The sequence below is a fragment of the Hymenobacter tenuis genome (genome assembly GCF_054780495.1).
Genome location: NZ_BAAGWF010000007.1, coordinates 1 through 56,859, shown reverse-complemented (window position 1 = coordinate 56,859; position 56,859 = coordinate 1). Strand labels below are relative to the sequence as shown.

The 56,859-nt window shown below is 63.7% G+C and carries 47 protein-coding genes (1 of these 47 only partly in view); 12 read left to right on the top strand and 35 right to left on the bottom strand.

Annotated elements, in window-relative coordinates:
- Both ACYVGU_RS20005 and ACYVGU_RS20000 read left to right on the top strand, forming a co-directional pair.
- Window positions 1–132, top strand: partial view of an HTTM domain-containing protein gene (locus ACYVGU_RS20005; RefSeq protein ID WP_460623556.1) — the final stretch only. Its footprint begins 1,236 nt before the window's first position; 132 of the gene's 1,368 nt are visible here — the last part of the coding sequence; the start codon falls outside the window, past its left edge; it ends in the stop codon at window positions 130–132.
- Window positions 113–2,590: a TonB-dependent receptor domain-containing protein gene (locus ACYVGU_RS20000; protein ID WP_460623555.1), complete on the top strand. Its 2,478-nt coding sequence runs from the start codon at window positions 113–115 to the stop codon at window positions 2,588–2,590. The genes ACYVGU_RS20005 and ACYVGU_RS20000 overlap by 20 nt, the downstream gene beginning before the upstream one ends.
- A 61-nt stretch (window positions 2,591–2,651) precedes the next feature.
- Here the strand turns inward: ACYVGU_RS20000 and ACYVGU_RS19995 are convergent, their stop codons facing one another.
- Complete coding sequence (locus ACYVGU_RS19995; RefSeq protein ID WP_460623554.1) at window positions 2,652–2,942, bottom strand: hypothetical protein; 291 nt, start codon at window positions 2,940–2,942, stop codon at window positions 2,652–2,654.
- Between the two features lie 315 nt (window positions 2,943–3,257).
- Between ACYVGU_RS19995 and ACYVGU_RS19990 the strand changes: the two genes are divergently transcribed.
- The 3 genes from ACYVGU_RS19990 (at window position 3,258) to ACYVGU_RS19980 (ending at window position 7,608) form a co-directional block, all read left to right on the top strand.
- On the top strand, window positions 3,258–4,856 hold the full coding sequence (locus ACYVGU_RS19990; protein WP_460623553.1) for an amidase: 1,599 nt from the start codon (window positions 3,258–3,260) through the stop codon (window positions 4,854–4,856).
- A gap of 203 nt (window positions 4,857–5,059) precedes the next feature.
- Complete coding sequence (locus ACYVGU_RS19985; RefSeq protein ID WP_460623552.1) at window positions 5,060–6,265, top strand: metal-dependent hydrolase family protein; 1,206 nt, start codon at window positions 5,060–5,062, stop codon at window positions 6,263–6,265.
- Between the two features lie 11 nt (window positions 6,266–6,276).
- Entirely contained in the window at window positions 6,277–7,608 is a 1,332-nt protein-coding gene (locus ACYVGU_RS19980) for a Zn-dependent hydrolase (protein ID WP_460615285.1), read from the top strand.
- Between the two features lie 767 nt (window positions 7,609–8,375).
- Here ACYVGU_RS19980 and ACYVGU_RS19975 read toward each other — a convergent pair.
- The 9 genes from ACYVGU_RS19975 to ACYVGU_RS19935 all read right to left on the bottom strand — a co-directional run bounded on the left by ACYVGU_RS19975 (window position 8,376) and on the right by ACYVGU_RS19935 (window position 14,917).
- Window positions 8,376–8,786, bottom strand: a complete 411-nt coding sequence (locus ACYVGU_RS19975) for a DUF6691 family protein (RefSeq protein WP_460615286.1) — start codon at window positions 8,784–8,786, stop codon at window positions 8,376–8,378.
- 12 nt (window positions 8,787–8,798) lie between these two features.
- Window positions 8,799–9,359 (bottom strand): YeeE/YedE family protein, encoded by a 561-nt coding sequence (locus tag ACYVGU_RS19970; RefSeq protein ID WP_460623551.1) that lies wholly within the window; start codon window positions 9,357–9,359, stop codon window positions 8,799–8,801.
- 12 nt (window positions 9,360–9,371) lie between these two features.
- Window positions 9,372–10,013, bottom strand: coding sequence for a class I SAM-dependent methyltransferase (locus ACYVGU_RS19965; protein WP_460623550.1), 642 nt, complete (start codon window positions 10,011–10,013; stop codon window positions 9,372–9,374).
- Between the two features lie 27 nt (window positions 10,014–10,040).
- The gene (locus tag ACYVGU_RS19960) at window positions 10,041–10,379 is read right to left on the bottom strand and encodes a rhodanese-like domain-containing protein (protein ID WP_460615289.1); all 339 of its coding nucleotides are present in this window, start codon (window positions 10,377–10,379) and stop codon (window positions 10,041–10,043) included.
- 76 nt (window positions 10,380–10,455) lie between these two features.
- The gene (locus tag ACYVGU_RS19955; protein ID WP_460623549.1) at window positions 10,456–11,811 is read right to left on the bottom strand and encodes a rhodanese-like domain-containing protein; all 1,356 of its coding nucleotides are present in this window, start codon (window positions 11,809–11,811) and stop codon (window positions 10,456–10,458) included.
- A gap of 79 nt (window positions 11,812–11,890) precedes the next feature.
- Entirely contained in the window at window positions 11,891–12,703 is an 813-nt protein-coding gene (locus ACYVGU_RS19950; RefSeq protein ID WP_460623548.1) for a sulfite exporter TauE/SafE family protein, read from the bottom strand.
- Window positions 12,704–12,773: 70 nt separating this feature from the next.
- Entirely contained in the window at window positions 12,774–13,091 is a 318-nt protein-coding gene (locus ACYVGU_RS19945) for an ArsR/SmtB family transcription factor (protein ID WP_460623547.1), read from the bottom strand.
- Window positions 13,092–13,525: 434 nt separating this feature from the next.
- The gene (gene map / locus ACYVGU_RS19940; RefSeq protein WP_460623546.1) at window positions 13,526–14,290 is read right to left on the bottom strand and encodes a type I methionyl aminopeptidase; all 765 of its coding nucleotides are present in this window, start codon (window positions 14,288–14,290) and stop codon (window positions 13,526–13,528) included.
- Window positions 14,291–14,530: 240 nt separating this feature from the next.
- On the bottom strand, window positions 14,531–14,917 hold the full coding sequence (locus ACYVGU_RS19935; protein WP_460623545.1) for a VOC family protein: 387 nt from the start codon (window positions 14,915–14,917) through the stop codon (window positions 14,531–14,533).
- Window positions 14,918–15,291: 374 nt separating this feature from the next.
- Here ACYVGU_RS19935 and ACYVGU_RS19930 point away from each other — a divergent pair, with 374 nt between their 5' ends.
- Genes ACYVGU_RS19930 through ACYVGU_RS19920 form a run of 3 tightly spaced genes read left to right on the top strand, consistent with a single transcriptional unit; the run spans window position 15,292 to window position 17,270 of the window.
- Window positions 15,292–15,588, top strand: coding sequence for a hypothetical protein (locus tag ACYVGU_RS19930; RefSeq protein WP_460623544.1), 297 nt, complete (start codon window positions 15,292–15,294; stop codon window positions 15,586–15,588).
- Window positions 15,563–16,072: a histidine kinase gene (locus ACYVGU_RS19925; protein ID WP_460623570.1), complete on the top strand. Its 510-nt coding sequence runs from the start codon at window positions 15,563–15,565 to the stop codon at window positions 16,070–16,072. Before ACYVGU_RS19930 ends, ACYVGU_RS19925 begins: the two co-directional genes overlap by 26 nt.
- Window positions 16,050–17,270, top strand: a complete 1,221-nt coding sequence (locus ACYVGU_RS19920) for an alpha/beta hydrolase-fold protein (protein ID WP_460623543.1) — start codon at window positions 16,050–16,052, stop codon at window positions 17,268–17,270. Before ACYVGU_RS19925 ends, ACYVGU_RS19920 begins: the two co-directional genes overlap by 23 nt.
- Window positions 17,271–17,439: 169 nt before the next feature.
- Here the strand turns inward: ACYVGU_RS19920 and ACYVGU_RS19915 are convergent, their stop codons facing one another.
- The 11 genes from ACYVGU_RS19915 to ACYVGU_RS19865 form a co-directional block, all read right to left on the bottom strand.
- Window positions 17,440–18,486, bottom strand: a complete 1,047-nt coding sequence (locus ACYVGU_RS19915; RefSeq protein ID WP_460623542.1) for an LLM class flavin-dependent oxidoreductase — start codon at window positions 18,484–18,486, stop codon at window positions 17,440–17,442.
- A 74-nt stretch (window positions 18,487–18,560) separates the two neighbouring features.
- Window positions 18,561–19,685, bottom strand: coding sequence for an LLM class oxidoreductase (locus tag ACYVGU_RS19910; protein WP_460623541.1), 1,125 nt, complete (start codon window positions 19,683–19,685; stop codon window positions 18,561–18,563).
- A gap of 18 nt (window positions 19,686–19,703) precedes the next feature.
- Window positions 19,704–20,720, bottom strand: a complete 1,017-nt coding sequence (locus ACYVGU_RS19905) for an NADPH:quinone oxidoreductase family protein (RefSeq protein WP_460623540.1) — start codon at window positions 20,718–20,720, stop codon at window positions 19,704–19,706.
- 142 nt (window positions 20,721–20,862) lie between these two features.
- Entirely contained in the window at window positions 20,863–21,645 is a 783-nt protein-coding gene (locus ACYVGU_RS19900) for an NADPH-dependent F420 reductase (protein WP_460623539.1), read from the bottom strand.
- Between the two features lie 154 nt (window positions 21,646–21,799).
- A complete protein-coding gene (locus ACYVGU_RS19895; RefSeq protein WP_460623537.1) occupies window positions 21,800–22,075 on the bottom strand; it encodes an ArsR/SmtB family transcription factor in 276 nt (91 codons plus the stop codon).
- Window positions 22,076–22,169: 94 nt separating this feature from the next.
- Entirely contained in the window at window positions 22,170–23,597 is a 1,428-nt protein-coding gene (locus ACYVGU_RS19890) for a TolC family protein (RefSeq protein ID WP_460623536.1), read from the bottom strand.
- 4 nt (window positions 23,598–23,601) lie between these two features.
- Window positions 23,602–26,787 (bottom strand): efflux RND transporter permease subunit, encoded by a 3,186-nt coding sequence (locus ACYVGU_RS19885; RefSeq protein ID WP_460623535.1) that lies wholly within the window; start codon window positions 26,785–26,787, stop codon window positions 23,602–23,604.
- Between the two features lie 15 nt (window positions 26,788–26,802).
- The gene (locus tag ACYVGU_RS19880; RefSeq protein ID WP_460623534.1) at window positions 26,803–27,963 is read right to left on the bottom strand and encodes an efflux RND transporter periplasmic adaptor subunit; all 1,161 of its coding nucleotides are present in this window, start codon (window positions 27,961–27,963) and stop codon (window positions 26,803–26,805) included.
- 255 nt (window positions 27,964–28,218) lie between these two features.
- Window positions 28,219–28,506, bottom strand: coding sequence for an ArsR/SmtB family transcription factor (locus tag ACYVGU_RS19875; RefSeq protein ID WP_460623533.1), 288 nt, complete (start codon window positions 28,504–28,506; stop codon window positions 28,219–28,221).
- A 396-nt stretch (window positions 28,507–28,902) separates the two neighbouring features.
- Window positions 28,903–29,379 carry a GNAT family N-acetyltransferase gene (locus ACYVGU_RS19870; protein ID WP_460623532.1) on the bottom strand — a complete coding sequence of 159 codons (477 nt, stop codon included), beginning with the start codon at window positions 29,377–29,379 and terminating at the stop codon, window positions 28,903–28,905.
- 137 nt (window positions 29,380–29,516) lie between these two features.
- Window positions 29,517–30,287, bottom strand: coding sequence for an MBL fold metallo-hydrolase (locus tag ACYVGU_RS19865; RefSeq protein ID WP_460623530.1), 771 nt, complete (start codon window positions 30,285–30,287; stop codon window positions 29,517–29,519).
- Window positions 30,288–30,397: 110 nt separating this feature from the next.
- On the opposite strand from ACYVGU_RS19865, the gene pdxR reads away from it, so the two are divergent.
- Entirely contained in the window at window positions 30,398–31,879 is a 1,482-nt protein-coding gene (pdxR, locus tag ACYVGU_RS19860) for an aminotransferase-like domain-containing protein (protein ID WP_460623529.1), read from the top strand.
- Here the strand turns inward: pdxR and ACYVGU_RS19855 are convergent.
- Entirely contained in the window at window positions 31,826–32,182 is a 357-nt protein-coding gene (locus ACYVGU_RS19855; RefSeq protein ID WP_460623528.1) for a carboxymuconolactone decarboxylase family protein, read from the bottom strand. The genes pdxR and ACYVGU_RS19855 overlap by 54 nt on opposite strands.
- A 670-nt stretch (window positions 32,183–32,852) precedes the next feature.
- Here ACYVGU_RS19855 and ACYVGU_RS19850 point away from each other — a divergent pair.
- Complete coding sequence (locus tag ACYVGU_RS19850; protein ID WP_460623527.1) at window positions 32,853–33,320, top strand: LexA family protein; 468 nt, start codon at window positions 32,853–32,855, stop codon at window positions 33,318–33,320.
- Entirely contained in the window at window positions 33,304–34,602 is a 1,299-nt protein-coding gene (locus tag ACYVGU_RS19845; protein ID WP_460623526.1) for a Y-family DNA polymerase, read from the top strand. Before ACYVGU_RS19850 ends, ACYVGU_RS19845 begins: the two co-directional genes overlap by 17 nt.
- 35 nt (window positions 34,603–34,637) lie before the next feature.
- Here ACYVGU_RS19845 and ACYVGU_RS19840 read toward each other — a convergent pair whose 3' ends face one another.
- The 9 genes from ACYVGU_RS19840 to ACYVGU_RS19800 all read right to left on the bottom strand — a co-directional run bounded on the left by ACYVGU_RS19840 (window position 34,638) and on the right by ACYVGU_RS19800 (window position 46,298).
- Window positions 34,638–36,080, bottom strand: coding sequence for an outer membrane factor lipoprotein domain-containing protein (locus tag ACYVGU_RS19840; RefSeq protein ID WP_460623525.1), 1,443 nt, complete (start codon window positions 36,078–36,080; stop codon window positions 34,638–34,640).
- Window positions 36,081–36,135: 55 nt separating this feature from the next.
- A complete protein-coding gene (locus tag ACYVGU_RS19835) occupies window positions 36,136–39,309 on the bottom strand; it encodes an efflux RND transporter permease subunit (protein WP_460623524.1) in 3,174 nt (1,057 codons plus the stop codon).
- Between the two features lie 85 nt (window positions 39,310–39,394).
- Complete coding sequence (locus ACYVGU_RS19830) at window positions 39,395–40,564, bottom strand: efflux RND transporter periplasmic adaptor subunit (RefSeq protein WP_460623523.1); 1,170 nt, start codon at window positions 40,562–40,564, stop codon at window positions 39,395–39,397.
- Between the two features lie 23 nt (window positions 40,565–40,587).
- The gene (locus ACYVGU_RS19825) at window positions 40,588–40,869 is read right to left on the bottom strand and encodes a hypothetical protein (protein WP_460623521.1); all 282 of its coding nucleotides are present in this window, start codon (window positions 40,867–40,869) and stop codon (window positions 40,588–40,590) included.
- 169 nt (window positions 40,870–41,038) lie between these two features.
- A complete protein-coding gene (locus tag ACYVGU_RS19820) occupies window positions 41,039–42,421 on the bottom strand; it encodes a HAMP domain-containing sensor histidine kinase (protein ID WP_460623520.1) in 1,383 nt (460 codons plus the stop codon).
- Window positions 42,422–42,437: 16 nt separating this feature from the next.
- Window positions 42,438–43,112 carry a response regulator transcription factor gene (locus ACYVGU_RS19815; RefSeq protein ID WP_460623519.1) on the bottom strand — a complete coding sequence of 225 codons (675 nt, stop codon included), beginning with the start codon at window positions 43,110–43,112 and terminating at the stop codon, window positions 42,438–42,440.
- Window positions 43,113–43,243: 131 nt separating this feature from the next.
- Window positions 43,244–43,660 carry a hydroxyisourate hydrolase gene (gene uraH, locus ACYVGU_RS19810; RefSeq protein WP_460615344.1) on the bottom strand — a complete coding sequence of 139 codons (417 nt, stop codon included), beginning with the start codon at window positions 43,658–43,660 and terminating at the stop codon, window positions 43,244–43,246.
- Between the two features lie 64 nt (window positions 43,661–43,724).
- Entirely contained in the window at window positions 43,725–44,309 is a 585-nt protein-coding gene (locus ACYVGU_RS19805; protein ID WP_460623518.1) for a heme-binding protein, read from the bottom strand.
- Window positions 44,310–44,549: 240 nt separating this feature from the next.
- Window positions 44,550–46,298, bottom strand: a complete 1,749-nt coding sequence (locus ACYVGU_RS19800; protein WP_460623517.1) for a sensor histidine kinase — start codon at window positions 46,296–46,298, stop codon at window positions 44,550–44,552.
- Between the two features lie 425 nt (window positions 46,299–46,723).
- On the opposite strand from ACYVGU_RS19800, the gene ACYVGU_RS19795 reads away from it, so the two are divergent.
- The gene (locus tag ACYVGU_RS19795; protein ID WP_460623515.1) at window positions 46,724–47,083 is read left to right on the top strand and encodes a hypothetical protein; all 360 of its coding nucleotides are present in this window, start codon (window positions 46,724–46,726) and stop codon (window positions 47,081–47,083) included.
- A gap of 177 nt (window positions 47,084–47,260) precedes the next feature.
- Here the strand turns inward: ACYVGU_RS19795 and treF are convergent, their stop codons facing one another.
- From treF to ACYVGU_RS19775, 4 genes are all read right to left on the bottom strand, one after another.
- Entirely contained in the window at window positions 47,261–48,838 is a 1,578-nt protein-coding gene (gene treF / locus ACYVGU_RS19790; protein ID WP_460623514.1) for an alpha,alpha-trehalase TreF, read from the bottom strand.
- Between the two features lie 99 nt (window positions 48,839–48,937).
- Window positions 48,938–51,025 (bottom strand): glycoside hydrolase family 65 protein, encoded by a 2,088-nt coding sequence (locus tag ACYVGU_RS19785; protein WP_460623513.1) that lies wholly within the window; start codon window positions 51,023–51,025, stop codon window positions 48,938–48,940.
- Between the two features lie 155 nt (window positions 51,026–51,180).
- Entirely contained in the window at window positions 51,181–52,746 is a 1,566-nt protein-coding gene (locus tag ACYVGU_RS19780; protein ID WP_460623511.1) for a RagB/SusD family nutrient uptake outer membrane protein, read from the bottom strand.
- Window positions 52,747–52,765: 19 nt separating this feature from the next.
- Window positions 52,766–55,810, bottom strand: a complete 3,045-nt coding sequence (locus ACYVGU_RS19775; RefSeq protein ID WP_460623509.1) for a SusC/RagA family TonB-linked outer membrane protein — start codon at window positions 55,808–55,810, stop codon at window positions 52,766–52,768.
- Window positions 55,811–56,859 lie beyond the last annotated feature (1,049 nt).

Sequence of the window (56,859 nt, the reverse complement as noted above, 5' to 3'; positions counted from 1 at the left end):
GCCTACGTGAGTTTAAACGGGCGGCTGGGCAAAAGCTTTATTGACCCCACGGTGGATTTGGCCCGCGTCCGCGACGACTGGCGCCCCAAGTCCTGGATTTTACCTTTCGACGATGAGATTACCGGTTTATAGTGCCGTGCTGACGGCGAGTGTGCTCGCCGGCTTTTCCGCCGCGGCCCAGCAGGTACGCTGGCAGGGCCGGGTGCGCGAAGAAGCCACCGGCCGCCCCGTGGCCGGCTGCGAGGTGTACGTGCGCGGCTCCCGCCAGATTGCCCGCACCGACTCGGCCGGTTTGTTTACCCTGGCCCGGCTGGCGCCCGGCCGGCAGCTGCTGCAGTTTTCCTCCATCGGCCACGAGCCGCTGAAAGTGGAGGTACTGGTGTCCGCGGACGGGAGCATCCCGGAGTTTACCCTAACCCGCCGGGAGCGGCAGCTCCAGGAAGTCGTGGTGGCCGCGCCCCAGGCACGCTTCGGGCCCCAGCGCCTGCGGGAGGTGGAAGGCACCGCCATTTTTGCGGCCAAGAAAACCGAGGTGATCGTGCCCGACAGCCTGGTGGCCAACCTGGCCACCAACAACGCCCGGCAGGTGTACTCGCGGGTGGCGGGACTCAACATCTGGGAAAGCGACCAGGGTGGGCTGCAGCTCAGCATCGGCGGCCGCGGCCTCGACCCCAACCGCACCAGCAACTTCAACGTGCGCCAGAACGGCTACGATATCTCGGCCGATGCCCTGGGCTACCCCGAAAGCTACTACACCCCGCCCGTGGAAGCCGTCAAGCGCATCCAGCTGGTGCGCGGGGCCGCCTCCCTGCAGTACGGCACCCAGTTCGGGGGGCTGCTCAACTTTGAGCTGCGCGCCCCCGAGCCAACTAAAACCGTCGCGGTGGTGTCCCGGCAGACGATGGGCTCCTTTGGCTTTTTCAACTCCTTTAACAGCGTAAGCGGCACGGTTAAAAAGCTGAGCTACTACGCCTTCGCCCAGTACAAGCGCGGGGACGGGTGGCGCCCCAACAGCCGCTTCGACAGCAAAACGGCCTACGCCGATCTGCGCTACCAGTTCACGGAAAACCTCAAGTTAGGCGCCCAGGTGACCCACATGAACTACCTGGCCCAGCAGCCGGGGGGACTCAGCGACCGGCAGTTTGCCGACGACCCCCGGCAGAGCAACCGGGAGCGCAACTGGTTTGAAGTCAACTGGAACCTGTTCAATATCTCGGCCGACTGGAAGTTAAGCTCCCGCTCCCAGGTAAACCTGACCACGTTCGGGCTGCTGGCCTCGCGCCGGGCCCTGGGCTTCCGCACCAACTTCGTGGAGCGCCCCGACGCTGACACCCAGCAGCGCGAGCTGATCACCGGCGACTTCCGCAACGTGGGGGCCGAGGCGCGCTACCTGACGCGCTACGCGCTGGGGGCTACGAAAAGCGGGGTGCTGCTGGTGGGCACGCGCCTGTACCGCGGCTTTAACCACAGCCGGCAGGGCGCCGGGCCGGCCGGGCGCCGGGCGGAGTTTCGCTTTGAGGAGCCGGGGGCGGGCCTGAACGCGCCCTCGGCCTCCTCGGACTACCGCTTCCCGAATCACAACGCCGCCCTGTTCGCCGAAAACATCCTGTACTTCGGCGAGAAATTCTCGCTCACGCCCGGGGTGCGCCTGGAATACATCCGCACCCGCGCCCAGGGCACGTACCAGACGGTATCCCGGGACCTGGCCGGCAACATCACCGCCGTGCAAACCACGGCGGAGCAGCGCACCAGCCCCCGCACGTTTGTGATCGGCGGCCTGGGCGCCAGCTACAAGCCGGTGGAGGGGCGCGAGCTCTACGCCAACGTGTCCCAGAACTACCGCTCCATCACTTTCGGGGACATGCAGATTGTCAATAACTCGCTGGTGATTAACCCCAACCTGCAGGACGAGCGCGGCTACTCCGCCGACCTGGGCCTGCGCGGGGAGCAGGGCCAGTGGCTAACCTACGATTTGAGCGTGTTTGCCCTGGGCTACAACAACCGCATCGGTGAGATTGCCACCTACGACGCCTTCGACCGGCCCTACCGCTACCGCGACAACATTGGCCGGGCCCTGATTCTGGGCCTGGAAGCCTACGCCGAAGCGGATGTGCTCCAGGTGCTGCGGCCCGGGCGCGAGCCCGGCCCCTGGCGCTGGTCCACGTTCGGCAACGTGTCGTTGATCCGCAGCCGCTACACGCGCAGTGCCAACCCCGAGGTGGTGGGCCAGCAGGTGGAGTTTGTGCCGAACGTCAACCTGAAGGCCGGCCTGCAGGGCGGCTACGGGCCGGTGAAGGCGTCCGTTCAGTTTACCTCGCTTTCCGACCAGTTCTCGGAAGCCACTAATGCCGACAACAGCCCCCGGGATGCGCGTCCCGACCCCACGGCGGCCGTCGTCGGGCTGATTCCCGCCTACCGCCTGCTGGACGCTTCCGTGTCCTGGGAGCGGCGCTGGCTAAAGCTGGAAGGCAGCATCAATAACCTGACCAACGCCCGCTACTTTACGCGCCGCGCTACGGGCTACCCCGGCCCCGGCATCCTGCCCTCGGATGGGCGCAGCTACTTTCTGACCGTAGGCGTGAAGTGGTAACCCGCGGCTAGCCGCTCCGCCAGGAAGGTTGGCCCCGGCCGGTTTCAGGGGGGGGCGGGGGCTAGTGCGGCCGCTTTTGCCTCAACGCGCAGTAGGTCCAGGTGCCGGCCCAGGCGGCCAGGATAGGCAGCGCGGCCGAGGCCACCGTGTGCCCAGCTGGGCGAACACGGGCTCGGGGCAGGCGCCGGTCAGCGCCCAGCTTAAAGATGATGCAGCCAATCCAAGTGCCGTGGTTGTACTTTTTGTCGGAGATTATGATTTCCTGGCCGTGGATTGTTTTGAGAAGGTTGCGCTTGCTAAGGTGAATGAAAATTAGCCCTGCCTGAATAATCGGGCCGATAATGCTGTCCATGGGGTTCTCGTTACAACAGGGCGAAAAATGCGGACCGCCTAGGGCTGGTAGTCGGAGGTTTCGGGCCTGAGCTACCTGGTGTTGTGCTCGCAGACCAGGCGCTTGACCATGTACTCTCTCCGTCCCCGACGGCCACTACAAGGTGGTTGTGGACTGCCTCTAATTGCTAGACCTCGGCCAATAGCCTAATCTTCGCTTCGGAACCGTTACCATCCGCGTCGTCCGGGGGGAAGCAATGGGGCGCGGTCGCACAAAGAGAACCACGAGGACGCGGCGAAAAAATACTATTTTCGGACATCCTTCCCGCGCCCCGCCATGCTGCCAAAGATTGGTTTCCTGCTTTTTCGCTTGCTTAGTATTGCCTGGCTAGCCACCGGCTGCGGCCGTTCCGCCCCGCCGGAGCAGCCAGCGAACCGCCCGCCTTTCGACGTGACGGAGGCCTCGATTAGCGACGTGCAGCGGGCCCTGCAGCGCGGCGACTGCACTTGCGAGCAGCTGGTGCGGGCCTACCAGGCCCGCATTGCCGCCTTCGACCAGCCCACCCGCCTCAACGCCATCGTGGTCACGAACCCCTCCGCGCTGGAAACCGCTCGGCAGCTCGACGCCGAATACCGCCGCAGCGGCAAGCTGCGGCCGCTGCACTGCACGGCCCTGATTGTGAAGGACAACTACAACACGGCCGGCCTGCAAACCGCGGCCGGCTCGGTGGCCCTCCGGGGCTTTGCCCCCGACGCGGACGCCACGGTGGTAAAGGCCCTGAAAGCCGCGGGCGCCATCGTGCTGGCCAAGGCCAACATGGCCGAGTGGGCCTTCAGCCCCATGGTCAGCATCAGCTCGATTGCCGGCGAAACCCGCAACCCCTACAACCTGGCCCACGTGCCGGCGGGATCGAGCGGCGGCACGGCGGCGGCCGTGGCCGCCAGCTTCGGCACGGCGGGCCTGGGCACCGACACGGGCAACTCCATCCGCGGGCCCTCGTCGCACACCGCCCTCGTCGGGTTCCGGCCCACGCTGGGGCTGCTGAGCCGGGCCGGCATCGCGCCGCTCTACCTGCGCAACGACACCGGCGGCCCCATGGCCCGCTCCGTGGCCGACGCGGCCCGGCTGCTCGAGGCCATGGCCACCGGCCCCGACCCCGCCGACCCGCTCACCCGCTACGGCGCCGGCCAGCGGCCGGCCGCTGGCTACCCGTCGTTTCTGGACCCCAAGGGCCTGCAGGGGGCCCGCATCGGGGTGCTGCGCACGCTGAGCGAGCGCCACCCCGACCCGCAGATAAAAGCCCTTTTCGAGCGGGCCGTGGCGGATTTGCGCCGGGCCGGGGCGACGGTCGTGGACGTGGAAATACCGGATTTTGACCGGGTGAGCGCTAATCAGTGGAGTTCCGTTTTCAAGCACGACGTCAACCAGTACCTGGCCGCGCTGGGGCCGCGTTCGCCGGTGCACAACATCGATCAGGTACTGGCCGCGGGCCAGTATTCGGCTTACATCAAGGAAAACCTGCAGGACGAACTCGCCCACGGCGTGAGCCCCAGCGCCGCCGAAGCCGGCCGCGGCGAGGCCTACACCGACCCGCGCCGCATCGCCTTTCGAGCGGCGGTAACCGCCGCCATGGATGCCCATAACGTGGGCGCGCTGGTGTACCCCACTTGGAATAACCCCCCGGCCAGAATCGGCGATCTTAAGGGCTACCAGGGCGACAATAGCCAGCTGATTGCCCCGCATACCGGACAGCCGGCCTTCACGGTGCCCATGGGCTTTACCTACGACCAGCTGCCGGCCGGCCTGCAGTTCCTGGGCCGCTCATTTGCCGAGCCCACGCTCATCAAATACGCCTACGCCTACGAGCAGGCCACCCACCACCGCCGGGCGCCGGCCCGCTTTCCCGCGCTGCCCGGGAAAGGCCCGGCCCAGTAGGTTGTTTTCCCTCCAATCGCATGTCCCAAAGCCCCTTTGTGCTGCTTGCTTTCCTGCTGGTGCACTGTCCTTCCCAGTTGAGCGCCCAGGTGAAGGCCCTGCGCTTCGGCCAGGTGATTGACGGCCGGGGGCGGGTGCTGCCCAACGGCGTGATCCTGGTGCAGGCCGACCGCATCGTGGCGGTCGGCCCGGAAAAGGACGTGGTGATTCCCGCCCATGCCGAAGCCAGCGACCTGCGGGCCTACACCGCCATTCCCGGGCTCATCGGCGCGCACACCCACCTGACTTTTTACTGGGACCAAACGCCCGGCAGCACCCCGTGGCAGCAGCTGGGCACGCTAGGGCCGGCCGTGACGGTGTTTCTGGCCCAGGAAAACGCCCGCAAGGCGCTGGAAACGGGCGTCACCACCGTCCGCGACCTGGGTTCTTCCGACGGGATGGACCTGGCCATGCGCGCGCTTATCAACCGGGGCGCCATGCCCGGGCCGCGCATGTTCGTGGCCGGCAATGGCCTGCACATCAGCGGACCGCCGGACATGGCGGGGGCCGTGACCGACCCCGGGCAGTGCGACGGCGTGGCCGAGGTGCAGCGCGCGGCGCGGCAGCAGCTGGCCGCCGGGGCCGACTGGGTGAAGATGTACGGCTCGACCGGCAGCGACCAGGACGTGACGGGCTTCCAGACCTTTAGTTACGAGGAGATGAAGGTCGCCGCCGACGTGGCGCACCGCGCCGGCAAGCGCATCGCCATTCATTCCTACGGCCCCGACGGGGCCCGCGACGCGGTGCGGGCCGGCACCAACACCGTGGAGCACGCCATTGACCTGGACGACGCCACGCTGGCCGCCATGGCCCGGCAGGGCACGATTTACGGGCCCACCGTTGAGCACAACCGCTACTACATCGCCCACCGCGCCGAGTACGGGTACGACTCGGCCGTGGTGGCCGGGTTAAACCAGTACGGGGCCAAAAACTTTGCGACGGTGCAGCGGGCGGTGAAAGCGCACGTGAAAATGACCATGGGCTCGGACGCCGTCTTCACGGGCTTCGGCGAGAACACCCGCGAGCTGGCCTGGTTTGTCAAAGCCGGCCTGAGCCCGGCACAGGCCTTGCGCACCGCCACCACCACCGGGGCCGAGATGTTGGGCATGGAAAGCTCCCTGGGAGCCCTCGCCCCCGGCTACTACGCCGACATCGTGGCCTTCGAAGGCGACCCGCTCCAGGACATTCAGGTTGTCATCGAGTACGTGAAGTGGGTGATGAAGGGCGGGCAAGTAGAAGTCAACCGCACGGGCGCCAACCCCGCGGCGAGGGGCTGGGGCGGACGCCGGCCCCTGCACGCCCCGGTTTTAACCCAGGCCCGCTGGTTAACCCCTGCTGAGGGCTTGGCAGGGGGCGTTTCGCTTATCTAGAAAAAACCGTGATGAAAAGAAGAACCTTTATCAAGAATGCGTCGGTCATCGCCTTGGGTACCAGTGCCCTGGGCCTGCTGGGGGCCTACGGGCAAAGCGCGGCGGCGGGCACCCCCTTGCGGGTGAACGAAGCGCGCCTGGTGGCCCGCCTGGCCGACCTGGCCAAGTTTGGCCGGGACGACCGAGGCCACGGCTACCGGGTCGCGTTTACCAAAGGAGACATCGACGGAAGAGCCTGGCTTATCGCGCAAATGAAACAAGCGGGGCTAAACCCGGCCATCGATGCGGCCGGCAACATTGTGGGCAAGCGGCCCGGGAGCAATCCCAAGCTTGCCCCCATTGCCTTTGGCTCGCACATCGACATGGTGCCCGACGGGGGCAACTACGACGGCCCGCTGGGGGCGCTGGGCGCGCTGGAAGTCATTGACGTGCTGAACGAGCGCAAAATGCGCACCGAGCACCCGCTGGAAGTCATCATTTTTTCCAACGAGGAAGGCGGCACCGTGGGCAGCATGGCCATGGCCGGGGGCTTAACCCCCGCGGGGTTGCAGCAAAAAAGCCAAAGCGGGCTCACCATGGCCGAAGGCATCCGGGCGATTGGGGGCAACCCCGACAACATCCAGTCGGCGGTCCGCCAAAGGGGAGCCCTGCGGGCCTGGGTGGAGCTGCACATCGAACAAGGAGGAATTCTGGCGCGGGAAAACGTTCAGATTGGGGTGGTGGAAGGCATTGTGGGCATTGTGCATTGGGAAGTCACCGTGGAGGGGTTTGCCAACCACGCCGGCACCACCCCCATGAACGCGCGGCAAGACGCCTTGCTGGCGGCGTCCCGGCTGGTCATCGCCGTCAACGAAGTTGTCACCTCGGTGCCCGGAAACCAGGTGGGCACGATTGGTAAACTAGCCGTCACCCCCAGCGCCTACAACGTGATTCCCGGCAAAGTGGTCCTGGGCTTGGAAATCCGGGATTTGGACGCCGCTAAAATCGAAACGCTCTTTCAAGAAATCGAGCGCCGGGCGGCGGCCATCGCCACGGCCAGCCGCACCACCATCCGGTTCGAGAGGCAAGCCAACGCCTCCAAACCAGCGCTCACGGATAAGGCATTGCAGCAAGCTGTCCAGACCGCGGCCAAGGGCCTGGGGCTGAGCACCAAGCTGATGCAAAGCGGGGCCGGCCACGATTCCCAGGAAATGGCCGTGATTGCCCCCGTGGCCATGATTTTCGTGCCCAGCGTAGGGGGCATCAGCCATTCGCCCCAAGAATTGACCAAACCAGGGGATGTCGCCAACGGCGCCAATGTGCTGTTGCAGACCATCCTGTTGATTGATAAGGCCAAATATTAATAACCAGCCCCAAAAGGGTATTTCCCATGGGCAGCTCGTCCTGCCGGTGTACGGTACCCAACTTCTTCCCCAGCAGGTCGGCCCCGGTACCAGTTGACAAATCGTTCGCCATTTGCTTCATAATAGGCTACTTATGCTGCCTTTCCGCCAGCTGATTACCCGTCTCTGATACGAGTACGCTTAAGTTGGCAGTTTCGCAACGGCCACGTCCGTTTAGAGCCTGTTCTGAGCTAGTGTTCTCAATCGGATGCACCAGCACGTCGCCGGACCAGCCGTGGCTTCGCTATAGAACAGGCGAGTCGGTTCGTCTTTGCTTTCTTCAGCAGCGACAAGTGATGGTAGCAAGGTATTTGTGCAAGGGTAGCTTGCACAAATGCTTCGTGCGGGTAGGCTTGGGCAAGGCGGCGTATGTACTTGAGATTGTGCCTCGAGAGCCCTTGCAGGGCTCAGAATTCGCGCTGCAGTTCCGTTGCTGATTAATCGGTGACTTTCGCTTCTCATCCTTGCTGGGCCTGCTGCTCCAGAATGAGGCGGACGAAGCGGCAGTACCAGACGAGCAGTTCGCTGGTGGCGGCCCGGGCCGCCCGCCCCGCATCTGGGCTCGGCGAATCTCCTGTTTTACCTCATTTAATAGACCGGCAAAAGCCGGCAGATCATTAGAAAGCAACATCAATAGAAGCCAGGAGGAAAGCTGGAAAAGACGCTGCGCAAGGATAAGCGGGTTGCGAAGCTAGTCCGGTTTCGACCGGTTTCAGGGGGGGCGGGGGCTAGTGCGGGAGCTTTTCGCGCAGGGCGCTGTAGGTCCAGGTACCGGCCAGGGCGGCCAGGATAAGCACCGCGGCACCGGCCACCCCGCTGCCCAGCTGGGCAAACAGGGGCCCGGGGCAGGCGCCGGTCAGGGCCCAGCCCAGCCCGAAGATGACGCCCCCGATCCAAGTGCCGTGGCTGTACTTTTTGTCGGCAAGGATGATGGCATCCCCACTGATAGTTTTGAGGCGGTAGCGCTTGATGAGCTGGATGGACACGAGGCCTACCAGAATAGCCGAGCCGATGATGCCGTACATGTGGAAGGACTGGAAGCGGAACATCTCCTGGATGCGCCACCAGCTGATAACTTCGCTTTTGGTCAGGATAAGGCCGAACAAGACGCCCAGCACCAGGTATTTCAGGTTTTTCATGAAGCAGGCGGGTTAAAACAGGAGGGGATACACCACCCAGGTCATGAGCAGGCCGCCGACAAAGAAGCCGACCACGGCCACCAGCGACGCCCACTGCAGGTTGGCCAGGCCCGAGATGGCGTGGCCGGAGGTGCAGCCCCCGGCGTAGCGCGTGCCGAAGCCGACCAGAAAGCCCCCGAGCACCAAAAACACCCAGCCTTTCCAGTTCAACAAATTTTCCAGGGCGAAGAGCTCCTGGGGCAGCAGGCCCGTGAAGTCGGTCAACCCCATCTGTGCTTGCAGGTCGCGCACGGTTTCGGGGGAGATGGCAATGGTCTCGGGGTGGCCCAGGAGCTGGTAGCCAAGGAAGCCGCCGAGGGCGATGCCGAGCACAAAGAAGAGGTTCCAGATTTCCGCGCGCCAGTGGTAGGTCAGGAAGGGGATGCCGGCGGGCAGGCAGGCGGCGCAGACGTGGCGCAGCGAGGAGCTGATGCCCAGGGCTTTGTTGCCCAGGAGCAGCAAAGCCGGTACGGTCAGCCCGATCAGGGGGCCGGCCACGTACCAGGGCCAGGGCTGGCGAAGTAACTCAAGCATAAGGGTTGAAAGTCAGAGGGACAGGGCCTCCGCCGTCCGGCGAAAGGCACAGAATAAAAAAGGTTGAGTGGTCTGAAAAGGGGTCAGGTGGTCCTGCTGCCAGCAGCGTACTTTGGCAAACCCCTCGGGTACCCGCGCCGAAAGCGTGGCCTCACTGTATTGCTGCACGGGCAGCCCGCTGCACCGGTCCGGCCCGGTCAGGGAAAATGTGCCCAGCACCAGATAGCCCCCGGGGTGTAGGGCCTGCCGGGCAAGCGCCAGGTAGCGGGCAGCTTCCGGGGGCGCAGTCAGGAAGTGAAAGGCGGCCCGGTCGTGCCACAGGGCGTAGGAGCGGTCGGGCACAAACGTCCGGATATCCGCCTCGATCCAGCGGACTTGCTGGCTTTGCTGGCCCAGCCGCTGGCGGGCTTTGCTGAGGGCAGTGCCCGAGATGTCGAGCACTGTCAGGTCGTGGTAGCCCTCCGCCAGCAGGTGGTCCACCAGGCGGCTGTCGCCCCCGCCAATGTCGATGATGGGAGCATCCCGGGGCAGGGCACTAGAACGAATAAAGTCCAGGGACGCCGTGGGCACCGGTTGGGTCCAGCTGACCTCCTGGGGCTGCTTGGTTGCATACAGGGTATCCCAGTGCTGTTTGGAATTAGGTAGGGAGCTCATGGTCGGGGCAAAAAAGGGGGCAAAAGTTTAGCAAACCAGCTTTCCGGGCCAATCCAGTACGCCGGCGAGCAGGTTGGCCACGGTGGTAAAGCCCGCTTTGGTGAGCTGCGTTGCGGCCGTGGCCGAGCGCGCCCCACTGCGGCAGTACACGTAGGTGGGCTGGGCCTGGTCGAGGGCGGCTACGCGCCGGGCAAAATCCGGACTGGTCACGTCGATGTTTATGGCTCCGGGCAGGTGGCCTAGGGCAAACTCATCGGGGCGGCGCACGTCCAGCAGCACGGCGCCGGGCTGGCGCAGGCCGGCAGCAAACTCCGCCGGCTTCAGGTTTTGGTACGCTTTGGCAGCGGAATAAAAAAGTTTGAACATGGTGAGATAGGGTAGGGGAGGGCTGCGAAACCAGGCCGCCGCCCGCCAGGGCCGGGCGGCGGCATACTCCGCAGAGTTAATGGGTGGACGTAGCCGTCTGGAAGGACTTGACTGCTTCGCCTAGGTCATACACTATAGCCCGGGGCCGGGCGGCCGCTATGATGCTGGAGCCCGCGGCCGAACGGTAGCCGCCGGCGCAGTGCACGACCACGGGCTTGCCGGTGGGGATTTCGGGGGCCCGCTCGCGCAGCTCGGGCAGCGGGATGTGCAGCGCGCCGGCAAACAGCGGCTCGGCCTTGGTTTCCGGGGCGTTGCGAATATCCACGATGGTGTAGGCCTCCGGGTGCTGGCGGAACTGCTCCATGTTGAGCTGGGGCATAGAAGCCTCGGTGGAGGGCGAGCCAACCAATGCGCCTTTAATCAGGGCTTCGTAGCCGATTTTGGTTGTTTTCCGGATCAGGTCCTCAAGAATCGCCTCGTCGGCGGCGATCAGGTAAAAGGACTCCTCGGGGCCCACGATGGAGCCCAGCCAGGTTTCAAACTTGCCGCCCTGCTGGATGTTGAGGGCGCCGGCTACGTGGCCTTGTTTGAACTCGGCTTCGGGGCGGGTGTCCACTACTGGTACACCGGTTTCCAGGGTGGTGCCGGGCGCCAGGCGCGGCACCCGCTGCACGCTGGGCGCGTAGGCCGGAGCCCCGGCCTTGTTCAGGGCCACGTCGTAGCCAAAGTACTTGGGGATGAAGGGCTGGTCCTGGAGCAGCTCTTGTACAAACTCCTCTTCGCTCAGGTCCCGCAGCATGGGGTTACTGAACTTCTCGTTGGCCATGGTGCTGCTGCTAGCGCCGCTCAGGGCCTTGCCGCAGAGCGAGCCCGCGCCGTGGGCGGGGTAGACCAGCACGTCACCGGCGAGGGGCATCAGTTTCGCGCGCAGGGAGTGGTACAGCTGCCGGGCCAGCTCCTCGCGCTGGGCGGTTAGGTTGCCGGCCTTCTCGCGCAGGTCAGGGCGGCCTACATCCCCGATGAAGAGGGTGTCGCCGGTGAACACGGCCACGTCCTGGCCTTCGCGGCGGAGCACAATGCTGATGGAGTCCGGCGAGTGGCCGGGGGTGTTCAGGGCCCGGAAGGTGAGCTTGCCGATGGTAAACTCCTGGCCCTTGTCGAAGGCTTCGTGCGCATAATCGGCCCCCAGTAGCTTACTTACGCGGATGGTGGCGCCGGTCTGCCGGGCAATTTCCAGGTGGCTGCTCACAAAGTCGGCGTGGGGGTGGGTTTCGATGACGCTCACGATTTTGGCGTCGTGGGCCCTCGCGTAGTCATAGTAGGGCTGCGGGTCGCGGGCCGGGTCGATGAGCACGATTTGGCGGGCGCACTCGCTGAGGATGGCGTAGGAAAAGTGGGCCAGGCCCTTGTCGTCAAACTGTTCGATTTTCATGACCAAAAGCGGTTGGTAGGGTGAGGAGGAAAAGTCGTAGGAAACGGGAAAAGCTCCGGCTTAGGAAGGGGCAAGGGGCTTACTGAAACAGCAGCTCCCGGATCAGGATAAAAGTGCCCATGGCCAGGGTAAACCAGCCGAAAGCCGGTTTGAGCCGGGCCCCCGGGATAAAGCGGGCGAGGTAGGTGCCGAGCACGATGCCGGCCACGGCAAAGGCCAGAAAACCCAGCAGGAAGGGCCAGTCGACGGGGGTACCCGCGCTCAGGTCCCCAGCGAACCCCATCAAGGAATTCACCGCAATGATGACCAGGGAGGTGCCCACCGCCGTTTTCATGGGCAGGCGGGCCAACAGCACCAGGGCGGGAATAATCAGAAAGCCTCCGCCCGCGCCCACAAAGCCGGTTAGCACGCCTATCACGGCGCCCACCGTCAAAATAAGGAGGTAGCTACTACCATGGGTATGATGGAGATCATCTTCCAGAACTTCTTCGGCCTGGCTGGTGCGGATCATGGAAGCCGCGGCCGCCACCATCAGCCCGGCAAAGGCCACCAGCACCAGCAGATCCTTGGTGAAAGCCAGGTTGCCGATGGTGAACAGATCCTGCGGAATGGCGGGCATCACCACCTTGCGAGTGAGAAACACCGACACCAGCGACGTAGCCAGGAAAACCAGCGCCGTAGGAAAGGACACGAGGCCCTTGCGGAAGTAGCCCGAGGCGCCCACCACCGAAGTGGAGCCCACCACGAACAGGGAATACGCCGTGCTCAGCACCGGGCTTACCCCCATCAGGTATACCAGCACCGGCACGGTGAGAATAGAGCCGCCCCCGCCCATAATGCCGAGGGACAGACCGATGACGATGGCCGCGAAGTAGCCGAAGAGGTGGTACATGGATGAACGGGTGAACGTATGTATCTATGAACTAATGTTCATGTATTTAGTTAAAAAAAAGCCGGCTCCCTTACAGGAAGGTGCAGCCGGCCAAGCACTGAATCACGTCCACCACCTCGCGCATCTTCAAGGTGTAGAAAATGTTTTTGCCCTCGCGGTGGGAACTTAAAATGCCCTTGAGCTTCATACCGGTGAGGTGATGGGAAAGTAACGACTGCTCCACATTAAGCTTTTCACTGATATCCGTGACCGACAGGCTTTCCTGACTGGCCAGCAGCTGCACGATGGCAATGCGGGTGGGATGAGCCGTGGTCTTCAGGATAAAGGCCACCTTCTCCATCTTCTCGGTGGTCAGGTTCAGATCGGCGGCAGGGGCAGAGGTCGTCATAGGTTGCTGCAAATGTATGATCATTTGTTCATGTATACAAGTGTGGCATCTAGGTTAGTTCCATCACAGCTGCATTCCGTGTGCTTTATTTGGATGGTAGCTCATGCTGGCGCAGGTCGACTAAGTCAGTTTTGTACGGCTTGCTTGTTAGGGCGCGACTATTAAAAAAGCAAAAAGCACAAAGCACAAAACCCAGTGGCAGCTAACCAGCTGGAAGTCATCGAATTAAATAGCACAAATTAGTATAACGGGGTTTAAAAGTTTATAACGAATTTGTACTATTATTTACTGTCATTTTTGCTGGTATTACCATGCTGGCCGTCAAATTCATGCTCTATGTTTTGCCTCGCTTGCCGAGTACAAACGCGATAGCATCGAGCCGTTAGGCTCGTTGCAGTCAGGTCAACAGCGCGGACCGAGCCACTCTGAAACGGCTAGTCCCAGATACCGTTGGCTTCGGTGAGGATGATGGGCTGCCCGTCCGTCACGATGAGCGTGTGCTCGTGCTGGGCCACGTAGCTGCCGTCCTTGGTGGCCATCGTCCACCCGTCGCCGAGTTGGTGGGCGATGCTGGCGCGGGTTGAAATAAAGGTTTCTACGGCTACCACCGAGTGCTTTTTAAAGCGCTTGAGGTTGTACCGGTCAAAGTAGTTGGGAATCTCCTGGGGTTCCTCGTGCAGGCTGCGGCCAATGCCGTGGCCGACCAGGTTTTTGATAACGCGAAACCCGCACTTGCGCGCTTCGGCCTCGATCAACCCGCCGACTTCGGCGATGCGCACCCCCCCGCGGATGCGGCTGATGGCCGTACGCAAAATCTGCCGGGAGGCATCGACCAACGGGCGGTGCTGGTGCAGGTCGGCGCCGAGCACGAACGAGCCGCCATTGTCGCCCCAGAAACCATTCAGCTCCGCCGACACGTCAATGTTGATCAGGTCGCCCTCCTGCAACGTTTTGCGGGCCGCCGGGATGCCGTGGGCCACTTCCTGGTTGACGCTGATGCAGGTCCAGCCCGGGAAGCCGTAGGCCAGGCGGGGGGCCGAGCGGGCTCCCAGGGCAGCCAGCAGCCGGCCGCCATACTCGTCCAGTTCCAGCGTGCTCATGCCGGGCTGGGCGTAAGCGCGCATTTGCTTGAGGGTGGTAGCCACGGCGGCGCTGACTTGCTGCATGCCATGGAGTTCGGCGGTGGACGTGATGGACATGAGACGAAATTACTTGGATTGCGGAGTAGATCCAGCGCTAGAAACGCCAGGGGCGGCGTAAAGGTAGCACCCCAACGGCTTTCAACTCGAGCGGGCACTCCCCCTGCCCGCTGTCCACGGCGCGAGAACTAAGCCAGGACGGGAGCATGCCCGCGCACCGCAACACGAAGGCTGGCACGGTAGTCGAGCAAGGAGCGGACCCGATATCTCGGGCTGTTATTCGTGTCTTAAGGAAGCTCCTTACAAACAAAAATGCGGGTTCTCCAGCAAGCCTAACTGATTTCCCCAGGGATCCAGAACCGTCGCCGCTTTAATGCCGCCGCCCACGTCCGCAATGGCTGCCTCTGCCCGGGCACCGAGCACGAGCGCTCGAGTCCACGCCGCGTCGATGTCCGCCACTCCCCGGTAGGGTAACGTACTACCCGGTGTGGGCTGGGCATGCGGGTCGAGGCCCAGTTCGTAGCCGCCCACGTTAAAGCCCACATAAAAGGGCTCCTGAAAATAAGGGGGCAGGCCCAACCAGTCGGTGTACCAGGCAGTAGCCGCCGCCAGATCGGGGGCCGCGTAAATCACGGTCCGTAAGCCGAGCACTGGAGCACCCGTTGCAAGAGGAGTAGAATTCGTCATCCGGTGAGAAGATTTAAAAGTGAAGAGGTCCTACAAAACTAGCCGTTCGCCGGCGGGAGGCACTTGTATACACGCGACATTTCTCGATTTGCCTCCTACTGTACGGCGGGATTCCTCGTCGTAGTTGGCATCGGGCAACGACAACGGGCAACGGTCGAATTACAACTCACAGGTATCCAATACGCGACGCCGCGCCCTCCATCCCCCCAGCAAAGGCGGTATACTTACGCTTCGTTTGCCAGCTGTTCATGCGTGTGTTTCTTTATCGGCAACCGGGTGCTGTTGCTGCACCTCGCTTTTTGGGCATCTACTGCTCGTTCTATCTCTCCCAAACCCAGCAAGCCTACGGGTGACAGCAGGCTCTGCCCGGGGTATTGATACCACTGCTGTGTAATGTGCTACTGGCCTACCTGAATTATAGCTACCCGCTGCCCCGGTGGCTGGCCCACTACCGCACTGGGCGCTATCTGTTCGAGACTGCCGCGGCCTTTGCGCTGGTGGTGGCGCTGACAGTGAAAGCGCTACAACACTTCGCCCCGCCGGTTCTGCCTGTCGCGTACCTGCACTCGCCGGGCATTATCCTGGGAACGGCGAGCGGCACCTTGTTCGTGGTGGTGTTTATCGCCATGTTTGTTGCGCTTCTTAGTGGACTGGTTCGCGCTGGAAGCTAAAAACAGGGCCCTGGAAAATGCGCAGCTGCTCACCGAACTCCAGTTCCTCAAGGCACAGATTAACCCGCCTTTCCTCTTCAATACTCTCCACAATCTGTATTACCTGGCCTACACCCACTCGCCCATAACGCCGGAAGTCGTGGCCCAGCTCGCGCAGATAATAAGCTACCGGGGAGGACTCCAACCGGCCGCTCGTGCCGCTGAGACAGGAAATCGAGCTTATGGGCTGCGACCTCAGCCGGAAGCAGCTCCGCACAAACCCAGCCGGTTGCCATGGCCATGGGCTTTACGGCTGGCCGCTGGCTGCCCTCAGCGCCTCCTAGCGTTGGGCGTTCCGCGCCTGTGTCGACCGCTATCAGGGCCGGCCTTGATCGGATCCTGGCGCTTTGCCGGCCCACCCTTACGTGCCAGATTCCATTCGCTAAACGTTTTCCCTTGTCCTCTTTTACTTCCGCAGCCCTATGAAAATTCTTCTTTGTTTTAGTGCTTTCCTGTTACTTTCCTTCGGGGCTAGTGCGCAAGAAAACGGCCCCTTGACCTTAGGCTTTGAGGAAACCATTCCCTCCACCATCCTAGGACAAAAACGCACTATCTTGATTCATATACCTAAAAGCAACGGGGGCAATAAAATCAAAGACAAAGGACGGTATCCCGTGATTTATCTGCTGGATGGACCGGAGAATTTCACTTCGGTGGTTAGCATCGTGGAGCACATGGAGGAAACCAGCCTGTGCCCGCCCACGATTGTAGTGGGAATCGCCCAGGAAGATAGATTACGTGAACTCACCACCGGCACCGATAAGGAGTATCCCAAGGCTATTGGCCAGGGGGAGAAGTTCATGTCGTTTATCGAAAAAGAACTGATTCCCTACATCGACTCTAGGTATCCCACCACCCCGTACAAGACCCTGATTGGCCATTCGGTGGGAGGCTTAGCCGTAGTGAATACGCTGCTGCACCAGCCGAATTTATTTAACTCTTATGTGTCGCTTGATGGGGCGTTGTGGTGGAAAGACCAACAGGTGGTTAAGGAAGCCAAAACCCTTTTAGCAGCTCGTCAATACAGAGGAAAAAAATTGTATGTCGCGATGGCCAATCGCCTGGAAAGAGGAATGGACACGGTAAGCGTACGACAAGACACCAGTGCCTCGACGGCTCTTATTCGCAGCAACCTGAACTTACTTCACGAGCTTTCCCAAAACAAGGGCAATGGGTTACGCTTTGCCTCCAAGTTTTATGCAAACGACAACCATGCTTCTGTGCGGTTGATTGGCGCATACGATGCGCTGCGGTTCATTTACGATTTCTACAAGCTGAAAATCTACGACAGTGAATTGAAAAACCCCGAGGTTGATTTAGAGGCCTTGTTGGTAAGCCATTACCAGCAGGTGTCGAAAGAAATGGGGTACGTAGTCCAGCCCAGTGAAAGCGAGGTAAATAGTCTGGGGTATACCATGCTGCGAAGCAAGCAGTTTAAAAAGGCAGAACGTTTATTTAAACTCAACGTGGCCAACAATCCCGGTAGCGCCAATTGCTATGATTCTCTGGGTGATTTATACCTGGCCACCGGCAATAAAACCGAAGCCATCGAGAACTTTAAAAAAGCGTTGGCTTTGCAGCCAATGCCAGAAACCAAGGGCAAGTTGCAAGCCTTGGTAAATGGCAAAAAATCGGGCAAGTAACAGGTAGATAGTTAGTGCCTCACGCAAAGATTCAGCCCAGCAGGGACGCCTTATCAAAGCACCACCTAACAGGTTAGGGGCTTGGTAAGGCGTCCCGTACTGCCTCAAGTACTTGAGGAAATAACTCCCTGTGCTCAGGCAGAGGTCCCCGTGACGGAGCAGAGTTGCTTTACCTGTTCTCGTTCAGCTCCTGCATAATTTCTGCAAACAGCCGGGTGGATGTGAGCCGGTCTTCCAGGGCGTACATGGAGGATGCGGTAATGAGCTCGTCTGCCTGCGTTTCAAGCAAAAAGGCTTGGAGCTGCTGCTTGACGGTTTGCTTGCTGCCGACAAAGGAGTACTTCAGCATTTGCTGCACGGAAGGATGCTGCCACATGTCGTGCAGCTCTTCGGTCATGTCCGTCGGCGGCTGCAGGGGCTCTTTCGTTTGCCCCGTCAACATCCCCACAAACATCCGGATGACGCTCGTGAACTCTCGTTGGGCGGCTTCGTCGGTATCGGCCACGTAGGCGTTGAGGGCCACAATGGTATAAGGCCGGTGCAGTACGGCCGACGGCTGAAACTCCTGGCGATAAATCCGTAGCGCCTGGTGCAGGTGCGTGGAAGCAAAGTGGCTGGCAAACGCGTAGGGCAGGCCCATCTTCGCCGCCAGGTGGGCGCTGTCGGTGCTGGACCCTAAGATGTACAGGGGCACCTGGGTGCCCTCGGCCACGGGAGCCCGCACGGCCGCCGGCCGGTTAGCAGGCGAGAAATACGTCTGGATTTTGCCGACCTCTTGGGGAAACGCCTGGGCGGCCTCCCGAAAATCGGAGCGGATGGCCTGCGCGGTTTGCCCGTCGGTGCCGGCGGCCCGGCCCAGCCCCAGGTCGATGCGGCCGGGGTAGAGCTGGGCCAGGGTGCCGAACTGCTCGGCCACTACCAGGGGCGAGTGGTTGGGCAGCATGATGCCGCCCGAGCCTACCCGGATGGTCGAAGTGTTTTCGGCCACGTACCCGATGAGCAGCGGGGGCGCATTGCTGGCGATGTTATCGGAGTTATGATGTTCGGCCAGCCAGTAGCGGGTGTAGTGGGCGGCCTCGGCGGCCTGCGCCAGCGCCAGCGACTTGTGCAGGGTCTGCTTTAACGTCTCGCCTTGGGAGACGATGGCCAGGTCTAAGATGGAATAAGCGACCGGGGGCTTGGCCGGGCGGTTGAACTCGTTCACAGGAGTAGGCATAACTTCTTAAGGTAAGGGGCCGCTGGTAGCAGCCGGCCAGATGCTTTCGTCGCAGGAATAGCTGCAGACGCTGCTTATAGGGTGCGAAACGCTGGTTTCGGCAGGCCAAGATTTCCCCGCAGGGTGTGCGCCTCGTACTCCGTATGGAAGAGGCCCCGCTCCTGCAAAATGGGCACCACCAGCTCGATAAAGTCTTGTAGTCCATACGGATGGTCTTGCTGAACCATCAGCATATCGAGGGCCCCGGCCTCATACCACTTCTGGATCTCGTTGGCAATGCGTTCGGCCGAGCCCATGAACAAGGGAACGGGGCGGTGCGAATACGGACCGAGGGCGCGGATGGCCTGGTACTTGGCGTAGGCCTCGGCATCGGTGCGGCCCACGATGGGGTTTTGCGCCACTGACCGTACGAAGTCTGCCGGCGGCCGGCCTTTTTCAACCAGCTTCGCGGTCAGCGCATTGGCGAGCACTACCGTTTCCTCGAAGGAACTGCCCGCCATGAAGACGCCGTCGGTGTAGGAAGTGGCCAGGTCCACGAAGGTGGGGGAGCTGCCGGCCATGTACAGCACCGGCCGGCCCTGCACCGAGCGGCTGATGTTCAGTGGGCCATCCACCGAGAAGTACTTGCCCCGGTAATTAACGGGGTGCATCTTGCGCGGATTCAGAAACACGCCGCTCTCTTTATCGCGGGGGAAGGCATCGTCCTCGTACGTGTCCCAGAGGCCCAGCAGAATTTCTAGAAACTCCTGGTGCATGGGGTACTGGTCGGCTTTGCCCAGGTGACCCCGGCTGAAGTTCACCATCCCCCCGGGGTTGGAGGTGATGGCGTTCAGCGAGGCCCGGCCCTTGCTGAGTTTGTCCAGCGACAACACCTGCCGGGCCAGGTTGTAAGGGTCGGTGTAGGAGGTCGAAGCCGTCAGCGAGAGGCCGATGCGCTCGGTTTTCATGGCCAGGGCCGACATGAGCGTCCCGCCCTCGAACATGCTCAGGTAGTAGGGGATGTTGCCGGGGCCCACGTGGCTGACATCGTACAAAAACAGGGTTTCAAACTTGGCCTGCTCCGCCAGCTGCGCCTGTTGAATGAAGAAATCAATGTTTTCGCCGGCGTCGGCGGGCATGTCCGGGTGGCGCCAGGAGGAAAAATTCCACCCCGGCCCATCAATGACCGCGGCCAGCTTTAGTGTTTTTCGGTTGTTCATATCTTAGCCCGCTGGGCGTTACCCCTGTTCACCTTCTTCGCTTACCCGGACCGCTATGCCGCCCCGGGCGCTCTCGCTGCCTACTTCCGCTACCGCCTGCACCGTGTCTGCAAAGTCAAACAGCTTCGCCTGGGGCGGCGCCAGCTTACCCGCTCGAACGAGCTGACCAAGCGTAGCAATGGCTTCCTGCTTTTCCTCTTCCGTCCGGGCGGTGTGCAGGGCCCCCATCACTGCGTAGCCTTTGAACATAATATGCAGCGGATTGAGCGTCGGCCAATCGCCGCCTGCAAAGCCAACCAGTACCAAGCGGCCGCGATAGGCAATGGACTGAATAACTGCCTGATGGGCCTCGCCGCCTACCGTGTCGTAAATGACATCCACGCCTTTCTGCTGAGTCAGCTCCAGCAGTTTTTCTACGAGGTTCTCTTCAGCGCTGTTCACGACATAATCAGCCCCCTGGGCGAGGCAAAAGGCTCGTTGCTCGTCCTTTCTGATAACGGCGATAACCGTGGCTCCCAAAGCCTTGCCCAACTGCACCGCCGCCGTGCCGGTTCGGCCCGCGGCCCCGAGAACCAGTAAGGTTTCTTTCGGTTGGATGGTCGCCCGGTTGACCAGCCCTACGTAGGCCACGTGGTAGGTGCCGGGGAAGGCCACCGCCTGTTCATGGCTCAGCTCAGTGGGGAACGGAAAAACTGAGTTTGTGGCGCAGATGGTATAGGTTGCTACCGCGCCGTAGCCTTCACCGTATCGCTCACTCGACCCCAGGATTTTGGTGCCGACCGGGAACGGAAAGCCGGGGCCGGCTTTGTCCACCAAGCCCACAAACTCCTGCCCCGGTGTGACGGGCGGCTTAGTCACAAAAGGGTACATGCCTTCCAGGGCCAGCTTATCGGGCAGGCCAATACTGGCCAGGAATACTTTGACGCGCGCCTGCCCTTCCCCCGGCTCCGGTACGGCTACCTCATGCAGCTGCAACACGGCACGGGCGTCTCCGAACTGGCTGGCTTGCCAGCTCTGCATTGATTTAGCAGTCATTTCTTTTTATTCTATAAAGTGAAGTAGCCCAGCTATACCGGCCCTGCCACCGAGCCGGACGAGTAGTCCTTCAGCACGTGACATGTGCCCGCCAGGGGTTCACGCGTTTCAGTACAGGCGCTTTCGTATGTACAGCCAGTGCTTACTTCAATGGAAGGCCATTGATTGACCGGTAAATGTTGATAGCCGGGTCGTAGAAACCCGCCGGGTACTTAGCACTCACCACGATGTCCATGTATGCTTCGCCTAGCTCACCAATCTTTTGTATGGAGATGTCCCGGTTAACCAGAATCGTTTCCTTATCGGCGCGGGCCAGGGCCTGTTGTAATTCGTCCACGGTCAGGTCGGTGCAATACGCCGGGCTGCCGGGCTGTTGGCGCCACGAATCGGCGATCGGCCCCGCATTGTAGCTGTCAAAGCCGGTATCGTCGACGAGCTGCGCGGCTATCTGTTTCCAGTCTTCCCGGTCGGCCGATACCGTCAGGGCAATTCTCCCCGGAGTGCCAGTGGGCTGGCCATACTTTCGGAAACTATGCGTCACAATGTTGTTGAACGCCTTCACCACCCGGCGGCCAATCTGCTCCTGCACCCATACGCTATGGGGCTTGCCGTTTTCCAGCTCCTCAATTACCCCATCCCGCAGGGGGAAATAGTTCATGGTTTCGATCACGGGAACCGCCGGGTCCAGCTGGCTGAATAAGTCCTTTGGCAGGTCCGGCACCTTTCCAAACGGAATGGTTAGAATGACGGCGTCCACCCCGGTGGTCGTGTCCCGTAGTTCGACCGCCTGGATGCGCTCGTTATCGGCAAACGAGATGGTGTGCGGGCCGCGGGAGTTGGCAATGCGGATTTCATGCCCCTTGGCACTTAATTTTTGCGCTAACGTCTGGCCGATGGTGCCGGCCCCGATGATTCCGATTTTCATGGTTTTGCTGATTATGAGGTTAAAAAGGTGATGCCTGCTGGTGGTTGAATGGTAGGCGACATTGGGTGCCTGCGCGACCGAGCACCGACAGCATCAAATATGGCTGCGACGCTAAGTCAGCAAGCAGCGCACGCGGTGGCTTGCGCCAAAAGCGCTAGCTCATCTTCAGCAACTGCAGGAAGCTTTCCAGCTCCTGCAGCTTATCCGGGTTGATAGTCAGGTACATGTTGCGGCCTTCCTTACACGAATTGACCAGGCCCGCATCTACCAGGGCCTTCACGTGCTGCGACATGGAGGGCTGGCTGATGGGCACAAACTCATACAGATTGGCGCAGCCCAGCCGCTGCGCCCGCGCAATCTCCTGCAACATGCGCAGGCGGGTGGGGTCGCTCAGCGACTTGGCTAGCTTGACGAGGGACTTGGTATCCATAGCAGTAAGGTGGGGATAGGAGGATGTTGCCGGGCATTCGCTGCCGAAGTAGGAAGGGCGTGAATAGCGTGGTTCGCGGCTGGAAAGCAGGTTACTACTGCCAGCCGCCGCCCACGGCCCGGTACAGCTCCACGTTGGCTTCCAGCTGGCTGCGCTTGAGCGAGGCCAGCTCCAGCTCGCTTTGCAGGGCATTGCTTTGGGCGGTGATAACTTCCAGGTAGCTGGCCAGGCCGCTGCGGAAGAGCAGGCCCGCATTGGTCGTCGCCAGACGCAGGGTGCGCACGCGGCGCGTGGCCAAGTCTTGCTCGGTTTGGGTGCGCTGGACCTGCCCGAGGGCATTAGAAACCTCGCCCACGGCTACCATCACCTGTTGCCGGAACTGAAGGACGATGCGCTCGCGGTCCAGCTGGGCCAGCTCATACTGGGTGCGCAGGGCGCGGCGCTGCAACAGCGGCTGCGTGAGTCCCCCCGCGGCCAGGCCAAACAACGAGGCCGGCACGCTAAACCAGTTGCTGGCCTGGAAGGCGTTGAGGCCGCCCTGGGCCGTGATAGAGAGTGTGGGGTACAGGGCGGCTTTGGTGTAGCCCACCGCCGCATTGGCCCGGTCGAGGGCCAGCTCCGCCGTGCGCACGTCCGGCCGCCGGCTGAGTAAAGCCGCCGGTACGCCGGCTGCCGCCACCACGGGCACTTGCAGGGCCAGCAGGTTGCCGCTGCGGCGTATGTCGCCGGGCAGGTGCCCGGCCAGGATGCTCAGGGCATTTTCCTGCACCGTGATGCCTTGCTCAAACTGTGGGATGAGGCCGGCCGCCAGCAGGCGCTGGGCCTCGACCTGCTGCACGGCCAGCGCCGAGACCTGCCCGGCCGTGAACTGCAGCCGGGTAAAGCGCAGGGTGCTGTCGGTGAGCGCGACGTTGCGCCGGGCCACGGCCAGCTGGGTGTCCAGCAGCAAGAGGTTGTAGTAGCCCTGGGCCACCTGGGCCACTACCTGGGTTTGCACCGCTTTGCGGGCTTCCTGGCTTTGCAGGTAGGCCGCCCGGGCCTCGGCCGTGCGGTTGCGGATTTTACCCCAGATATCGGCTTCCCAGCTCACGGCCACCGCCAGGTTGTAATCCTCAATGTGCTTGGTGCCCAGAAACTGGCTGAGGGAAATGCCGTTCAGGCTGTTGCCCGAAGGCCGGTTGGTGGTCACGCCCCCCTGCAAGCTTACGGCGGGGATATTGCCCCACCGCGCTTGCCGTAGGGTCGCCTCGGCCGAGGCGATATTACGCAGGGCCAGCTGCAGGTCGGTGTTGCGCACGGTGGCGCTGTCGAGCAGCAGCTGCAGGGCCGGCTCGGTAAAGAAGCTGCGCCACGGCAGGCTGGCGATGGAAACTGTATCGGCGGTGGGGGCCGTGCGGTAGGTGGCGGGCAGCGGCAGCGTGGGCCGCGGAATGTTCTTGGCCACGTTGCAGGAAGCAACCACCAGCAGGGTAGCCAGCCCCAGCGCCAGGCGGCGCCAGGGGGTAGGAGGAAGAATACTCATGGATTTAGTTCGCCAGGGCGTGGGCCGGCACCCGGGCCGGCGTGGCCGGGGCGGGGTGGGGCGTGCCAGTGAGGCGCTCGTTCAAGCGTTGAAAAATCACGAATAGCAGCGGGATGAGGAAGAGGCCCAGCACCACGCCCGTGAGCATGCCACCCGCCGCCGCGATGCTGATGGAATGGTTGCCCAGCGCCGAAGGCCCCTGCGCCCGCATCATGGGCAGCAGGCCAGCCACGAAGGCCAGCGAGGTCATCAGGATGGGACGCAGGCGCGAGGCCGAGGCATTGAGCGCGGCCCGCACCAGCGGCTCGCCCGCGTGGCGGCGCTGCAGGGCAAACTCCACGATGAGGATGGCGTTCTTGGCCAGCAGGCCGATGAGCATAATCAGGGCCACCTGTACGTAGATGTTGTTGGTGATGCCGGCCAGGCCAATGGCGGCAAATACGCCGAAGATGCCCGCCGGCAGCGACAGCAGCACGGCAAAGGGCAGGATGTAGCTCTCGTACTGGGCCGCCAGCAGGAAGTACACGAACACGATGCACATCAGGAAGACGACGGTGGACTGGCTGCCCGACGAGATTTCCTCGCGCGTCAGACCCGAATACTCGTAGGTATAGCCCGAGGGCAGGTGCTTCTCGGCCACGGACTCCACAGCTTTGATGGCGTCGCCGGAACTGTAGCCCGGCTTGGGTGTGGCGTTGATGGTGAGCGAGTTAAAGAGGTTGAAGCGGGAGGCCGTTTCGGGGCCGTACACCCGCTTGAGGCGCACCAGCGTGCGCAGGGGCACCATCTCGCCCCGCTCGTTTTTCACAAACGCCCCGTTCAGGGCCGTGGGGTCGGCGCGGTCAGTCTGTTCAGCCTGCACGATGACGCGGTAGTACTTGCCGAAGCGGTTGAAGTCCGAGGCCTGGGCGCTGCCGAAGTAGGCCTGCATGGTTTGCAGTACGCCCTGCACGCTCACGCCCAGCTGGGCGGCTTTCACCTCATCGACCTCGACTTCCAGCTGCGGGTAGTCGGCCCGGAATGAGGTGAAGGCCACCCCGATAGCCGGCTGCTTCAGCAGTTCGCCGATAAACTCCTGGCCTACCTGCCCGAGCTTGGGCAGCGAACCACCGGTGCGGTCCTGGAGCACCACCTCCAGGCCCTCCACGTTGCCGAAGCCCGGCACGGTGGGCGTGGTGAACACGAAGGTATCGGCCCCCTTGATGGTCGCCGCCTTTTCGCGCATGGTCGCCATGATGGCGTTGATGTCCTGCACCGCCCCCCGCTCCTTGGTGGGCTTGAGGATAACGAACAGGGTCAGAGCCGAGGACGAGCTGGAGGAGGTTAGAATGTTGAAGCCGCTGAGCAGGTTGATTTTGTCGACGGCCGGCATGGCTTGCAGCTGCTGCTCAATCTGCAGGGCCACCTGGTTGGAGCGGTCCAGGGAGGAGCCCGCCGGCAGCGCCATCGAAATGGCGATAAAGCCCTGGTCTTCGGACGGGATAAAGCCCGTGGGCGTGCGCTTGGCCAGCCAGCCGGTGAGCACCACCACCAGCATCAAGCTGCTGAGGCCCAGCCACTTGTGGCGCACCAGGAATTTGATGCTGCCCACGTAGCGGTCAGTTAGCCGCTCGAAGCTGCGGTTGAAGCCCGCAAAAAAGCGCGTCTTAAACGTGCTGGGCTCGGGGTGCTCCCCGTCGGGGTCGTGCGGGGTATGCTGCAGGAACAGCGCCGCCAGGGCGGGGCTCAAGGTCAGCGCGTTCACGGCCGAAATGACGATGGCAATGGCCATGGTAAAAGCAAACTGCCGGTAGAAGACGCCCGTCGAGCCTTCCAGAAAACCTACTGGTAAGAACACGGCGGCCATGACCAGGGTAATGGAGATGATGGCCCCGGTGATCTCGCTCATGGCGCTGGTGGTGGCCTCCTTAACCGAGTGGGTGCCCGCTTGCAGCTTGCTGTGCACGGCCTCGACGACCACGATGGCGTCGTCGACCACAATGCCGATGGCCAGGACCAGGGCAAAGAGCGTGAGCAGGTTGATGGTAAAGCCCAGCAGCTGCATGAAGAAGAACGTGCCCACGATGGCCACCGGCACGGCAATGGCCGGAATCAGCGTCGAGCGGAAGTCCTGCAGGAAGAGGTAGACCACCAGAAACACGAGGATAAACGCCTCGATCAGCGTGTGCTCCACCTGCTCAATGGAGGCATCCAGCGCCACTTTGGTGCTGTACATCGTTTGCTGCTTTACGCCCTCGGGCAGGTCTTTCTCCAGCTTCTGCATAGCCTTGCCCACGGCAATCTGCAATTCGCTGGCGTTGGAGCCCGCCGCCTGGAACACGCCGATGTTGATACCCGGCTTGCCCGAGATGCGCACGTTGCTGTTATAGGTGGTCGAGCCGAGTTCCACCCGCGCCACGTCCTTGAGGCGCAGCATCGAGCCGTCGGCATTGGCCCGGAGTACCATGTTTTCGTAGTCCAGAGGCTGGCTGCGCTTGCCCTGGTACTTGAGCACGTACTCAAACGCTTCCTGGCTGCTTTCGCCCAGGCGGCCGGGGGCGGCCTCCAGGTTTTTATCCTGAATGGCGGCCATCACCTCGGCCGGGGTGAGCTGGTAGTTGGTCAGCTGGGCCGGATTCAGCCAGATGCGCATGGAATAGGCCCGGTTGCCGCCAAACAGGGCCGTCGACCCGACGCCCGGAATGCGCTTGAGCTCGGGCACCAGGTTGATTTGGGCGTAGTTGTCCAGAAACGTCTGGTCGTATTGCTGCGGGTCCTCGGAGTAGAGGTTGAGCAGCATCACAAAGCTGTTCTGCTGCTTGGCCACCGTCACGCCCTGCTGCACCACCTCGGCCGGCAGCTGGCTCGTGGCCTGGGCCACCCGGTTTTGCACGTTTACGGCCGCTTGGTCGGGGTCGGTGCCCAGCTGGAAGTTTACCGTGATCACCAGGGAGCCGTCGTTGCTGGCCGTCGAGTTCATGTACACCATGTGCTCCACGCCGTTGATGGCTTCTTCCAGCGAGGGCGCTACCGAGCGCAGCAGCGTTTCGGCGTTGGCGCCGGGGTAGAGGGCCGTGACCTGCACGGCCGGGGGGGCAATGTCGGGAAACTGCTGAATCGGCAGCTTCCACAACGCCAGGGCGCCGACGATCACCAGCAGAATGGAGATGACGGTCGAGAGGACGGGCCGCTCAATAAATACTTTAAACATGAGACGAGTAGCTTATTACAAAGGAGAGGGAGCCGCGGCTTTACCCGTGGTGAGACTAGCGCGGGCCGGGGCGGGGTCGGTGGGCTGAATGACTTGGCCTTCCTGCAGGTGGTCCACGCCCTGCAGCACGATGCGCTCGCCATCTTGCACGCCCGCGCTTACCAGGTAGTTGGCCCCGCTCTTGCCTTGAATGGTGATGGCCCGGCGGCGAACGCGGTTGCTGTCGCCCACGGCGTACACGAATACCTTGTCCTGCAGCTCTAGAGTCGCGGCCGCCGGTACCAGCAGCACGTTGGGGTGCGGCAGGGGCAGGCGGATGGTGCCAGTGTTGCCCGAGCGCAGCAGGCCGTCGGCGTTGGGGAAGGTGGCCCGCAAAGTCACGGCGCCCGTCGTGCGGTCGAACTGCCCGGCCACCACGTCTACCTTACCCCGGGTGGGGTAAGTGCTTTGGTCGGAGAGCACCAGGGCTACCGGCGGGAGGTGCCGGAGCTTTTCCTGCAGGGTACGACCCGCGTACTGCTGGCGGAAGGTGCTGAAGTCGTCCTCGCCTAGGGCGAAGTAGGTGTGCACCTCGTGCACGTCAGAGAGCTGGGTCAGGGCCTGGGCATCGGTGGGGCCGACCAGGCTGCCCGGCTTGGTTTGCAGGCGCCCGAGGTAGCCGCTCACCGGGGCCGTAATGGTGGTGTAGCCCAGGTTGATGCGGGCGCTGCTGACGGCGGCTTTGGCACGCTGCAGGTTGGCCTTCGCCACGGTCAGGGCTGCCTGCGCTGTTTGCAGCTGCACCTCGGAGACGACCTTGTTCTGCACCAGCGGGGCATACCGATTGACCTCGACCTGGGCACTGACCACGGCCCCGGCCGCTGCCTGCTGAGCCGCCCGCGCGTTGTTGAGCTGCTCGCGGAACGGCGCATCGTTGATTTTGAACAGGGGCTGGCCTTTGCGCACGGCCGCGCCCTCGTCCACCAGAATGCGCTCGAGCATCCCCGCCACCTGCGACCGGATCTCCACGTTGACCACGCCCTCAATGGAAGCCGGATACTCTTGATACGTAGTTTCGGTGCCGGCATGCAAGGCTTGGACCGGTAGGGCCGGCGGGGCCAGGGCCTGTTGCGGAGCCTGCTGCTCCGCGCAGCCCGCCAGCAGCACGGTGCCGGCTAAAAGAAAAGATAGTTTCATGGGTAAAAAGGGCCCAGACAAGGGAAGTAAGTGAAATGACAGGTGCGTTAGAAGGCTGCTGCGTAGCGCTAATACTTTATCTAATAAGCATGCAATGATGTATTAAGGCAAAAAAAAGCCCGGGCGAGGGTCTGACTGGGATACCCTTCTCGCAAAGTGTCGGCAAAGGTATCAACTATAAATGCATAAGCAATCAATAATGTTTTAAAAAAGTAAAAACCCGGTAGCGATATCGCTACCGGGCCTAGGGTGTCGTTAACCTTTGATCACCGCCGGTTTAAGCAAGTGCAGGAAGTCTTCCAACTCCTTCAGCTTTTCGGCATTGATGGCCATGTACATATTCCGGCCTTCCTTGTGGGACTCAATTAAGCCCGCCTCGGACAGGGCTTTCAGGTGCTGGGACATCGAGGGCTGGCTGATGGGCACGTATTGAAACAAGTCGGCACACACCGTGATCTCCCCTTTGGCAATCTCCTGCAACAGCCGCAGACGGGTGGGGTCGCTCAGCGACTTGGCTAATTTAACGAGGGACTTGGTATCCATGGAAAAGCAAAGTTAAGTGCTTTTTAACACTCATGCGCATGAGTTAATCCGTATAACCAAGCGACCAGTAAAAAAGTTGGGTGCCAGTAAATTGTAGCGCACCGGTGAATTATCAAGGCAATTTTCAAACCCTTGTGCCTAGCGCCGCCAAGCCAACCTGATACAACGCACGCAACGCCTCCTCTAACCAAGGCTACTCGGTATGGTTCTCACCTCATTTCCGCCGTGTCCAAGCACCGGGGTGCTTGGGGGTAGCAACTGCATCACCGTGGTTTTGTGAAACTCCTGGCCCCGACGGGTGCAATAGCGGGGGCATCACAGTAGCGCGAACCCCTCCCAGGGCAGGGGAATCGGTTTAGAAAACGGGTTCCGCAATCCAGGGGTAGTAGCCGGGCATCAGACGAGTGCTGCCGGCCAGATGGCGGGCAGGACTTTTTGCAGGCACACGCTGTTTTCAATCCCGACGTACGGGCCGTAGTTGGGAATAAAGTGGTAGCCGCTTTTTTGGTAGAGGCCGATGGCTTCCGGTTGCCGTTTACCCGTCTCCAGCACGCAGGCGGAGTAGTGCAGTTCGTGAGCCCAGCCCTCTAGTGCGTGGAGAATTTTAGCGGCAACTCCCCGCCCCCGGTTGCCAGGTCGAACAAACATGCGCTTGACTTCCACCTGCTCGGGGGTAAACTCTTTAAATGCCCCGCAGCCAATCGGCTGGTCCTGCTCATAGGCCACGACGACGTGTTGCAGCGCCGCGCTGCTATTAAAGGCCGCGTAAAACGTATGATCCTTCCCATCCCGGAAAGCCAGGTCCTGGTCCAGTAACGTCACCAGAGTTTGAAAATCAGCATGGGAGCCGGTTGTGCGGAGCAGGTGAAGCATAAGAACGTTGAAAGTTTAAACGGGAACTGACTGGGTAAGTACTTCGGGAGCGGTAGCAGGGCCTGCCAAAGCAAGCACCTACTGAAGAAAGAAAACAGGCCCGCCGCAAAAACAGGCTACGGCCCCTTTCCAGGGTTTTAGCGGATTGATTCCGGACGGGCCAGGGTGGTCGTGGTTAGGGTTTGACAATCAAGCACGTCGCCGGCCTGCAGCAGGTGGATCCGGGTAGTGGGGTAGGGCTGGGTGCGGGCAATAAACTCGTCCGGGGTTTGGGTGTGCTCCGGCGCCGTGCCGTAATGGAAGGGTATCACGTGGTCTACCTGAAGCAGCTTTACCGCGTGCGCCGCTTCCAGCGCGCCCATCATGGAGCGGCCGCCAATGGGCAGCACCGCAATCGTGGGCTGGTAGAGCTCACCAATTAGCTGCATGTCGCCGAACACGCAGGTGTCCCCCGCAAAATAAACGGTAGTGCCGTCCGAGAGGCTCACGACAAAGCCGTTGGCGGCGTGGGGGAAGCCGATGGTCTTGTCGGTCAGATAGACGTGGGCCTGATGAAAGGCGTTAACCATGGTCACGGTCACGCCGTGGACCAGCAGGCTGCCCCCCAGGTTCATGGGCTCAAACAAGCTTTCGTCCACCGCTTGCTCGATGAGAAAGCGCCGGCAGATGTTGTTGGCAATAATGGTCGGCGTGGTCTGCTGAATGAATTTCTTCAGGCAGATATCCAGGTGGTCTTCGTGGCCATGGGTAATCAGCAGCAGGTCCACCGCGGGCTGGTGTTCCAAGCCCGGGGGGATATAAGGATTGTCAAACAACCAGGGGTCCACGAGAATAATCTTGTTTTCGGGGGTGGTGATTTTAAAGGTCGCGTGACCTAGCAGTTGCAGGGTGGTGGGATGGGATCGCATAGTCGGAATGAAGGGGCGCGGGCCGGGCGGTGTTTTCAAAAGCCCCCCAAACCTCGTAGCTTGCCGGCCCAGTGGCCTGGTCCGGTTTTTAGATAGTTACTGGTCCGGTTATGCTTCCCTATGCCACGCTGATTCCTTTAAACCGCCACGCGGTAACTTCCCTGAGTCAGCAGCTAACCACGGGCCTGATTCAACTCATGCAGCAGGGCCTGCTGGCCGCCGGCACCCCCTTACCCGGTACGCGCACCCTGGCCCGCCTGCTGGCCGTGCACCGCCAAACCGTCGTGGTGGCCTTCGACGAGCTGGAGGCGCAGGGCTGGATTGCCCAGCGCGCGTCCAAGCCGGCCGTGGTCAGCCCTGGCTTGCCGATGGTGGCCCCCCGGCCGTTTCTGGCCGAAGCTGCCCGCCGGATGGCGCCCCGCGCCGCCTTCGCGTACCCAAAATCCCACCACCCGTCTTCTTTGCCTTCTACGGGGAAGGCCCTGCCCTTGTCTCTGAGCAGCTCCCCGGACAGCCGGCTGGCCCCACTGGCGGCGCTGGCCCGCACGTACCGCGCCCTCTGCCTGCAGCCGGGCCACCGCCACCTGCTGGGCTACGCCGACGAGGCCAACGGCAGCCTCTTGCTGCGCCAGCAGCTCGCCCAGCACCTGCACGCGACCCGGGGGCTGCCGGCCCGGGCAGAGAACGTGCTCATTACCCGCGGCGGCACCATGTCGCTGTATCTGCTGGCGCAGCTGCTGCTGGGCCCCGGCGACACCGTAGTGGTAGGGCAGCGCAGCTACCACGGCGCGGACCGAGCCTTTGCCGCGCAGGGCGCCGACCTGCACCGCGTAGCAGTGGACGGGCAGGGGCTATGCATCGCCGAACTAGCCGCCCTCTGCCAGCAACAACCCGTGCGCCTGGTCTACGTGACGCCCCATCATCATTATCCAACCACCGTGACCTTGTCGGCCGAACGCCGGGTACAACTGCTGCAGCTAGCTGCGCGTAATGATTTTATCATCCTGGAGGACGATTACGACTACGATTTCCATTATGACGGGGCGCCCATTCTGCCACTGGCCAGCACCGACCGCGCCGGCCGGGTGCTGTACATGGGCTCGCTAAGCAAAGTGCTGGCCCCGGCGTTTCGCGTGGGCTACGTGGTGGCCCCGGCCGACCTCATTGAGGAGTTGGGGCACCGCAGGCGGCGCCTCGACCGCCAGGGCGACACGGTGCTGGAGCGGAGCATCGCCGCGTTGTTCGCCGATGGAGACATGGGGGCGCACCTAAAGCGGGCGCGCCGGACCTACCACCAGCGCCGGGATCTATTCTGCGGGTTGCTGCGGGAACGGCTCTCCGCCTGGTTTTCGTTTGAACCGCCCACGGGCGGCCTGGCCGTCTGGGGCCGGTTTGCCGACCACGTGGACCTGCCCGAACTCTCCCGCCGGTGCCGGCACCAGGGGTTGGCGCTAAGCGACGGGCGGCGCTACCAGACCGCGACCGAACCCCAGCCTTCTCACCTGCGGCTGGGATTTGCGGCCCTCGACCGCGACGAGCTAACCCAGAGTGTTCATATTTTGGAGCACACCCTGCGGAACATGTACCCCTAGTGCCGCCAGCACCGATTCCAGAATCTGGCGTCTTGTCGTCGCGGCCTGAGCGCCGACGGTATCCTCGACGAGGACCAGCAGCTCGCGCAGCGGCGCCTCGGACACGCCCACATTAAGCGCGCCCTGGTAGTGGGGCAGCGCCAGGGGCTCCTGCATGCTGGTCAGGGCCGCCACCGTCACCAGCTCGCGCTCGGTAAAGCTGAGCACATCACTGCCGAAGATGTCGGCAAACAGGTGCTCCTTCAGGAATCCGTCCAGCACCGGGTTAAAGGAAAATGCGGCGGTGAGCTGCTGCGGATTCATGCCCGTCACAACCACCTGGTTTTGCTCGCCCCGTGCGTATTTGCTAGCGGTATCGGCTATCGGGGTAGCTTCCCGGCCCTGGGTAGGCCGCCCGAAAGCGGTGTCCCTACTGGCTGGTCAACCGCCTTCATGTGCTACCTTTTTCGTTTTCTGAGAAGGCCTTACCCGAACAGGCACCCACCTGATGCAATGAAGCGTTGCTTCGGTATAATATTGCTTCAATATATTATCGCTTCGGCGTTTTATCGAAGTATCGATACATTGCTTTTATGAAGCGTTGCTACGCACCTACCCCTCTGCGGTGGGGTAAGGCGACGGGAAAAGCGTTCCGTTAGCTTACTTGCTTTTCTCTGGGCTTGCGGTGCGTCGTTTTACAGCCCTCCCCCCGGATAGAGCTACCTCGCCTTCCCAGCGCATAGCTTCGGCTGCGCCCAAGCTCGTTTGGTTGGCACCAAGCCATGGTAGGGGCAGGGCGGGAAGCAGGCTACCCCACCCAGACGCGGCAAAGCCAACGCTTGGCTATGATCCCCAGTCGCTTAGCTGTGGCCCACCCCGGACTGTAACGGACCGCAGGGAACCGGTTCTGCCCAACAAAGCTAAATTCATTAGCTTATTTAACTAACTTAATTAGCAATATCCGTATACTTGTGGCACACCTATTCTTGTTGCCATGTGTGATGTTGTTTTTCTGCCCGTCGTCCGCAAGCCGGCCTGGGTCCGCTTATTTGACATTTCCGTGCCCGCGGGATTTCCCTCCCCGGCCGAAGATCACTGTTCCATCAAGCTCGATCTAAACCGGCTGCTGCTGCCCCACGCTGATTCCTGCTACCTGGTCCGGGTCATGGGCCACAGCATGACGGGCGGGGAGTCCGGCATCCGCGACGGGTGCCTGCTGGCTGTCGACAACCAACTCCAGGCCCAGCACAACGATGTGGTAATTGCCATGGTTGAGGGTGACTTTACCGTCAAGCGCCTTATCCAGCGCGGCCCCGAGGCCTGGTTTCTGGTGCCCGACAATCCTTCTTATCCGGAACTGCGCATTGGCGAGCCCGACCTGTTTACCATCTGGGGCGTGGTTACCCACGTCGTCACCGAAACCCGGCGCGGCCGGCTCTCCAGCCATGTTCGCGTTAGTTGATTGCAATAACTTCTACGTCAGCTGCGAGCGGGCCTTCCAGCCCCGCCTCGAAGGCCAGCCCGTGGTGGTGCTCAGCAACAACGACGGCTGCATTGTCTCGCGCTCGGCGGAAGCCAAGGCCCTGGGCATCCGCATGGGTGAGCCCTACTTTAAAGTCAAGCCCCTGCTGCTCGAGCACGAGGTGCGGGTGTTTTCCTCCAACTACGCTCTCTACGGGGACATGTCGGCCCGGGTCATGCACTTTCTGAGCACCCGGACCCCGGACCTGGAGATCTACTCCGTGGATGAGGCCTTTCTTAATCTGGCCGGCATGGAGCGCTACCAGGGCGATTTAACCCGGTACGCCGCCACCATCCGGCAGGAGGTGCGGCGGCGCACGCGCATTCCCGTCTGCATCGGCATTGCCCCCACCAAAACCCTGGCCAAGCTGGCCAACCGCGTCGCCAAGAAATCACCTTTACTTAACGGGGTCTTACACCTGGATACGGATGAGCGGCGGCAGTGGGCCCTGGCGCAGGTGCCCGTGGAAGACGTCTGGGGCATTGGCCGCCAGTACGCCCAAAAGCTCACGGATGCCGGAATCCGGACGGCGGCCGACCTGGCCCGGGTGTCCGAGGCCTGGGCCCGCAAGCACCTGGGGGGCGTCGTCGGCGCCCGCCTCGTGCGCGAGCTGCAGGGCACGCCCTGCTACGCCCTGGCCCCGAGTGAGGACGGCACCCTGGCGCGGCAGCGCCTGGCCTGCACCCGCACCTTCGGCACCCCGCTGTCAGCCTTCCCGGAGGTGCTCGGGGCCGTCGGCGCCTTTACCTCCCGCGCCGCGGAAAAGCTGCGCCGCCAGGGCTCGGCCGTAAGCCTGCTCACGGTCTTCATCAGCAAAAACCGCTTTGGCTCGGACCCGCCCCCGCATACGTTCTCCACGACCATCGCCCTGCCCATGGCGACAAGTGACACCAGTGAGCTGCTGCGCTACGCCCGGGCCGCGCTCAAACGCCTCTGGCGGCCGGGCACGGTGTACAAGAAAGCCGGGGTGCTGTTTGACGGTCTGGAAGCGGCCGGCCAGCAGCAATTGCTGCTGTTTTCCTCCAATGAGCAAGCCGAGCGCCGAACCAAGCTCATGGGTGAATTAGACAAGCTCAATGAGCGCTACGGCGCGGGCACGGTGCGTTTCGCCACCGTCCAGGTGGGGGTGGGCCGCCAGCCCGCCTCTTACACGGGCCAGCGCCAGTGGCAGAGCCCGGCCTATACCACCAGCTGGGACGACTTGCTGCAGATCCGCGCCTAAGGCCGCGCCCCGGAAGGCCGGGCCGGCCGCGCCCCTTACTGCCAGCCGCCGCCCAGGGCGCGGTACAGGTTCACACCCTGCAGCAGCTGGGCACGGCGCGCCTCGGCCAGGCTTAGCTCGGCTTCCAGCACGCTGCGCTGGGCCGTAATAACTTCCAGGTAGGTGGCGTAGCCGGCCACAAACAACTCGTTGGACGTGGCCACCGCCCCGGTGAGCAGGGTTACTTCCCGCTGGCGGGCAGCGGCGGCGGCGCGGTAGTTGTCCAGGCCCTGCAGCCCGTTTACCACCTCGCGAAAGCCGGTTTGCAGGGCCTGCTGGTAGCGGTAGTACTGCTCGAAGCTGCCGGCCACGGCCAGCCGGTAGTCGGCCTTGAACTGCGCGCGGTTCAGCAGCGGGCCGGTTAAACCGGCCAGGGCCCCGTAGGCCAGGGAGGCGGGATCAAACAGCACCCCGGCCCGGTAGGACGTAAACCCGGCGTAGGGCGTCAGGGTGAGGGCGGGCAGAAAGGCCGCGCGGGCGGCCGCTACATCGGCGCGGGACGCCTGCAGCTCCAGCTCGGCCTGGCGCACGTCGGGGCGGCGCAGCAGGGCGCTGGAGGGCACCCCCACGCGCAGGCCCTCGGGCAGCACCTGGCTTGGTAGCGGCCGGCCCCGGGTGATGGGCCGGGCGTAGCGCCCCAGCAGCTGGTTCAGGCCGGTTTCGGCTTCCGTCACCTGCTGGCGGGCTTCGTGGCCCAGGCTTTCGGTGCGCGCAACCTGGGCGGCAAACTGCTGCACGGCTAGCTCAGTAGCCCGGCCGGCCTGCTTTTGAATGCGCATCAGGCGCAGGGCCTCCCGCTGCAGGGCGGTGTTGCGTTCCAGCACGGCCAGCTGATTGTCGGCCGTCAGCAGCTCGTAATAGAGCCGGGCCACCTCCGCCACCACGGTGGTGGTGACCAGGTGGCGGCCCTGCTCGGAGGCCAGCACCCGCAGGTACGCCGCCTGGCGGCGGCTGCGCAGCTTGCCCCACAGGTCTACTTCCCAGGCGCTGCGCAACCCCACAAAAAACTCGGGCGTCACCGGTCCGGGAATGCGCTGCGGCCCGTCGATGTTGGGCGAGAGGTTGGTGTCGAAGTTGCCCACGCCGTTGAGCGTGTAGCGGCCGTAGCGGTCGCCCCCGGCCGAGGCGGCGGTCGACACGCTGGGCAGCAGGGCGCCCCGCCGGACCAGGTACTGGGCCCGAGCGCCCTCCACGCGCTGCAGGGCCACCTGCAGGTCCAGGTTTTGCCGCAGGGCCGTATCGATAAGGGCCGTCAGGGCCGGATCCGGGAAAAACTGCCGCCAGGGCTGCGCCCCGGCGTGGAGCGTGTCCGTTCCTGCCGTCGCCTTGGGGAAGGCGGCGGGCAGGGAAGGTCCGGCGGTGGGCCCGGTGGGGGCGGCCACCCGGCAGCCGGTGCTGAGCAGTAGGGAGCTGACTATAAGCAGGGGAAAGAGGCGCATACACAAGGTTGAATGGTGATGGATAAGCGGGCGACGGTGGCAATCAGGCGCTAGCCTAATGCGCCACGAGCTCTGCTTCCCGCCCGACCTCCACTTCGGCTGGTTTATCCTCCGCCAGGTTTTTCACTTTCTCAAGCGAGGCAAAGAGCACGTACAACCCCGGGATGAGCACCATACCGAACAGGGTGCCGACGAGCATGCCGCCGGCCGCCGCCGTGCCAATGGAGCGGTTACCCAGGGCCCCAGCCCCGCTGGCCATCACCAGCGGCAGCAGGCCCGCGATAAAGGCGAACGAAGTCATCAGGATGGGCCGCAGGCGCGACACGGCTCCTTCCACGGCCGCGGCCAGCACCGTAGCCCCGGCCCGGCGGCGCTGCTCGGCAAACTCGATGATGAGGATGGCGTTTTTGCCCAGCAAACCCACCAGCATGACCAGGGCCACCTGGGCGTAGATGTTGTTTTCCAGGCCCAGCAGCTTAAGGCTGAGAAAGGCCCCGAAGATGCCCGTGGGCAAGCTCAGCAGCACGGGCAACGGCAGCAGCAGGCTTTCGTACTGGGCCGCCAGCAGCAGGTACACGAAGAGCAGCACCACGCCGAACACGTACAGGGCCTGGTCCCCGCTCAGGATCTGCTCGCGGGTCATGCCACTCCACTCGTAGTCGTAGCCGCGGGGCAGCTGCTGGGCCGCCACGCGTTCAATGGCCTGGATAGCGTCGCCGGAGGAGTAGCCAGGGGCGGCGTCGCCGCTGAGTAGGGCCGAGGTATACATGTTGTAGCGCGTGAGCTGGTCGGGGCCGAACACGCGCTCCAGCTTCACGAAGGTGGAGAAGGGCACCATCTCGCCCCGGTCATTTTTCACGTGCAGGGCCAGCAGGTCGTCGGGGCGCCCGCGGTACTCGGGGCCGGCCTGCACCATGACCTTGTACATCTGCCCGAAACGAATGAAGTTGGAGGCGTAGTAGCTGCCCATCAGCGTCTGCAGCGTGCTCATGGCCCGCTCGATGGTTACGCCCTTCTTGGCGGCCATGTCCTGGTCGACGTGGATCAGGTACTGGGGGAAGTTGGGGTCGAAGCTGGTGAAGGCCCCGCCGATGGCCGGGTCCTGGCGCAGGGCCGCCAGGAAGGTCTGCGCTACCTCCGCCGTTTGCTGCAGGTTGCCTGTGCCTGACTTGTCGAGCAGGCGCAGCTCAAAGCCGCTGCTGTTGCCGAAGCCCGGCACCGTGGGCGGGGGCAGAAACTGGATGTCCGCGTCGGCGATGTTCTTGGTTTTCTCCTCGAGCTCGGCAATGAACTCGGGCACCGACTGCTGGCGCTGATCCCAGGGCTTGAGGTTAATCATGCCCATGCCGTAGCTGGAGCCCGCCACCTCGTTGACGAGGCTGTAGCCGGCCAGGGTCGAGACCGACTCCACGGGCTTGAGCTGCTGGGCGATGCGCTGCACCTGGGCCAGCACGGCCTCGGTGCGCTCCACGGTGGCGCCGGCCGGCGTGGTCACGTTGATGTAGACCATGCCCTGGTCCTCGGTCGGGATAAAGCCCGCGGGCAGCACGCGGCTCACGCCCCAGGTGGCCACGCAGAAGCCCGCCAGCACCACGAGCGTCACCAGCCGCCGCCCGGCCACGGCCGAGAGCAGCTTCTGGTAGCGGCCGGCTAGCGCCTCATAGCGGCGGTTAAAGCCGGCAAAGAAACGGCCCAGCAGGCCCTTGGGCTCCGCGCCCGCCTCGTGCTTGAGCAGCAGGGCGCACAGGGCCGGCGTCAGGGTCACGGCGTTGATGCCCGAAATCACGATGGCGATGGCCAGCGTCAGCGAAAACTGCCGGTAGAATACCCCCACCGGCCCGTCCATAAAGGACACCGGGATAAACACGGCCGACATAACCAGCGTGATGGCCACCAGCGAGGAGCTGATTTCATCCATGGCCTCGAAGGTGGCCGCCCGGGCCGGTAAGTGCTTTTCCTGCATCTTGGCGTGCACGGCCTCTACCACCACGATGGCGTTGTCGACCACGATGCCGATGGCCAGCACCAGGGCGAAGAGCGTGAGCAGGTTGATGGAAAAACCCAGCACCTGCATGAAAAACAGGGTCCCCACCAGGGCCACCGGCACGGCCAGGGCCGGAATCAGCGTCGAGCGCCAGTCCTGCAAAAACAGGTACACGATGACGAACACCAGCAAAAACGCCTCGACCAGCGTGCGCAGCACCTCGTGAATGCTCGCGTCCAGGAAGCGCGACACGTCGTAGGCGATGCTGTACTTCATGCCGGGCGGGAAGCTGGTGGCCTGCAGCTCGGCCATGCGCGTTTTCACGTTAGCAATCACCTCGGAGGCGTTGGAGCCGGGGCGCTGCTTGAGCATGATGGCGGCCGAGGGCCGGCCGTCTTCCTTGGAGGACATGCCGTAGGTAAGCGAGCCGAACTCCACGTCGGCCACCTCGCGCAGGCGCAGCACCGAGCCATCGGCGTTGGCCCGCACCACCAGGTTGCGGTACTGCTCGGGCTCGAACAGCTTGCCGGTGTAGCGCAGCACGTACTGCAGGGGGTGGGTGCGGTCGGCGCCCGAGCTTTCGCCCGATTTGCCGGGGGCCGCCTCCACGTTCTGGTCCCGGATGGCCTGCACGATTTCCTCGGTGCCCACGTCGTAGGCCGCCAGGCGGTCGGGCTTGAGCCACACCCGCATGGAGTACTCGCGCGAGCCCATGATTTCGGCGAAGCCCACGCCGTCGATGCGCTTAAGCTCCTGGAGCACGTTGATGTCGGCGAAGTTGTAAATAAACTTCTCGCCCGCGGCCTTATCCTCACTAGTGATGTTGAGGTAAAGCAGCATGGAGTTCACTTCCTTCTCCGTGGTTACGCCGGCCTTGATCACTTCTTCGGGCAGCTCGTCGAGAATGGTGGTCACGCGGTTCTGCACGCCCACGGCGGCCAGGTCCGGGTCGGTGCCCACCTTGAAGAAGACGGTGATCAGCGTCACGCCGTTGTTGGAGCTCACCGAGTTCATGTACGTCATGCCCGGCACGCCGTTGATGGCGCGCTCCAGCGGGGTGGCCACGGCCTTGGCGCACACCTCGGCGTTGGCGCCGGTGTACTTGGCCGTCACGGTCACCGAGGGCGGCACAATGTCGGGAAACTGCGTGATGGGCAGGGTGAACAGGGCCAGCGCGCCCAGCAGCACCAGAAACACCGAAATAACCAGCGAGAGAATGGGCCGGCGAATAAAGATATGGAACATGGGCACGGGAAGGGCGCCCCGCAGCGGGGGCGGCCGGGGGAGGTGAAAGGTTGGGAAAGCGAGCGCGCGGGGTCTGGGAGCCGGCCTACGGGGCGGCCGGGCCCGCGCTGAGCACAACGGGGCGGGGGTGGATGCGCTGCCCGTCTTTCAGGCCCGCCACGCCCTCGTATACCACCCGCTCCCCGGCCTGCAGGCCGTCCTTCACCACGTAGAAGTCCCCGGTGCGGGCCCGGGGCTTGAAGTTGCGCTGGTGCACCGCCCCGGTGGAGTCGACCACGTACACGTAGTTCTGGTCCTGAATCTCGAAGACCGCCTTTTGCGGCAGCAGCAGGGCCGCGGGCAGGGTCGTAGTCAGCCGGATCCGGCCCGAAGCCCCGTGCTTGAGCAGGCGCTGGGGGTTGGGGAAGCGCGCCCGGAAGGCCAGCGAGCCGGTGTTGGGGTTAAACTCGCTTTCCGTGGTTTCAATCCGGCCCGCCGACGGGTACACCGTGCCGTCCGCCAGCGTCAGCTGCACGGAGTCGGAGTGGTGGGTGGGGTGGCGCTGCCGGGCCTTGACGTACTGCAGGTATTCGCTTTCGCCCACGTTGAAGTAGGCGTACACCTCGTGCAGATCCGACACGGTAGTAAGCAGGGTGCCTTCCTCCACCACACTGCCCTTCTTCAGGGGGATGCGGTCGATGATGCCGTCAAAGGGAGCCCGCACCAGCGTATAGCTTAAGCGCAGGCGGGCAGCGGCCTCCCCGGCGCGGGCGTCGGCTACCCGGGCGTCGGCGTCCCGCACCTTGCTGGTGGCCAGGGCCAGCTCCGTGGGGGCAATAATGCTTTTGGCGACCAGCAGCTGCACCCGCTCCTGCTCCACGCGGGCCGCCTGAGCCTGGGCCTGGGCGCTGGCCACGGCGGCCTGGGCCTGGCGCAGCTGGTTTTGGTAGACGCTGGCCCGCAGCCGGAACAGGGGCTGGCCCTGGCGGACGGGCCGCCCCTCGTCCACGTAAATGTGCTCCAGGAAGCCCGCGACCTGGGCCCGCACTTCCACGTTGCGCACGGCCTGCACATCGGCTACGTAGTCGTGAAAAAGCTCCTGCTCGCTGGGGCGCAGGGTTACGACGGGCAGCTCGGCCGGGGCCGGGGGCTGGGCCGGGTTTTTGCCATCGGCCGAGCAGCCGCTGATTCCCGTGGCCAGCACCAGGGCCAGCAGGGTGCTACCCCACGGCCCGCGGCGCCGCAGCGCCCCCGGGGTTTTCCGTACTGAATCCATGCGCGGTGTCAAAAGTATCGAGCTCATTTAGAGGTTGAAAAAGCGGCTTGTTGTTCGGCCAGGGCCGGCCCGCCCCCGCGCCGCACCAGCAGGCTATCCTGCTGCAGGCGCTGCTGCTGGCACTGGGCCAGCAGGCGCTGCGTCAGGTGCAGGTCGGCGGTGGTGGCGGCCAGTTCGTCGTCGTCCGCGGGCCAGGCTTCGGGCCGGGAGCTCAGCAGCACCCCGTTCAGGCCCAACGACAGCAGCAGGGCCCCGCCCAGCAGTAGGGCCAGCAGATTGGTCGGCGGGGGAGAGGCAGAAGTCATCAGCGGGACGGCGGCAGGGCCAAAGGAAACATGCCACAAAGGAGGCGCGCCGGCATTAGAACGAGATGAGAACGGCATTAGAAAACATGAAAACCGCCTTCCCCGCCCGGATACCGGGGGGTGGGGAAGGCGGTCTGCGCTTTGCCGGGGGCGGGTAGCGGGGACGGACTTACAGGGGGGCCGCCGGCAGCAGGAGCGTGGCCGTCGTGCCCTGGCCGGGGGCGGAGGTGATTTCCAGGCGCCCGCCGTGGCGCTGCACCACGCGCTGGGTTAGGGGCAAACCCAGGCCGTAGCCGGGGCGGCCCAGCGCGCCCGAGGCCCGGTACAGGGGCTCGTAGATCAGGCGCAGCTCCTCGGGCGCCAGGCCCGGGCCGGCATCCGTGATGCGCACGCGCAGGGTGGCGGTGCCGGCGTAGGCCAGCTCCGTGCGCACGGGCCCGCTGGAATATTTGCCGGCGTTGTCGAGCAGGTTGAGCAGGGCCGTCAGCAGCAGCTCCGCGTTGCCGGGCAGCGTGAACAGGTCGCCGTCGGTTTCTGTAGGAAAGTCCCCGAAGGTAAGGCGCCATTCGCGGCCGGGGTACTGGGCGCGGGCCACTTCCAGGGCCTGGTTTAGGCACTCGTCCAGCCGCACGGGAGCAAAGGCGGGCAAGGCGCCGTCGGCCTTGGCCAGGTTCAGCAGCCCGTTGGTAAGGGCGCTCAGGTGGCGGGCCGCCGCTAGGCTCTGAACCAGGCTTTGGCGGGCTTCGGGCAGGGTGGCGTCGTACTCCAGGGCCGTTTCCAGGGTGCCGGTAAGGGTCGTGAGCGGGGTGCGCAGCTCGTGGGAGGCGTGGGCCAGAAAGCTTTTCTGGCCCTCAAAGGCCTGCTCCAGGCCGGCCAGCATGGTGTTAAAGGCCTGGGCCAGCTGGGCCAGTTCGTCGCGCCCGTTGCCTTCGGACAGGCGGCGGCCCAGGTTGGTGGCCGAAATCCGCCCCGCCTGCCGGGTGATGCGCGCCACCGGCTGCAGGGCCGAGCCGGCAAAAAACCACCCGGCCAGGATGGTGAGCACCAGCGCCCCCACGTTGCCCAGGGCCAGCAGCAGCCCCAGCTGCCGCAGCTGGGCCCAGCCCACCCGGTCCTCGGCCGACACAAAAATGCGGTAAAGCGCCCCCCCGGGCTGCTGGGCGTACACCAGCCCGATGGACTCGCGGTGCCCCACGGCCGGGTACACCGCCATGCGGCCCGGCTGCAGGCCCGGGAGCCGGGCGCGGTTTACTTGCTGGTCGATGTGGTCGGCGCTGCTGTAGCGCAGCGTGTTATCGGGGGCGTAGATACTGATTTCCTCCCGGGGCAGGGTCAGCAGGTCCCCGCGCCGCAGGCTGCCGAGCATGCCCGTTTCCAGCTTGTGGGTGCGCACCAGCAGGCGCCCGGCCAGCAAACCGCTGTTGCCCAGGCGCAGCTCAAAGCGCTGGGCCCGCATGGAGGCGTTGAAGTAGTAGATAAAGGCGGAAAAGCCGACCTGGATGCCCAGCACCAGGAGCGTAAAGCGCAGCATCAGCTTATTGCGGATCAACATGGGGCGTCGCCGGGGGTTACTGCTCGCGCATGACGTAGCCCATGCCCACCACCGTATGAATCAGCTTGGGGGAAAACCCGCGGTCGACTTTCTTGCGCAGGTAGCTGACGTACACGTCGATAACGTTAGTGGTGGTGTCGAAATCCAGCTCCCAGACCCGCTCGGCAATATCCACCCGCGAGACGATGCGCCCCTGATTCAGCAGCAGGTGCTCCAGCAGCGAGTACTCGCGGGTAGTCAGGTCGATGCGCTGGCCGGCGCGGGAAACGGTTTTCGCGTCCAGGTTCAGCTCCAGGTCGGCCAGGCGCAGCAGCTGGGGCGTGCCGGTTTCGGCGTAGCGCGTGGTCAGGGCGCGGGCCCGCAGCAGCAGCTCCCGGAAGGCAAAGGGCTTGGCCAGGTAGTCGTCGGCCCCGGCCTCAAAGCCCGCTTCCTTGTCGGCCAGGCTGTCGAGCGCCGTGAGCAGCAGCACCGGCACGCGGCGGCGCTCCGCCCGGATCAGGCGGCAGAGCTCCACGCCGTTGAGGTAGGGCAGGTTCACGTCCAGAATCACCAGGTCGTAGGGCTGCTGCCCGTACAGGGACCAGCCCGTGCGGCCGTCGTAGGCAATGGTCAGCTCGTAGCCTTCGTGCTCGAAGCCTTTCTTGATAAACGAGGCCACCTGGGGCTCATCCTCAACCAGCAGAATTTTCATGCGCGCAACTAAAAACAACGGGCCCGCCAAGCCAAGGGGCGGCCCGGCCGCCGCAAGCTACTACCCCGGCGCGGAATGCCCGCCCCGACCGCCAAGGTTTAGGCCCGGCCGGGGCCGGGAAGGAGGACACCTCAGCTGCCGCGGTAAGTGGAGTAGCCGTAGGCCGAGAGGGTGATGGGCACGTGGTAGTGGGCGCCGTCCTTGAGCTCAAATACCACGTCGATGTAGGGGTAAAATGAGGCCAGCTGCCGGGCGGCGAAGTAGGGCTGGGTCAGGAATGTGAGCTTGTAGAGGCCGGGGTGCCCGGCGGGGGCCCCGGCGCGGGGCAGAAAGTCGCCGATGCGACCCGCTGCATCGGTTTTCTTTTCGGCCACCGGGCGCCAGGCTTTTTGGGCGGCATCGTACTTTTCCAACCGCACGGTCACCCCCGGGGCGGGGGCCCCGGCACTGATATCCAGAATGTGGGTACTGAGCTGGTAGGCGGGCGGGGATTGGGCCAGGCCCAGCAGGGGCAGCAACCCAAGCAGGCAAACAAGAAGGGTTTTCACAAGAGCAGCAAGTAAAAGTAAAAAAGCGGTTGGGGGGGGAGATTGGGCCCGGCAGGAAGCTGACCTAGGGCAGGCTAAGGCCGGCTTCCGGCAGGGCCGCCGCGCGGGCCAGCTCATCGTCGTTTTCCGGGCCGCCGCCCCCGGCTACTCCCACGGCGCCGATTACCTGCCCCTGGTAGAGCAGGGGGCGCCCCCCACCCAGTAACAGTAACTCGGGCAGGCTGCGGAGGTTTTCCGTGTCGGGGCTCCGACGGGCGCGGCGGCCCAGCTGCAGGGTGGTCGTTTTGGTGGACAACGCGGTAAAGGCCTTGCGGCGGGCGGCTTCGGTGTTGTGCGGGCCGACCCCGTCGCCCTGGGCGAGCAGGATGGTTTGCCCCCCGGCATCCACGACGGCAACCGAAACCTGCTGGTGGAGCGTGGCGGCGGCGGCCCGCACCTGCTCGGCCATGATCAGCGCGGCCCGCAGCGTAAGCCGGGACGCCGGCAGCACGTAGGAGGCCGCGGGGGCGGGACTTTGGGCCCCGGCCCCGGTCGGGGCCAGCAGGGCCCCGACCGGTAGCAGCAGCCACCCCATCGCTTCTAGACGGAGCCGCCGGGTGGGCGCGCCCCCGGCCGGGAGCCGCGCCGGTAGCCAACACAGAATCTTCATCGGAGAAAAAGAAAGAAAAAGTACGCCGCCCGCTGCGCGGCCAGGAGAAAAGCGCTGGCCCTGGAGCCAGTGCGGGTGGTACCGGGGAAAAAGTAAGCACCCGGGGCCGGCAGCGAAATCCGAACCGCGTGGTACGGCCGTGCGGCTTCCGCAACAAAGCTGGGCCGGGGACATTAAAACCGTATTACAACGGTATTAGAAAACATTAGCGGTGGTCGGATTGCCGCGGCCCGCTTCTGCTCAGGTCCCGGCTAGCGGCGCGGTGGGCAGGGTAATCGTGAAAGTTGAGCCCACGCCCGGCTGGCTTAGCACCGCAATGGTGCCCCCGGCGTTTTCGGCCAGGCGCTTGACCATGTACAGGCCAATGCCGGACCCTTCCACGTGGTCGTGCAGGCGGTGAAACATGCCAAACAGCTTGCCCTGCTGGTCTGCACTAAGGCCCAGGCCGTTGTCCTGCACCTCCAGCACGATGGCGGTCGCGGTGCTGCGGCAGCGCAGCTGCACGACGGGCGGCAGGTCGGGCCGCTGGTACTTAATGGCGTTGCTGAGCAGATTGTACACGATGCAGCGCAGATTCTTCGGGGCAAAGCGAATCCGGGGGCAGGCCGTGATCTCCACCGTGAGGCGGGCGGCGCTGGCCGCCAGCAAGGAAGCCAGGTCCAGGCGGATATCGTCGATCAGAGAAGCCAGCTCCACGGTTTCAGCCGGCTGGGCCTGGACCCGCTGCAGGCGGGACACGTCGGTGAGCTGGCTAATGGTAAGCTGAAAGCGGTCGACGGCGTGCTGCATGCGTTCCAGCAAGGGGTGCACCCCGGCCGCCCGCTTTACGGGGGCGGGCAACTCTTCCTGCAGCGCGTGCAGCAGGCCTTCCAGGTTGCTGATGGGGGTTTTCAGGTCGTGGGAGGCCGTGTAAATAAATGTATCCAGGTCGGCGTTGGTGCGCAGCAGCAGCTGGTTGGCAGCCGTCAGCTCCGCGTTGGCCTGGGCCAGCTGCTGGCGGGCCAGCACCTGCTCCGTGACGTCGGTGCCAAAGACGGAGATGCCGGCCGGCTGGCCGGCTTCCTCAAACCGGTGGTAGGTGAACGTAAAGTACTGGCGCCTGGCCGGCTGGCCGGGGGCCGGAGCCAGGTCGGCGGGCACTTCCACTCCCACCTGGGGCTCCCCCGTGGCGTACACCCGGTCGAGCAGGGCCACGAAGGCGGGCGTGGCCGCGTCGGGCATAACCTCGGCCAGGGGATATCCCCGGCGCTGGCGGCCGGGAAATATCCGCTCCTGGGCCGCGTTGCAATACTCAAAGCGGTGGTCGGCCCCCCGCAGCAGGGTAAGCAGGGCGGGCGTTTGCTCCAGGACCTGATGAAAGGCTTCGCGCTCGTGCAGCTGCCGCTGGGTGGAAGCCAGCGCGTCGGCCTGCAGGGTTTCATTCAGGTGCCGGGCCAGCACGGCCTCGGTTACGTCGTAGGCAAAAAGGGAGACGCCCACGGTGCAGCCCTCCTCCTGGTAGGCATCGCAGGAAAACGTGAAGTACCGGGTCCGCGCGGCCTGGCCCGCGGCCGGGGCAATGGCCAACGGCGTTTCCACCCCAAAATGGGAAATGCCGGAGCGGTACACCTCGTCGAGCGTGGCGACCAGGCCCAGGGCTACCGCATCGGGGTGCCAGGCGGCCACGGTCCGGCCCCGGGGCATGAGGTGGTCCGGAAACAGCTGATGAAAGGCGGGGTTGCCGTAGTCGAGCTGGTGCGTGGCTCCCCGCAGGATGCACACGGCGGCCTTGGTCCGGCTCAGGAAGCGCTCCAGGCTGGCGCGCTGGTGGCTGGATTCGGTTTGGGCGGCCGCCGCCAGCTGGGCGCTAGCCCGCACCTGCAGTTCCAGATCCTGGTTGCGGGCCTGCAGCACCTGCAGTTGGTGTTGCAGGTCGGCCGGGGTAGCGGAAACTGAGGCGGCGGAAGCCGCGGGAAGGGAGTCGGAAGAACCGACGGGGGAAGTTGACATAGCAGCGCAGAAAGCGCCAGAAAATAACGGGGGCCAGGAAAGCAGCGGCGAAAACTGCGGGCGGGGGCGGAGCCAACCTACCGCGCCCAGGCGGTGGGGGGAGGGCCGGGGGGTGCAAGCCAAGCCGGGCCGCGGCCCGGCGGCCCCGGCACTGGCGTGTACGGGAATAGCTGAACTTTCGCCGCAAACCAGAAAACATCGGGCGGAAAGGAATCCGCTTGCCTTCCCAAAGGGGTTGCCAGCCGCCGAGTGAACAGCGCAGCAAAGCGGGGCCTCCGGCCGGGGTGCAGAGGACGTTCTGCTGTTTGCGGCGCTATTGCGTACTTTAAGGGCCTGCTGCCGGGTTGGGCCGGGAGGGATGAATCTATTTACGCCTTGCCGTTTGCCTTATGCACCACCGTATTGTCTTTTCCTCGGATCACCTGGTGTTGGAGTACGATGTGCTGGCCAACTACCTGCACGCTATCTGGGGACGGGAGCAGACGGGCAGCACGATTCAGGCCGGCTACGAACAGATATTGCTTACGCTGCAACACGAATTCTGCCACCGGCTGCTGGACAATCACCGCGCCATAGAGGGCATCTGGATTGAGGCAGCGGAGTGGGTTAGTCAGGACTGGTATCCACGCGCCCAGCGCGCTGGCCTGCAGGCGCACGCCATCGTGTACGCGGCCGAATTCTTTGGGCGGCGCTCGACGGAGGAAGTGGTGCGCCGTATCGCGGGCGGGGCGGTGGTCGGCTTCGAGGAGGTGGACGTGGCCCGGCGCGCCCTATTGTCCATGTAAGCACGGCGGCGCCCCCATGTCCGACCCGGAAAGGCAGAATGAAGGGGGCGCCGCCGTCATGGCAAGCGGGCGGTAGCCGTATAGGTGTCAGTAGCCCGGCCTTCCGAACTGCTACTAGAGTAAGCCACCCGTGCCATCCGGAGCGCGGCAATGCGGCCAGCGGCTGGGACACCAGCTTTATAGCGCTTTTTCCGGCGTGTACTTGTTCATAAGCTTAAGCAGCACCCCGTTGGTCCAGCCGAAGCCATCCTGGAGGGGGTACTCTCCGCCTCCGGCTTTGGCCTTGGGGTTCACCACGTTGTACTTTTCCATAAGCTTGCCGGTCTGCTGAAACACGTCCTGGTTTAGCTGGATCCACCGCGTGGCCACGGTGCGGGCCAGCGCATCCTGCTGGTAGCGCTCCAGCCCACTGATGGCCAGGTACTGCAGCGGGGCCCAGGCGTTGGGCGAATCCCACTGCTGCCCCCCGCCTTGGCGGGTGGTTACCAGGCCCCCGGGCTGCAGAAAGTCCCGCTGCAGGCCCTTGGCGACGCGCCGGGCCTGGGCCGGGGTGGCAATGCCGAACTCCAGGGGAAACACGCCCGCCAGCGTCCGCTGGGGTGAGCGCAGCTGCTGCCGGAAGTTGTAATCCACAAACCACTCGTTTTTGGCATCCCAGCAGTAAGCCAGAATGGCGTCCTTGCGGCGTTGGGCCTTGGCCAGGTAGGCGCTGGCCTGGGAGGGATTGCCCTGAAGCCGGTAGGTGCTGGCCAGCGACGTTTCCAGGTAATACAGCAGGCAGTTCAGATCAACTGGAATGATGTCGATAGTTTGAATGCTGCCCAGCTTGCCATCGGGCCCGAACCAGCGGGTGCTGAAGTCCCAGCCCGAGGCCGCCGCCGCGCGTACGTTGCGGTAGAACTGGGCCGGGGGCTGGGAGCTGAGCTTGGCCGCGGCCACGTCCTCGGCAAAGGATTCCTCCCGGGGCTGGTCGCTGCTGTCGTAGTAGCGGTTCAGCAGCTCGCCCCGAGGCAGGCGCACCACCCGGTCCCGGGCCTGCCCCGGCTGCAAGCCCTCGGCCCCGGCCATCCAGTAGGCGTACTCGCGCAACAGGTGGGGCTGGTAGCGCAGCACGGCCTGCGGGTCGCCTTCCTGCTGGGCCAGCAGGTCTACCATGCGGGCAAAAAACGGGGGCTGGGAGCGGGTAAGATAGTAGGTGCGGTTGCCATTGGGGATAAAGCCGTAGGTGTCCAGCAGGTAGGCAAAGTTATCGACCATGTTGCGGATGACGGCCGTGCGCTTGCTTTCCGCCAACCCCAGCATGGTAAAGTACGAGTCCCAGTAGTACACTTCCCGAAAGCGCCCCCCCGGCACAATGTAGGGGTGAGGCAGGGGCAGCAGCGAGGAGGCGCCGCGGGCCAGCGTATCGGGCTGGCGCTGCAGCACGGTCCAGAGCGTGTCCAGATGGCGGCGCAGGCCCTCCTCCACCCGGCTGTGGTACGCTCCCCCCACGGCGGGCGGCGCAATAAAGTGGGTGGCCACGAAGGCCTTCAGGTCAAAGCCCGGCGCTTGGTTCTGCTGCTGGTAGGCCAGCAACACGGCGGCCGGCGCCTGCCGGGCGATGGCATCCACGAAGGTTTTGTTGTCGGGGTACACGCGCCCCAGCTGCACGGCTTCAAACAAACCGGGGTAGAGCTGCCGGGGAGAGGGCGGCAGGGACTGGGCAGTGGCGGCCCCCCCGATCAGCAGGAGGACGGCAAAAAAAAGCTGGCGCATGGAAAGGAAAGTAAAGGGTCGGGGCCGGTTCAGGTTTGCCGGCTAAGGGTATACTCCCCCCGGGGGGCCGGGGGTTCGCATCAGCGGGACGGGCCCGGCTTAGCGGCCGTTGGAGTAGGTTTTTCGCTGGGGTCCCACGCCCGTGATCCGGACGGACTGCCAGCCCGCGGGCAGGGTGGTTTTGGTTTGGGTGATGCCGGTGGGGGTGATGTTCAGCCCCCCGAAGCCCATGAGCACGGCCTGGAGCACGCCCCCCGCCCCGGTGGCAAAGTAGGGGTTGGTGCCGCCCTTGGTTTCGGCAATAACCCGGAAGGGCGGCAGCAGGTTGGGCTCGTAGGCATCCTTAAACCACAGCTTGGCTTTGTCGGAGTTGCCGAGGCGGGCGTAGAGCAGGGCGAAAATGGCCTGGGTCATGGCCGGGGTGCCCTCGTTGGGCACGCGGGTTTCGTAGTAGGCCAGGTCCTTCCGGATCTGGGCCGGGGCGGTAATCACGCCGAGCGGATACGCCAGCAGGTTGACGTCGCCCTGCTTGATGCCCTCGCCCTGGTAGGTGGCGTGCTCCCGGGTAACGCCGTCGGCCATTTTCATAATCGGAATGTTCTGGGCCACGTGCAGCCAGTCGGGGTTGGCCCTTAGGCCCAGCAGCTTGGCGGCGGCTGCGGCATTGCGCAGGTTTACCTGGGCGGCGGCATTGGTAAAGGCATCGTTGTCCACGTTTTCCGCCCACTCGTCGGCGGCCACCACATTTTTGATGTCGTAGCGGCCGGGGCCGTTGCGCTCCACCCGGCTAGCCCAGAAGTCGGCCGTGGCCGACAGGATGGGCCAGCCCTTCTCGCGCAGCCAGTCCCGGTCCTGGGTCACGCCGTAGTACTGCCAGGCGGCCAGGGCCACGCAGGCCGAGATGTGGTGCTCAAACGGGCCGCTCAGGGCCCAGACCGGAGTTTCTTCCACGCCGGTATCGGCGCTTTCCCAGGGATACATGGCCCCCTGGTAGCCGTGGGCAAAGGCATTGCGCCGGGCCGGCTCCAGCCGCCGGAAGCGGTACTCGAGCAGGGACTTGGCAATTTCCGGGTGCAGGACCGCCAGCACCGGAAACATCCACACGTCCGTGTCCCAGAACACGTGGCCGTTGTAGCCCAGCCCCGACAGCCCCATGGGCGAGGGCGAGTTGTCGGTCCCGGCCCGCGAAAAGCTGTACAGGTGGTAGAGCATGCTGCGCACGTCCTGCTGGGCCTGGGCATCGCCTTCAATCTGGATATCGCTCCGCCACAGCTCGCCCCAGGCCTTGGTGTGAAAGTCCAGCAAGCGGTCCTTGCCCTCGAGGCGGGCAAAGATGGTCAGGCGCTCGGCCTCGTTCAGCGGGTCGGCGTGGTGGGCCGAGGTGATGGAGGAGCCGGCCACGGCGTAGGAGTAGGTTTGGCCGGCGGGCAGCTTTTTGCTGAACTTCATCAGGTGCATGTTGTTGTCCCACATCTCGTGGATCACCCGCGGCTCCTGGCCGTGGGCCTCGGCAAACAAAAAGCTGTTGGAAGCGCACAGCTGCAGCTTGCCCGTGGGGCTTTGGGCCGAGGACGTGAGCAGGCTGAGCGTGACGTGGGGCCGGTCAATCTCGTTGTAGTAGTTCTGGGCGCCGCGCAGGGCGTCCGGGGTTTCCAGCACGCTGGCCGCCGTCAGGGCCAGGTTTTTTTTAGCCGTGATGGCCACGTCCAGCAGCACGGTAAACGGCAGGTGGCGCAGGGCGTAGTAGGTGTAGCGGATGGTGGCCTTGTCCTGGTAGTCAAAGGTGGTGGTGAGGGCCGCGCGGCGCATGTCCAGCTCCTGGCGGAAGTGGCTGGCATCCGAAGCGGCGAGCCGCCGCCCGTCCACCTCCAGGTACATGTTGAGCAGGTTAAAGCTGTGGAGAAAGTTGCTTACCCGGCCTCGGCCGTACTGGTCGTAGGCCCCAGCCAGCACCACGTTTTTCACCTGGAAGGGCGCCGGCGACGACACAATGCCGATCATGCCGTTGGCCACCGTCACGCCGTAGTAGTTGCTGGGGTCCACCTGCGCAGCGGTCAGGCGCCACGGGTCAGGGGTTTGGGCCAGTGCTGGAAACCACAGTGTCAGAAGCACCAGCGCCAGCGCAGCCGCGCCAGCGCTTCGTTTTCGGGCGGCATTGCAAAGCAACTGGGGGGTAAGTTGGGCCATGGAGCAGGGGTAGTAGGGGTACGGGTGGGGTTGGAGACGAATTAGCACCTAGGGTATAGGAGCCGATGGGGCGGGGTATTCAGGTAGCAGCAAACCGGCCGCTGGCCGCTGCCGAGCAGCAGCAACCAACGGCCGGTTTGGCTAGTGTCGGGGGGCTAGTAACCCGGATTTTGCGTGATGTTGGGGTTTACGTCCACCTGGGTCTGGGGGATGGGGTAGATCAGGCGCTTGGGCTCGCTGACGGGCTTGTCCTTGCGGGCCTGCAGAAACTTGCCAAACCGGATCATGTCCTGGCGCCGCCACGACTCGCTGTAGAGCTCCCGGCCCCGCTCATCCAGCAGGATATCCAGGGTCAGCGCGGGCAGGGCGCTGGCCCCCCGCGAAGGATGGGTGCGCAGGGAGTTGACAATGGCCAGGGGGGTCGCCCCGTAGCTGCCGGCGCTGGTGGCCGTGCCCCCCCGTAGGATGGCCTCGGCCTTCATCAGCAGCACGTCGGCCAGGCGGAAGCTTACGTGGTCGTTTTCGGCCCCGTTGCCCCCGCGGGCCTCGCTTACGTAGTCAACCGGGTATTTGATGGGCCGGATACCCTTGGCTTCCAGGTCGGCCCCGGTTTCAAACAGGTTGATCTCCTGGGTGAAAACCAGCGGGGCCCCGCCCCGGGTAGTCAGCGGGGCATCCGTGGCCAGGTTGTACTGCTGGCCGATCAGAAAGCCCACGTTGATGCGCCGGCTGGGGTTGGCCGGGCCGCCGCTGACGTCGTAGGCCACCCCCCGGCGCTTGTCGCCGGCCTCGAACAGGTTGTAAAACTCCGCCGTAGTCGCCGGGCCGTTGTAGCCGTCCACGGGGCGCATGTTGTAGTGGGACACAAACTTCCACAAGTCGCGCACCGGGCCGCTGTTGCCGTAGGTGTTTTCCTGGGTGAAAATGTTTTCCCGGCCGATGGCCCCGTTGTTGGGCGCGAAGTTGTCAAAGTAGTTGGGCGTAAACGTGTACTTGCCGCTGTTGATGATCTCGTCGGCCAGGCCTACCACCAGGTTCATGTCGGCCGCCGCGAAGGTCGGAGCCGCGCGGTTGGCGTACACGCCCTTGTTAAGGTAGCACTTCATCAGCAGCACCCGGGCCGCGTCCTTGTTGGCCCGGCCGGCGGGGCCCTCGGGGAGGGCGCCCTGGATGGCCGTGATTTCGCTGACGATGTAGTCCAGCGCCTCCGGGCCCTTGCGCACGCGGGCATCCTCGCTCAGGCTTTCGCCGGGTTCCCGGTACAGCACCTGGTCGTAGAGGTCCAGCACCAGGTACATGGCCCAGGCCCGCAGAAACCGGGCTTCGGCCGCCTGCTGGGCGTTGGGCGCGAACCGGAGCAAATCGGTGGAGGCGTAAATAATGCCGTTCAGCTGGGTGTAGGTTTCCCGCACCCGCTCGTTGTTGGCGTCCCAGGTGTGGTTGAACAGCTGCCGCCACTTGCCGTTGTCATCCCAGTCGGGCCCGCGGGTGGGCATGATGCGGGCATCGGTGGACACTTCCTGGAGGGCAAACACGCTTACGTGTCCCTGGATGGGGTCGCGCTGGGAGTTGTACACCCCCTGGAGCAGGGCGGCCGGGTCCCCGCTGGGAATCTGGTTCTGGGTGAGCTGCCCCTCCAGGGACTCGCTCAGCTCGCAGCTGCTGGTTACCTGCAGCAAACCTAACAGGGCAGTTGCGCAGGCAAATTTAAGGTATCTCATAGTGGGAAAGGATTAGCAGTTACAGGGAGAAGTTCACCCCGAAGGTGAAGGTGCGGGCGCTGGGGTAGGGCAGGTAGTCAATGCCGACGGAAGGCACCTGGTTGGCGCCCCGCTTCACGGTATTGATTTCCGGGTCAAACCCGTCATAGCCGGTGAGCACGAACAGGTTCTGCCCCGTCACGTACACCCGGGCTCCCTTCACGAAACTGCCCATGTTGCCCAGGGCGTAGGAAAGCGTGAGGTTGGACATCTTCAGGTAGTCGCCCTTTTCCAGGTAGCGCGTGGACGCCGCCGACGGGTTGCCGGTGGCTTCTTTGATCGGGTTTTCAAACGTGGAGAGGGCAATGTTTTTGCCCGCGCCAATCTGCCCGACGTTGCCCACCGCGTTGAGCGTGTTGTTGTAAATATACTGGCCGAAGACCCCGGTCATGTTGGCGACCAGGGAGAGCTTGCCGTAGCGCGCGTTGGCGCTTAGCCCCAGCAGGGTGCGGGGGTTGGGGCTGCCGGCGTAGCCGATCGGCCCGAATTCATTGGACAGGCCCTGTTCGGTAAGCCCGTTGTACTGGGGCAGGAAAAAGGCGTTGATGGGGTAGCCGTTGCGGATGCTCTGGGAGAGCGCGCCCGACAAGCCCTGCCCGTTGATGGCCCCGGTGGGAATGGCGGCCCCCACCAGGTCCGACACCTCGTTGCGGATAAAGGTGGCATTGGCATTGAAGCCGACCTCGGTTTTCTCGTTGCTCACCAGGGTGGTTCCCAGGCTGAGCTCCACGCCTTTGTTGATGATTTTGCCGTCGAGATTTTCCCAGCGGATGGCGGCGTTGGAGGGCCGGGGCTCCCCGGGCGTGGTGGGAAACAGCAGGTCGGTCGTGGTTTTGTAGAAGTAGTCGGCCGTAAACGTGAGGCGGTTATTGAAGGCCCCGATGTCAAGGCCGGCGTTGAACTGAGCGTCCGACTGCCACTTCAGGTCCGCATTCTCATCGTTGAGCGGGGACTGGGCCCCGTTGTTGTCGAGGCTGTAGCGGAACTGCGCCGCGCCCGCCGGAAACTCCTGGTTGCCCGTGCGCCCGTAGCCGGCCCGCAGCTTCAGCTGGGTGAGCGTCTCGGCCGGGAAGAAGGCTTCCTGGCTCAGGTCCCAGGCCAGGGCAAACGAGGGAAAGTAGCCGACCCGGTTGTTGGGCCCGAACTTGCTGCTTTCGTCGCGGCGCAGGGTGGCAGTCAGCACGTAGCGGTCCTTGAAGTTCACGGTGGCCCGGCCAAAAACCGACTGGAGCTCGGAGGAGGGGTCAACAAAGGACGAGGCCTGGCGGGCCCCCGTGCTCGAGTACTGAATGTAGTTGGTGTAGTCGAGCCCGAAGATGCCGAAGCCCCCCACGTCCGGATTGCCGAACGCATTCACGTTGGCGCCGGAGTTGGCGAAACTCGTGTACTCGTAGCCCAGCAGGGCGTTCAGGTTCAGGTCCGTGGCCACGGGCTTGTTAAAAGTCAGCGTGTGGGCAATTTGCTGGGTAACCAGCTCATTGTTGCTGATGCTGGCAAACCCTTTATTAGCCACATCGGGGAAGTTGATCAGGCGCTGGTCGATAGAGGTGCGCCGCTGACCCGTGTTGTAGTTAACACTGATCAGGCTGCGAAACTCCAGCCAGTCCGTAAACCGGTAGTAGGGCGAGGCGCTGGCCAGAATGGTGGTGACCCGGGAATTGTCATTGTAAAACTCCTGGTTGGCCAGGGGGTTCACCACGTCGCCGGCCTGCACAAACAACGACCCGTCGGGGTTGCGCAGGGGCTGGGTGGGGTTCCACTGCAGGGCCTGGCCGATCAAACTGCCCCGGAAGCCCGCGTCGGTGGTAATCGGAGCCAGCTGCTCCCGAAACTGGCTGGTGGCAATGTTCACGTCCAGGCCCAGCTTCTTGCTTTCCAGAAACTGCAGGTTGGTGGAAAGGTTGGCGCTGTACTTCTTAAAGCCCGTTTTGTCGACGATGCCATCCTGGTCGAGGTAGCCCAGCGAGAGGCGGTAGCGGCCCGTTTCCCCGCCCCCGCTTACGGCCACGTTGTAGTTTTGCAGGTAGCCCGTGCGCAGAATCTCATCCAGGGCGTCGACATCGCCGCCCTTGTCGTTGCTGGCGGCTACGCCATAGTACGTGAGGGCTTCCCGGTACTGGGTGGCATCCAGGAAGTCGGGGCGGCGCAGCAGGGTGGAGAAGCCCCCGGACACGCCGACGCTGAGGGTGGGGGCGCCGGACCGCCCTTTTTTGGTGGTGATCAGCACCACCCCGTAGGCGGCCCGGGCCCCGTAGATGGCCGTGGCCGAGGCATCTTTGAGCACCGTTACCGACTCCACGTCGTCGGGGTTCAAAAAGTTTAGGGGGTTGCTGTCGGCCCCGGCCCCGAAGTCGCCCGCGGCCACCAGGCCCGGCCGGGCCGAGCGCCCGTCGAGCGGCACGCCGTCCACCACGTACAGGGGCTGGCCACTACCGGTCACGGCCGAGTTGCCCCGGATGCGAATCGTGGCCGGCCCCCCGGGCTGGCCACTGTTGTTGCCCACCTGCACCCCGGAGGTGCGGCCCTGAATCAGCTGTTCCGGCGACGTGAACGTACCCTTGTTGAATTCCTTTTCGCCAATGACGGCCACGGCCCCGGTTACGTCCTGCTTGCGCGTGGTGCCGTAGCCGGTTACCACTACTTCGCTCAGCTTCTGGGAGTCCTCCTGCAGGGACACCTGCACCGTCGACTTGCCGGCAACGGCCACCTGCTGGGTGGCGTAGCCAATCGACGAGAAGGACAGCGCCGTCGTACCCTCGGGCACGGTCAGCTGAAAGGAGCCGTCCGCGGCGGTGCTGGTACCCGTGCTGGTGCCGGGCACGATAACCGTGACTCCGGGCAGGCCCGCGGCGTTGGCGTCCACTACCTTGCCCGAAATGGTGCGGGTAGCCTGGGCCTGAGTTAGGAGGGGACAGAGCAGAAACCCGACGGTCAGCACCCGGAGCCAGGTGGCGTGGGTGCCGCCGGCCGCTACGGCGGCCGTGGGACTGCCCAGGGTGTACTGTTTGTACAAGTGGTTGATCATAGGATAAAAGGTAAAAAGTGGGAATTATACAGGGCCGGAATCCGAGAGCCGGGTTTCAGCAACCGCGGCGGAACCGGGAAATCACGAAGGAGCAGGGGCTCGCGGGACTGGGAAGCGCGGCGGAAAGCGCATTGGCGTTCCGGCCCCGAACCGGTGCCGGGAAGGGAGTTAGACCGGGGAAAGCCCCGGAAATGCGCGCGGGGCGTCCCGTTACGGCCCGCAACAGAGTTTAGCGGACGACCGGAAACCGGTAAAGCCAGAATAAAGCGAAGCGAAATAGTGTCATCATCTGGGAATGGTATAAGTACACAGAAAGCTTCTAGAGAGCAGGGCCTAGGGCCGGGCTAGGGGGATGACCGGGCCCGGCTGCCCGCGGCAGCAACCCCAGCATTCCGCACGCGGCTTACCAGTGACCCAGCCATGAGCGTAGCCGGGCGCCGGCCAAATGCAGGAAGCGAAACTTAATCGCCGGGCCAGTGGCACCTGGCGAAGACACGAATTCCATCACTTCCCCGCCGCCCGCCAGGAGGGGACGCCCCGCCCGCCCTGAAGGGGCAGGCAGTAGCCAAACAAGCAGGTAGAACGGTGCTTTCATACGCTTGAGTTGGGGACTAGTCCTCTCTCGAATCCCTGGGTGCAGCCGGGGAAAGAGGAGGTCCTGATAAGATATATTGGTTAATATATGTATTTATTTAACTATAAACTGTTTTTGCTGAACTATTGGGTTTTCCATAGTTCATTTTCTCGTTTTCATTGCACAACAGCGAGCCGGGAAGCGGTCCCGGCTGGATCGCGGGTCGGCTCCCGGGCCCGCGACCAGCTCCGGCCCCGCCGGTAAAAAATACGGCCCTGCGTGGGATGGAGCGGACGGCCACGGGGGCCGCCGTTTCGGTCCGCCACTGGTGCCGGGCAACCCCGCGGCCGTTTCCGTCATCTGGCCGCGGTATCCCTCGTCTGTAGTTTCCGTCAACCGCCTCCCGTTATCCTATGTTCGCTTATCCTCCGTAACGGGGCTTGATGATAAGGAAAAGGGAGGAGTAAGATTCCTC

What these genes read in the sequence shown, in the direction of transcription:
- ACYVGU_RS20000 (WP_460623555.1), top strand. Translation starts at nt 113, where the DNA reads ATGAGATTACCGGTTTATAGTGCCGTGCTGACGGCGAGTGTGCTCGCC.
- ACYVGU_RS19995 (WP_460623554.1), bottom strand. Translation starts at nt 2,942, where the DNA reads ATGGACAGCATTATCGGCCCGATTATTCAGGCAGGGCTAATTTTCATT.
- ACYVGU_RS19990 (WP_460623553.1), top strand. Translation starts at nt 3,258, where the DNA reads ATGCTGCCAAAGATTGGTTTCCTGCTTTTTCGCTTGCTTAGTATTGCC.
- ACYVGU_RS19980 (WP_460615285.1), top strand. Translation starts at nt 6,277, where the DNA reads ATGAAAAGAAGAACCTTTATCAAGAATGCGTCGGTCATCGCCTTGGGT.
- ACYVGU_RS19975 (WP_460615286.1), bottom strand. Translation starts at nt 8,786, where the DNA reads ATGAAAAACCTGAAATACCTGGTGCTGGGCGTCTTGTTCGGCCTTATC.
- ACYVGU_RS19970 (WP_460623551.1), bottom strand. Translation starts at nt 9,359, where the DNA reads ATGCTTGAGTTACTTCGCCAGCCCTGGCCCTGGTACGTGGCCGGCCCC.
- ACYVGU_RS19965 (WP_460623550.1), bottom strand. Translation starts at nt 10,013, where the DNA reads ATGAGCTCCCTACCTAATTCCAAACAGCACTGGGATACCCTGTATGCA.
- ACYVGU_RS19960 (WP_460615289.1), bottom strand. Translation starts at nt 10,379, where the DNA reads ATGTTCAAACTTTTTTATTCCGCTGCCAAAGCGTACCAAAACCTGAAG.
- ACYVGU_RS19955 (WP_460623549.1), bottom strand. Translation starts at nt 11,811, where the DNA reads ATGAAAATCGAACAGTTTGACGACAAGGGCCTGGCCCACTTTTCCTAC.
- ACYVGU_RS19950 (WP_460623548.1), bottom strand. Translation starts at nt 12,703, where the DNA reads ATGTACCACCTCTTCGGCTACTTCGCGGCCATCGTCATCGGTCTGTCC.
- ACYVGU_RS19945 (WP_460623547.1), bottom strand. Translation starts at nt 13,091, where the DNA reads ATGACGACCTCTGCCCCTGCCGCCGATCTGAACCTGACCACCGAGAAG.
- map (WP_460623546.1), bottom strand. Translation starts at nt 14,290, where the DNA reads ATGTCCATCACGTCCACCGCCGAACTCCATGGCATGCAGCAAGTCAGC.
- ACYVGU_RS19935 (WP_460623545.1), bottom strand. Translation starts at nt 14,917, where the DNA reads ATGACGAATTCTACTCCTCTTGCAACGGGTGCTCCAGTGCTCGGCTTA.
- ACYVGU_RS19920 (WP_460623543.1), top strand. Translation starts at nt 16,050, where the DNA reads ATGAAAATTCTTCTTTGTTTTAGTGCTTTCCTGTTACTTTCCTTCGGG.
- ACYVGU_RS19915 (WP_460623542.1), bottom strand. Translation starts at nt 18,486, where the DNA reads ATGCCTACTCCTGTGAACGAGTTCAACCGCCCGGCCAAGCCCCCGGTC.
- ACYVGU_RS19910 (WP_460623541.1), bottom strand. Translation starts at nt 19,685, where the DNA reads ATGAACAACCGAAAAACACTAAAGCTGGCCGCGGTCATTGATGGGCCG.
- ACYVGU_RS19905 (WP_460623540.1), bottom strand. Translation starts at nt 20,720, where the DNA reads ATGACTGCTAAATCAATGCAGAGCTGGCAAGCCAGCCAGTTCGGAGAC.
- ACYVGU_RS19900 (WP_460623539.1), bottom strand. Translation starts at nt 21,645, where the DNA reads ATGAAAATCGGAATCATCGGGGCCGGCACCATCGGCCAGACGTTAGCG.
- ACYVGU_RS19895 (WP_460623537.1), bottom strand. Translation starts at nt 22,075, where the DNA reads ATGGATACCAAGTCCCTCGTCAAGCTAGCCAAGTCGCTGAGCGACCCC.
- ACYVGU_RS19890 (WP_460623536.1), bottom strand. Translation starts at nt 23,597, where the DNA reads ATGAGTATTCTTCCTCCTACCCCCTGGCGCCGCCTGGCGCTGGGGCTG.
- ACYVGU_RS19885 (WP_460623535.1), bottom strand. Translation starts at nt 26,787, where the DNA reads ATGTTTAAAGTATTTATTGAGCGGCCCGTCCTCTCGACCGTCATCTCC.
- ACYVGU_RS19880 (WP_460623534.1), bottom strand. Translation starts at nt 27,963, where the DNA reads ATGAAACTATCTTTTCTTTTAGCCGGCACCGTGCTGCTGGCGGGCTGC.
- ACYVGU_RS19875 (WP_460623533.1), bottom strand. Translation starts at nt 28,506, where the DNA reads ATGGATACCAAGTCCCTCGTTAAATTAGCCAAGTCGCTGAGCGACCCC.
- ACYVGU_RS19870 (WP_460623532.1), bottom strand. Translation starts at nt 29,379, where the DNA reads ATGCTTCACCTGCTCCGCACAACCGGCTCCCATGCTGATTTTCAAACT.
- ACYVGU_RS19865 (WP_460623530.1), bottom strand. Translation starts at nt 30,287, where the DNA reads ATGCGATCCCATCCCACCACCCTGCAACTGCTAGGTCACGCGACCTTT.
- pdxR (WP_460623529.1), top strand. Translation starts at nt 30,398, where the DNA reads ATGCTTCCCTATGCCACGCTGATTCCTTTAAACCGCCACGCGGTAACT.
- ACYVGU_RS19855 (WP_460623528.1), bottom strand. Translation starts at nt 32,182, where the DNA reads ATGAATCCGCAGCAGCTCACCGCCGCATTTTCCTTTAACCCGGTGCTG.
- ACYVGU_RS19850 (WP_460623527.1), top strand. Translation starts at nt 32,853, where the DNA reads ATGTGTGATGTTGTTTTTCTGCCCGTCGTCCGCAAGCCGGCCTGGGTC.
- ACYVGU_RS19845 (WP_460623526.1), top strand. Translation starts at nt 33,304, where the DNA reads ATGTTCGCGTTAGTTGATTGCAATAACTTCTACGTCAGCTGCGAGCGG.
- ACYVGU_RS19840 (WP_460623525.1), bottom strand. Translation starts at nt 36,080, where the DNA reads ATGCGCCTCTTTCCCCTGCTTATAGTCAGCTCCCTACTGCTCAGCACC.
- ACYVGU_RS19835 (WP_460623524.1), bottom strand. Translation starts at nt 39,309, where the DNA reads ATGTTCCATATCTTTATTCGCCGGCCCATTCTCTCGCTGGTTATTTCG.
- ACYVGU_RS19830 (WP_460623523.1), bottom strand. Translation starts at nt 40,564, where the DNA reads ATGGATTCAGTACGGAAAACCCCGGGGGCGCTGCGGCGCCGCGGGCCG.
- ACYVGU_RS19825 (WP_460623521.1), bottom strand. Translation starts at nt 40,869, where the DNA reads ATGACTTCTGCCTCTCCCCCGCCGACCAATCTGCTGGCCCTACTGCTG.
- ACYVGU_RS19820 (WP_460623520.1), bottom strand. Translation starts at nt 42,421, where the DNA reads ATGTTGATCCGCAATAAGCTGATGCTGCGCTTTACGCTCCTGGTGCTG.
- ACYVGU_RS19815 (WP_460623519.1), bottom strand. Translation starts at nt 43,112, where the DNA reads ATGAAAATTCTGCTGGTTGAGGATGAGCCCCAGGTGGCCTCGTTTATC.
- ACYVGU_RS19805 (WP_460623518.1), bottom strand. Translation starts at nt 44,309, where the DNA reads ATGAAGATTCTGTGTTGGCTACCGGCGCGGCTCCCGGCCGGGGGCGCG.
- ACYVGU_RS19800 (WP_460623517.1), bottom strand. Translation starts at nt 46,298, where the DNA reads ATGTCAACTTCCCCCGTCGGTTCTTCCGACTCCCTTCCCGCGGCTTCC.
- treF (WP_460623514.1), bottom strand. Translation starts at nt 48,838, where the DNA reads ATGCGCCAGCTTTTTTTTGCCGTCCTCCTGCTGATCGGGGGGGCCGCC.
- ACYVGU_RS19785 (WP_460623513.1), bottom strand. Translation starts at nt 51,025, where the DNA reads ATGGCCCAACTTACCCCCCAGTTGCTTTGCAATGCCGCCCGAAAACGA.
- ACYVGU_RS19780 (WP_460623511.1), bottom strand. Translation starts at nt 52,746, where the DNA reads ATGAGATACCTTAAATTTGCCTGCGCAACTGCCCTGTTAGGTTTGCTG.
- ACYVGU_RS19775 (WP_460623509.1), bottom strand. Translation starts at nt 55,810, where the DNA reads ATGATCAACCACTTGTACAAACAGTACACCCTGGGCAGTCCCACGGCC.